This is a genomic window from Microbacterium deminutum, assembly GCF_039530205.1.
Taxonomy (GTDB): Bacteria; Actinomycetota; Actinomycetes; order Actinomycetales; family Microbacteriaceae; genus Microbacterium; species Microbacterium deminutum.
In genome coordinates, this window is record NZ_BAAAOG010000001.1 from 1,256,710 (window position 1) to 1,312,626 (window position 55,917).

A 55,917-nucleotide genomic window follows, 5' to 3' on the forward strand; every position below is an offset into this window, starting at 1 on the left:
CTTCCGGGAGATTCGCCCGTTCGAGACGGAGGCGCTTCGGCTGGCTTGGAAGGACGCGCGATGAGCGCCGCCGAGAAGACCGTCGAGAAGCGCACGGTATGCGCCACGCCGTTCTCGCTGATCACTCCGACGCGCATGCAGTGGGTGTGGGCGGGAAAGATCCCGGTCGGCACCGTCACGGCGAACGTCGGCAAGGGCGGGATTGGGAAGACGACGTTCGAGCTGTGGCAGATCGCTCGCCTGACAAGAGGCGAGCTGGAAGGCGACTGGGCAGGGCGCGCCATCACTGTGCTAATCGTCACCCCCGAGGATGACCCCGGCGCAGTTACACGCCCCCGGCTAGAGGCAGCAGGGGCGGACCTCGACCGAGTGTTCAACCTGACCGTCGCCGCCGAGTTGGGCGGCGCAACGCGTGAGCGCCGCATGAAGCTCCCGCTGGACATGGAGCAGCTGGGCGAAGTCGTCACCGAGACAGGCGCACAGCTCGTCTTCATCGACGGGATGACGACGGCGTTCGAAGGCTCCACCGACTCCAAGGAGGACATGCGGGCCGCTCTCGATCCGCTGATCGACCTGGCGCAGCGGCGCGACATCGCGGTGATCGTGACGCACCACTCCCGCAAGGGCAACGGCAATCTCACCGACCTGATCAGCGGGTCGCACGCCATCCGCGACGCGGTGCGGTCGGTGCTGTTCTTCGTCCGCGATGAGGAAACCGGAGAGGTCATCATCACGCAGGACAAGTCGAACTACGGGGCCGAGACGGCATCGTGCAAGTTCCGACTGGTGAGCGCCACCGTCGAGACGCCCGATGGCCAGACCGAAGTGGGCTCCGTCGAGTGGCTGGGCGAGTCCGACGTGAGCGCCGCCGACCTCATCGCGAGGACCTACAGCGACGGTGACGCGGACGACCGGAACGCGGCCCAACAGTTCGTCCTGGACTACCTGCACGGGCGGGAAGCGTGGGAAGCCAACGCGGGCGAGGTGCTCAAGGCTGGACGCGCTGCAGGCTTCAGCGACAACGAACTGAAGCACGCCCGCCGACGCTCCCGCAACCCCCGCATCGAGTCGACCAAGAGCGCATTCGGTGGCGCGTGGGTTTGGGTGATCGAAGCCGAAGGTGCCACTGAAGGTGCCGAAGGTGCCATGCCCACCGCACGTGGCACCTTTGGCACCTTCGTGGCACCTTCGACCGACCCGAGCGAGCGGGACGCCGCATGAGCCGCCGCCGCAAGCCCCAGCACTACGCCCCGTGGAACGTCATGGGCCGCTACTCCGTCCTCGGCGTCAGCAGCTCGGGCGAGCTATCCACCAGGTGCCCCGACTGCAACTCCGAGACGGTCTACGAGCCGGTTGCGAGGGGCGCGCTCATCGCACACATCCAGCACGACGCCACCTGCCCGACCTGGGCACACATCGAAAGGAACCAGCAGTGACCGACATCGAGGCGATGGCTCGCGAGGCCGTGGCCACCTGCAAGTCGCACGCGGGCGACGAGAGCAGCGTCCAGGCCGTCGTGGCAGACATCGCCCGCCAGCGGGCGCGGGAGCCGTATACGCTGCCCGCGACCGCGTGGCCGCTCGGTCGGCCCTGGATCTCTGGCACTCGCGAGTCAGGGGCGGGGCGATGACGGACTCACTTACCAGCATCGCTGAGGCCGAGCGGGCGCTCCGCGCTGCCGCCGTGAAGACAAGCCCTCGATGCCTAGGCATGGCTTCGTTCACCGACGACGCCACGAAGCCCTCCGAGGTCGCGCACATCTGCAGCCGGTGCCCGATCAAGGTCGAGTGCCTGGCGTACGCCCGCGCTGCTCGCCCTGCAGCCGGTGTCTGGGCGGGCGCAACATGGGGCGGGCGAGAGTCGTCGCACGTTGCGCAGCGGCTCGATGACGCCGCGAGGATCATCGCCCAGGACCCCGAGGGCGTCAGCATCACAGAGGTCGCACGACGCCTCGACCTCCACGAAGGGGCCGCGCGCACGGTCGTGCAGACGCTCGTCCGCACGGGGCGGGCCACGGTCGTCAAACGCCACCGTGCGCCCTGGACATACCGGGCGGTCGCGGCATGACCCCTCGCAGCGCCGCTCTCACCAGACTCACCGAATCCAACACCGAGCGCACCCGCTCACACCACGAAGGAGAACCAATGACCACCACGAAGACCCCGACGCCGACGCTGGCCCTCCAGCTGGCCGAGGCCGAGAAGACCGCCTCCGCCATCCGGGCGGAGCAGAAGTCGCTCATGGTGCAGCGCCGGGATGCCGAGAACGCCGCTGCCGCCGAGGCCATCGACGCGGCACGCGAGTACCGGCTGGAGCTGGCCCAGAAGATCGCGACGGCGCAGCAGGCGCTCACCGGGGCTGAGCGGGCCGAGCAGCTGGACCTGAGCGTGCTTTTCAGCCGGTGGGATGCGCTGTGGCGAGCGCAGCACGAGGCGAACGGCTACGCGCGTCAGCTGGCGAGCCTGGAGGAGACCTATCGCCCGCGCAGGCACGTTCCCGGTGAGGGGCCCGTGGGCGGTCAGCGCTACATCGACGGGGTGGCGTACGACCCGGAGCCGAGCGTTCTGCCGATCGGCCACCAGACCTGGAGCAGCTACCTCGACCAGCTCGCGATCACGCGCCAGCAGTCGGCCAGCAGCCGGGGCTCGCACGCCGCCCAGAGTGCCGTGGGCGTGGCCGTGGAAGCCGCGGGCGCACCGTTCATCCGCTAACCGCTCAACCCGACACCCGAACCGGAGAAATGACCATGAGCTTCACCTGGAACACGATCAACCACCACGACGCGCAGAACCTCGCCGCCGCCACCCTCATGGACGACGGCGACACCGCGCTCGCGTTCGCCCAGGAGGCAACGCGCTACGGGGACACCGTGGGCCGACACCAGAGCATGCGCAGCGCCATCGCCAACAAGTCCGCGGCACTGCTCGCCCAGGGGCCAGCAGACGGAGACGGCAACCGCCAGTAGACAATCCAGGTGCTGCAGTCGGGGTCGGCGCAAACGGCCGGCCCCGGCATCGCCGCACCACGACACAGACACGAGAGGACTGCAGAAATGAACGCGATCATGCCAGCCGGGTGGGCCGACGATTGACCCGCGCGTATCGGCCCGACTACAGGCCGTTCCCCGCATCCGTGAAGCGCCGTGCGCTCGCCGCCGCTGACGGCCGGTGCCAGCAGTGCGGTCGTGACGAGCTACCCGTACAGGTGGACCACCGCGTGCCAGACAGCGCAGGAGGACCCAACACGATCGACAACGCCGTCGTGTTGTGCGTCGTGTGCCACGCGAACAAGTCGAACGCGGAGAAGCGCGACGGCACAGCACGACGCACGGAGCGCAGGCGAACGATGGTGCGCAACGTCGAGGCGCACCCGAACGCGCCACGACCGCAGCAAGACCGATGACCCCCGGCCAGGGTGCTCGCCCCGCCCCCACCTGGGGGTCCCTCACCCGCCCCCGTACACCTGGCGAGTCCGTTTAGAGGATCCCACACGAGCAGCCGCTTGCTTGCTTCAGCACCAAAGCCCCTCCGATGAAGAGAGAACCAATGAACGACACCGATGTGAAGCCTGTCCGCGCTCCTGTCGGACTCGGCATCGCAGGCCGTGCGCTGTGGAAACAGATAGCAGCCGACTGGGCCGAGAACGAATCGATCCCCGACGCGCGAGAGGCCAGGCTGCTCGCTGACGCCTGCCGTGAGGCCGACGTGCTCGCGTTCCTCCAGGCAGAGCTGGACCGCCTGATGAAGACCACCGGCACGCTGACGACGTTCGGCGCGCAGGGCCAGCTCGTCACGCATCCGCACGTTGGAGAGGCTCGCCGGAGTCGCGCGCAGATCGCCTCGCTGCTGAAGTCGATCGAGCTGGCCGCCGAGCAGGCCACGGACGGGACCGCGGGCCTTCCCGCGCCGAGGCCCATGACGCTCTCCGAGGCAGGCCGCAAGGGTGGCCTCGCACGGGTCCGGGGTCAGCGTCGTGGCTAGGTCGCTGAGGATGCGCAGGGTCGCCATCGACCCGTTCACCGCCGCCGTGCGCCAGGGCCACGTCAACCAGCTCCGCCGACTCGCTGGAGCGTTCCCCACCGATGGCCTGCACCAGATGATCGCTAAGGCTCAGGCAGGCGCTCAGATCATCCTGGACACCAGCAGCGTGTGCGTCGCATGCGTACGTGCTGGCCTGGACCATGACGCCGGTCGCTTCACAATCCGAGCGGACCGGGACAATGCTCGCAACTGGCTACTCCCCGCCCACGATCTTGGTCGCATGATCGAGGTCGAGCAGCGCGCAGGAACGTGGTGTCTCGTCGGCACCGACATGCCCGTGTGATGCCCTACGCCTGTTCAGCGGGCCCCGCCACACCCTCCCGCGGTGTACCGCCCCTCAGAGCAGTCGGTTTTTGCCTCTCGACGCGCGGGGCGGCATCTCGACCGCAGCGTCTTGGTCGGCTTCTAGGTGCCCGGTCGAGACGCTGAAGTACCCCAGGGCGACGGCTGTCCACCGGCGCGCGACGTGTTCCGCGACGTGGTCGAGGAACGTCGGCACACCCAGCCACATTGGCAGTACCAGGCCGACCCCGCGCATTCGCCACGCTGCCCGAATCAGGTCGTCTCGGCACTTCAGGAAGCTGTCGAGATTCTGAGGCGTCGCCTCCACTGGCGATGGGCGGGTTGTGAGCATCGCGACGGGAGTCCAGCGCTCGCCTTCGCCCCAGTGATGCATCCAGCGATCGTGCACGGCCCCGTTGCGCGCCTTGTGGGCAGCGATCGCGGCAATGGTCGCATGCCGCGCCATCTCCCGCGGGAAATCTGCAAGCTCGACGCCGCGCAGGGTGTCCTTGATCGCTTCGAGCAAATTCGCCAGGTCGCCCGGAGCCTTTGCGGGGGGAATGGGGCTCTCACGGGCGACGACTCCAAGCACAACGCCTGACTCGCCTTCGAGAAGGACATCGGCCCGCACGATGTCGCCTATGAGGTACGTGAGCCGCTCATCAGGTGCTAGGTCTCGCCAGTCCATTGCTCTCAGGCTAAAGCGCCTGGCGCACCAGCCTTTGGTTCCGCCTCAGGCGTGTTGTTGGACACCGCCGTCCCGTCGCCGCCATTCAGCCCGGAGAGCGCCGCCGTGGGTCGCGGTGGGCTCGCGTCAGGCCCCGGTCGTGATCCCCGGTTCGAGGTGGCCGTAGTCGCGACGCCAGCCGCGCAGCGTGCCGTCGTCCAAGACTTGATGGACGGTCGCACCGCGACCCCCCAGCTCGACCGCGAGTGTGAACGGCGTGGGCGCGACGCCCTCGGTGTAGGCGTCCGCGACCGCGTTCAGCGCGACCACGAAAGAGAACTCGTCCCCCGCGTCGTGCACGCTCGTGATCCGTGCATCCGGCGTGGCCGCCGTAACGAGCGCGACCGGCTCAGGCTTTCCGCCTGCATCCCGATCCATCGCCCCAAGACTGAATAGCGGCATGATCGCCCTCCCAATCCCGCTGTCGCTCGCGGGTAATCGTTCACTGTATCGCTGGCCCCGGACACGCCTCGTCGGCGCTCCCATCCGCGGCGAGTGCCGAGACGAGAGAAGTCGCGAGGGCCGCGCCGAGCGCCCCCTGTCGGCGCAGCTCCGCGAGCATCTCGTGGTCGGGCCACGGTCAGGCTCTATCCGCCGCGATCAAGCAGTTGTACCCTCTCGCTGAAGGCCATCAGATCTGGGGGAGCACATGACAACTGAAGGCACAACGCGTGGCCCCGGCTTCACCAGCTCGCTCGTGATCGGGATCATAGGCCTGGTGATCGGCGTCCTGTTCATGGGGGTGCTGCTCGGGCAATGGCTTGCCTCAATCGGCGTGATCCTGCTCGCCGTCGCCTGGATCATCTACGCCTTCGTGCAGCGCCGCCGCGCCCGCAGCTCGAAAACGCAGAACTCGACAGTTCCCGCGGGTGCGCCCCGTTCTTTGGGAAGCGAGTGATTTCACAGCAGGCCATCCGCCCGGTACTTCGCGACGCGCTCCTCGAAGCTCTCGCGCCTGGCGCGCTGGTACGGCGTCCACAACTCGGGCCGGTCGGTGATGTCCTCACCGCCCCTTCGCGGGCGCTCCCACTGCGGCTCCCAGCAGACGCGGAGGGCTGCCAGCTCGGCGCTCTCATTGACCTGAGCGTGCCCCGATCGCAGGACTTCGAGCGCTCGGGAGTCGAGGTCGCTGGTGGGGTGGCGGTAGCTGCGGGGCATCGGGGTTCCTTCGCGTCGACCGGCCCGGCCACCGTCTCCCCAGGCTAAGCCGCCGCGCTGACAAACGCCCCCACCGACGCGGAAGATAGGCAGGGGCGCTCTCGCCGGAAGATGGTGCACCGGTTGGCGATGCACGGATTGCGCACCCCAACGCGCACCCCAACCGGGCCACATCCACCGACGTTCACCGGCGTCCGCCGATGGCGAAGCCCGCGAAACGACGCGGTTCTTGGACGTGGGTGAACACCCAAAGACGCTGAGGGTAGCTTTCACACGGAAGAGGTCATCAGTTCGAGTCTGGTATCGCCCACCGACGACGCGGCTCGCGTCACTCCCCCACCGGCCACCCGTACCGTCTGTGCAGCGCGTCGGCGACCACCGCGAATCGCCTGCGATCAAGAGCGGATGCCTCCCGCCTCATGCCGTCGGCGTGCACGCTGTAGAGCTGCTCGACGTCGATCCACGATGGCCGGCCCTGCGTGTCCCACGGGCCGGGGCCGATCGCGAGGAAGTCGCGATCGGCGTCGTGGGCTTTGCTCGTGAGGCGAACGGCGTAGACCCGGTCGGCGTCCTGGCGACCGATGATCAGGACGGGGCGATCCTTGCCCCGCCCGTCGTGCTCGGCATACGGCACCCACGTCCACACGATCTCGCCGGCATCCGGATCGCCGTCCTTGTCAGGGGCATACGTGATGCGCAGTCCCGCGGGTCCCGGCGGCGCGACCTCGATCGTCGCAGAGGTGCCCGAGCGCCCGGGCCGGTCGTCGGCCGCGGCACCCGGAGCGGGCTGCGGCACGACGGGCGAGGGGCCAGCGGCCGTTCGGGCGGAAGGTCGCAGCAGACGCGACAGAGCCGTCAGGAATCGGGTGGTGCGCGTCACGTCGCCACCCTAGCCGCTCGCCTCGCGCCCGGTCGCGGGATGCTCGGGACAGACGGGAGGGGCGCCACGACCAGGTCGTGGCGCCCCTCCGTCTGCTGGTGCGGGGATGTCAGACGCGCGCGTCGAGCAGGTAGCCGTCTTCGCCGTGCACGACGGTGTCGACGCCGGCGATCTCGTCCTCGTTCGTCACTCGGAAGCCGATCGTCTTCTGGATGACCCAGCCGATGGCGTACGCGAGAACGAAGGAGTAGATCAGGACGCTGAAGGCACCGATTGCCTGAACCCCCAGCTGCTTGAACGAGCCGGTGTCGATGAGGCCGATGCCGGCGCCGAAGATGCCGATGTAGAGCGTTCCGATCATGCCGCCGATGAGGTGGATGCCCACGACGTCTAGCGAGTCGTCGAAGCCCAGCTTGAACTTCAGATCGATCGCGATGGCGCAGACCGCGCCGGCGAGGAGTCCGAGGACGATCGCCCAGCCCGGGGTCAGGATGTTACAGGCCGGGGTGATCGCGACGAGACCCGCCACGGCTCCGGAGGCGGCGCCGATCGAGGTCGGCTTGCCGTCCTTGATCTTCTCGACGATGATCCAGGCGAGCAGTGCCGCGGCGGGAGCGGCGAGGGTGTTGATCCAGGCGATCGCCGCGACACCGTCGACGGCGGCCTCGGAGCCGGAGTTGAATCCGAACCAGCCGAACCACAGCAGCGAGGCGCCCAGGAGCGTCAGCGGCACGTTGTGCGGCTTCTGGATGCCCTTCTGGAACCCGACGCGCTTTCCGAGCACCAGCGCGAGCGCGAGGCCTGCGGCACCGGCGTTGATGTGCACCGCGGTACCACCTGCGAAGTCGTTCACGCCGAGGACGGCGGGCGCCCAGCCGTCGCTGAGGTTGAACACCCAGTACGCCACCGGGAAGTACACGATGGTCGCCCAGATGCCGGCGAAGAGCATCCACGCGCCGAACTTCGCGCGGTCGGCGATGGCACCCGAGATCAGCGCCACGGTGATGATGGCGAACGTGGCCTGGAATCCTGCGAACGCGAGACCCGGCAGGTCTGGGCTCATCGCTCCGCCGGCGCCGATTCCGAGGAACTTCTGCAGGAGGATGAAGCCGTCGAAGGGATTTCCGAGGAAGTGCGGGATGAGGGGCGTGCCGAAGGCGAGTCCGTAGCCGTACAGGACCCAGAGGACCCCGACGAGGCCCATGGCGCCGAAGCTCATCATCATCATCGAGATGACGCTCTTGGCTTTGACCATGCCGCCGTAGAAGAACGCGACGCCGGGGGTCATGATGAGGACGAGGGCGGCTCCGACGATCAGCCACAGCGAGTTCACCGCTGTCTGTGCGTCGTAGTCCGCAGCTGCTGCGAGTATGTGCATGGATTGCCTCTCAGGTGTATCTCGGGTATTGCCGACGCCGGTGCCGGCGGTCAGGCATGTTTGAGAGTTTGCTGAGAGGACGTTTCCCGATGCGGATTCTCGCGTTTCGCAACCGTTACGGAGTGCGGATGAATGTAAACATCGTGTTACCCGCGCGGAGAAGGCGTGGGCCTGCGGGTCGGGAGATCAGCTGAGGGTCGACGCCACGAGCCGCGAGATCGCGCGCAGATACTTCTTGCGGTAGCCGCCTGCGAGCATCTCGTCGGGGAAGACCAGGTCGAGCGAAGCACCGGTCGTGCGGATCGGCAGCTCGGCGTCGTAGACGCGGTCGACGAAGGCGACGAACCGCAGCGCCGCGGACTGATCGGTGAGCGGCTCGACGGCGCGCAGGCCCACGAGCGACAGTCCTTCGATCACCTTGATGTAGCGCGACGGGTGGACGCGGGCCAGGTGCGCCACGAGGTCGACGAAGGCGTCGTCGGATGCGAGCCCGAGGGTCGCCGCATCCGCGATCGCAGCTTCGTACTGCGGTTCGTCGAGGACTTCGGCGTGGCCGTCGAGACTGCGGTGACGATAGTCGTCGCCATCGATCCGGAGGGTCTGGAAGCTCTCGGACATCGCGTGGATCTCGCGCAGGAAGTCCTGCGCCGCGAAGCGGCCCTCGCCGAGCGCATTCGGAGGGGTGTTGGATGTCGCGGCCAGCCGTGTCCCGGACGCCACCAGCTCTGCCAGCAGGCGGGTCATCACCATCGTGTCGCCCGGATCGTCGAGTTCGAACTCGTCGATGCAGAGGAGGTCGGAGCCACGGAACAGCTCGACCGTGTTCTTGTAGCCGAGCGCTCCGACGAGCGCGGTGTATTCGATGAACGAGCCGAAGTACTTCCGGCGTGCCGGCATCGCGTGGTAGACCGCGGCGAGCAGGTGGGTCTTTCCGACGCCGAATCCGCCGTCGAGATAGACGCCGGGCTTCAGCTCCGGGCCGCGCTTCGCGCGCCGGAAGAACCCGCCGCCGCGCTCCTGAGCCGCGCCGCCGGCGAAGGAGATCAGCAGGTCTTTGGCGTGCTGCTGAGACGGGAAAGCGGCATCCGCCCGATAGGTGTCGAAGGTGGCGTCGGCGAACTGCGGCGGCGGCACGAGGGCCGCCACCATTTCAGCACCCGAGATCTGCGGCAGCCGCTCTGTGAGGTGCACGATGCCGCTGCCGGTCGCTGTTGCGGTCATGGAGGATCCCGTGTCGGAGTCTTACAGGGGCGGTGCGTCCGTCCACCGGGGAATCTAGGCTCGGAAGGCGCGGTTCAACCCTACGCGGTGCACGCCGCAGCCCAGACCCGAGGAGCATCCGTTGTCCGTCGAGACCGACACATCGTCCGCCAAGTTCGCCGAGTACGCCGAGCCTGGCCGCCTCGTCACCACGCAATGGCTCGAGCCCCGCCTCGGCAGCGCGGGGCTCGTCGTCGTGGAGTCGGACGAGGACGTGCTGCTGTACGAGACCGGCCACATCCCGGGCGCGGTCAAGGTCGACTGGCACACCGAGCTCAACGATCCTGTCGTGCGCGACTATGTGGACGGCGCGGGCTTCGCCGAGCTGCTGAGCCGCAAGGGGATCGCGCGTGACGACACGGTCGTCATCTACGGCGACAAGAACAACTGGTGGGCCGCCTACGCCCTGTGGGTGTTCTCGCTGTTCGGCCACGAGGACGTGCGGCTGCTCGACGGCGGCCGCGACAAGTGGATCGCCGAGGGCCGGCCCATCACGACCGAGGTGCCCGCGCCGGCATCCACCGACTACCCCGTCGTCGAGCGCGACGACACCGTGCTGCGCGCGTACAAGGACGACGTGCTCGCGCACCTCGGCAACCCGCTCATCGACGTGCGCTCGCCGGAGGAGTATGACGGATCGCGCACGTCGGCACCCGCGTATCCGGAAGAGGGCGCGCTGCGCGCGGGTCACATCCCGACCGCGCAGAGCGTGCCGTGGGCACGCGCGGTGGCGGCCGACGGCGGATTCAAGACCCGGGCGGAGCTCGACGCGATCTATCGCGACGAGGCCGGATTGCACGACGGCGACGCGATCGTCGCGTACTGCCGCATCGGCGAGCGGTCGAGCCACACCTGGTTCGTGCTGAAGCACCTGCTCGGGTTCGAGGACGTGCGCAACTACGACGGGTCCTGGACGGAGTGGGGCAGCGCCGTGCGCGTGCCGATCGTCACGGGGTCGGCGCCCGGAGAGCTGCCGTCGCGCTGACCGCCGGCATCGGTGCGGGCCGTGGGATGATGGCGGGGATGACCGTTTCCACCCTTCCCGATTCGCTCGCCGAGATCCGCGACGACTTCCTCGAGCTGCCAGAGCCGGACAGGCTGCAGCTGCTCCTGGAGTTCTCGCGCGAGCTGCCGCCCGTGCCGGCGCGCTACGACGGTCACCCCGAACTGTGCGAGCGCGTCGCGGAGTGCCAGAGCCCGGTGTACATCGTGATGGATGTCGACGCCGACGGGATCGTGTCGATGCACGCGATGGCCCCGCCCGAGGCCCCGACCACGCGCGGGTTCGCGAGCATCCTGGTGCAGGGTCTCACCGGCCTCACCGTGGACGAGGTGCTCGCGGTGCCTGCGGACTTCCCGCAGAGCATCGGACTCACCCGTGCGGTGTCGCCGCTGCGGATCGCCGGCATGACGGGCATGCTGATGCGCGCCAAGCGCCAGGTGGCCGCCAAGCACAGCGTGTGATGGCGCCGACGGCCACCGACTTCCCGGCGCCCGCCGCGGTGGTCACCGAAGTCGTTCCCCGCACGCTCGAATCCGTCGAGATCGGCGCCGACGGCACGGATGCATGGATGTCGGCCCGCTACCGGCCCCCGGGAGAGCGTTTCGTACGGCTGAACCTGATCACGACCATCACCGGGGCGACGTCCGGCGGCGACGGGACGAGCGAGACGATCACGTCACGCACCGACCGATTCGTCCTGGGCGCGATCCGCCGCAGCGCCGACGTCGTCGTGGTGGGGGCCGAGACGGTGCGGGTCGAGGGCTATCTGCTTCCGAAGACCGCCCGGCTCGCCGTCGTGACGACGAGCGGCGACCTCGGCGTCGACAAGCTCAGCGCCGCCGGCCGCGACGATCGTCCGCCCGCGCTGGTCCTGTGTCCGAAGAACAGGGCGGACGAGGTCCGTCACGCGCTCGGTGATGCTCCGGCAGAGGTGGTGCCGGTTCCTTCGGACGGCGACCGGCTGCGACCCGAGACCCTCATCGCGGTCCTTCGCGCGAAGGGCCTGGGGCGTGTGGTCTGCGAAGGGGGGCCGGCACTCGCGAGCCAGTTCGTCGATTCCGGCGTCGTCGACGAGATCTGCGTCACGGTCTCCCCCGTGCTGGAGCCGGCGCGGCATCCGTTCGTCACCCTGTCCGGGCGGCTGGAGTCGACCGTCGCCGGCATGCTCGTCGACGACGCGGGCTTCAGCTACCTTCGCCTGCGGATACGGGGTTGAGCCCCCGAGCCCGGATCCAGGAGCGGATGCTCTCGCTCCAGCGCTCCTGGTCGTAGTTCCAGAGCTTGGTGTGGCGGGCGACCTCGAAGACCTTCAGCTCGACGAGGTCGGGGCGTGCCGCAAACAGGTCGTGCGAGGCATCCGACGGCACGAAGCCGTCGTCGTCGCTGTGGAGGATGAGGATGGGATGCCGCAGCTCCGCCGCACGCGATACGACGTCTAGTCGGTCGAAGGGGATCGCACCCCCGGCCCGGGTGACGGGGGTCGCCCACTCGGACTGCAGGGCGCCGATCGCAAGCCCGCTGACGGCGCCGGGCACCCGCATGACGCGTGCCTGGTAGGCGAGCACGAGCCGCCAGTCGATGACGGGTGACTCGAGGATGAGTCCGGCGATCGCGGCACGATGCGCCGAGTTGAGCGACACCTGCAGCGCGATGGCGCCGCCCATCGACCAGCCCATCAGGATGATGCGCTTCGCGCCGCGGCGGCGGGCGAACCCCACCGCGGCGTCGACGTCGCGCCACTCCGTGGCGCCCAGCGTGTAGGTGCCGGTGCGGCTGCGCGGCGCTTCGCCGTCGTTGCGATACGACACGACGAGCGAGGTGATCCCGAGCGAATGGAACACGGGCACCGCGCGCAGGCACTCCGCTCTTGTGGTGCCGCGTCCGTGCACCTGGACCGCCCACACGTCGCCGTCGCCTGCGGGGAAGAGCCACGCCGGGCACGGACCGACACCCGAGCCGATCAGCTCGGGTGTGAACGGCAGCTGCAGCTCGTCGGCGCGGTCGTAGTACCAGCCGCTGAATGCCGCGTCGGGCGAGAGCCGGGCGTCGGCGGTGATGTGCGTCAGAAGCTTGCGCTTCACCGACGAGTCGTCTTCCGACAGCACGGATCCCAGCTTGATGTACTCGGTGGTTCCGTCCGTGAACAGCCCATAGCGGCCGGGTAGCTGCGTGTCGGGCGTGCGCGAGAGCGTGATCGTCTGAGCGGCCGTGTCGAGGGACAGGATCCGGGTGTCCGGTCGTCGCACCGCCGGGGTCACGACGCGCCGGGCCATGTGGACCGAGGCGACCGCGAGGGCCGAGAGCACGCCGGCGAGTGCCACGCTGATCACGGTGAGCGCGGTGCGCACGCCGGTGGCGAGAGAAGGGGAGGCGCCGCGCATCGCGGCGCGCCTGGGGGCGACCATCGAGGCCTCAGCCTAGTCTGTCCGCGTGGCTCAGCATCGTCCCCCGACGGGACCGGCGTCCTTCGGGAGGGTCGCTGAGACCGTCCGCAAGACGGTGTTCCGGGATGACCTGACGGTGCGCGAGATCGCCGCACCGTCGGGACTCGCCCCCGATGCCATCGCCCTCGCGGGCGACGTGCGACCCGAGTCCGAGGGCGCCGACTCCGTGTACGGCACGGGTCGCTTCATCCTGCTGCACGACAGCGAAGAGCCCGGCGCATGGAACGGCCCGTGGCGGATTGTGTGCTTCGCGCAGGCGCCGCTCGAACCCGACATCGGCGTGGATCCGCTGCTGGCGGACGTCGCCTGGTCCTGGCTGACGGACGCGCTCACGTCGCGCAAAGCCGAGTTCCACTCGGCGGCGGGCACCGCCACCAAGACCATCTCCAAGGGGTTCGGATCGCTCGCCGCCGAAGGCGACGGCGCTCAGATCGAATTGCGGGCATCCTGGTCGCCTGTGGGATCCATGACGCCGCACGTGGAAGCATGGGCTGAACTGGTGTGCATGCTCGCGGGGCTGCCACCGGGCTCGGAAGGGGTGCAGGTGCTCGGATCGCGCAGGTCGGCGCATGGCTGACTACGTCGTCATCGACGACGTGGACGGTCTCGCGGCGGCGGCGACGCGCCTGGCATCGGGGCACGGGCCCGTCGCGGTGGACGTGGAGCGCGCCTCGGGCTTCCGCTACTCGCAGCGTGCGTACCTCATCCAGGTCTTCCGCCGGGGTGCCGGCGTCTTCCTCTTCGACCCTCCGCCGATCGGCGACTTCACCGCGCTGCAGCAGGCGATCGGCGAGGCGGAGTGGGTGCTCCACGCGGCGAGCCAGGATCTGCCGTCGCTGCGCGAACTCGATCTCGATCCCATGACGATGTTCGACACCGAGCTGGCGGCGCGTCTGCTCGGCCACGAGCGCGTGGGACTCGGCGCCGTGGTCGAAGACACGCTCGGGATCACGCTGGCGAAGGCGCATTCGGCATCGGACTGGTCGACCCGGCCCCTCCCCCAGGCCTGGCTCGAGTACGCGGCGCTGGATGTCGAGCACCTCGTCGACGTGAGGGATGCGCTGGTGGCGGAACTCGCCGAGCAGGGCAAGACCGAGTTCGCGGCGGAGGAGTTCCAGGCGGTTCTGGAGCGCGAGCCGAAGCCCACCCGTGGCGAGCCGTGGCGAAGACTCAGCGGGCTCCACACCGTACGCGGCCGCAAGTCCCTCGCCGTCGCACGGTCGCTGTGGACCGCGCGGGAGGAGTACGCGCGCGAGCAGGATGTCGCGCCCGGCCGCCTCGTTCCGGATCGCGCACTGGTCGCCGCGGTGCTGGCCGACCCGAAGTCGAAGCAGGAGCTCGCGGCCCTGAAGGAGTTCATCGGTCGCGCGAGCCGCACGCAGCTCGACCGCTGGTGGGCGGCGATCGAAGCCGGGCGAGCGAGCCCGGAGCCGCCCCTCGAGAGGGGCACGGGCGGGGAATCCCTGCCGCCGCCACGAGCGTGGACCGATCGCAACCCCGAGGCCGACGCCCGTCTGAAGGCGGCCCGGCCGGTGGTCGAGGAGCGCGCCGCAGAGCTCGCCATGCCGACCGAGAATCTGCTCACCCCCGAGCTGCTGCGCCGACTCGCCTGGTCGCCGCCCACGCCGGTGACGGCCGCGTCGGTGGCGAACGCCCTCGAGTCGCTCGGTGCCCGCGCCTGGCAGATTGACCAAACCGCACAGTTGATTGCGGATGCCTTTGTCGAATCCGTGCAAGCCCCCTCCGAGGCGTCCGAAGCTCGTTCGTAGGTTTCCGCCACCCGGTTCTGCCCGGTGCGAGTGCCATACGTAGGCTGGCGGCATCCCACGATCTTTGGAGGCAGAGTGGCCGAGACTTCGGACGTCTTCTTCGTCGACGGCATGCGCACACCCTTCGGGCGCGCCGGCGAGAAGGGCATGTACTGGAACACCCGATCGGACGACCTCGCGGTCAAGGCGACGATCGGCCTGATGGAGCGCAACCCCGGCGTTCCGGCCGATCGCATCGACGATGTCGCCATCGCCGCGACGTCGCAGACGGGTGACCAGGGGCTCACTCTGGGCCGCAGCGTCGCGATCCTCGCGGGCCTTCCGCAGACCGTCCCCGGCTTCGCGATCGACCGGATGTGCGCGGGCGCGATGACGAGCGTCACGACGATGGCGGGCTCGATCGGCATCGGCATGTACGACCTCGCCCTCGCGGGCGGCGTCGAGCACATGGGCCACCACCCGATCGGTTCGAACGCCGACCCGAACCCGCGATTCGTCTCCGAGAAGATGGTCGATCCGGGCGCGCTCAACATGGGCGTCACGGCGGAGCGCATCTTCGACCGGTTCCCCCACCTCACCAAGGAGCGCTCGGACCACTACGGCATGCTGAGCCAGCACAAGGCGCAGGCGGCCTACGACGCAGGCAGGTTCCAGCCCGACCTCGTCCCCGTCGCCATCAAGGATGCCGAGGGCACCTGGGGCCTTGCCACCGAGGACGAGGGACGCCGCCCGCAGACCACGATGGAGGACCTCGCGGGTCTCAAGACCCCGTTCCGTCCGCACGGCCGCGTGACGGCAGGCACCTCTTCGCCGCTCACCGACGGCGCCACCATGAGCCTGCTCGCCGGCGGATCCGCGGTGAGGGAGTACGGCCTGGCTCCGAAGATGAAGCTCGTCTCGTTCGCCTTCGCGGGAGTGCAGCCCGAGATCATGGGCATCGGCCCGATCCCGTCCACCGAGAAGGCCCTCGAGAAGGCGGCGCTCAAGATCGACGACATCGGCCTGTTCGAGTTGAACGAGGCCTTCGCCATCCAGGTGATCTCGCTCCTCGATCACTTCGGCATCGCAGACGACGACCCCCGCGTGAACCAGTGGGGCGGCGCGATCGCGCTCGGACACCCGCTCGCCGCCTCGGGAGTTCGCCTGATGATCCAGCTCGCGGCGCAGTTCGCCGAGCGACCCGACGTGCGCTACGGCCTCACCGCGATGTGCGTGGGCCTCGGCCAGGGCGGCTCGGTCATCTGGGAGAACCCCCACTACAACGGCAAGAAGAAGTGAGTCCCGCCGCGATGACGAACTACGACTCGATCGACTTCTCCGCGCTCGACGCCCTCGCCGAAGGCGAGGTCGTCACGCACTCCCGGGTGCGCGACATCCGCCTCCCCTCCGGCAAGGTGCTCGCGCTGATCACGCTCGACAACGGGCGCGACCACAACCGGCCGAACACGCTCGGCCCTGCGACACTGGCCGAGTTCGACGCGACGCTCGACGGGCTGCAGGCTCGTGCCGCGGCAGGCGAGATCCAGGCCGTGGGCATCACCGGCAAGCAGTACATCCTCGCTGCCGGCGCGGACCTGAGCGACATCTCGCGCCTGGGCTCCCGCGACAATGCGCGGCTGATCGCCCAGCGCGGCCATCAGATCTTCGGCAGGCTCACGGAGCTCGGCGTGCCCACGTTCGCATTCGTCAACGGGCTGGCCCTCGGCGGCGGACTCGAGATCGCCTTGAACTCGACGTACCGGACGGTGGACGCCTCCGCCGCGGCGATCGCCCTTCCCGAGGTGTTCCTCGGGATCATCCCCGGCTGGGGCGGCGCGTACCTGCTGCCGAACCTGATCGGCATCGAGAACGCCCTCGAGGTGGTGATCTCGAACCCGCTGAAGCAGAACCGCATGCTCAAGCCGCAGCAGGCGTACGACTACGGGATCTTCGACGCCATCTTCCCCGCTGCGAACTACCTCGAAGACTCCCTCGCCTGGGCCGACGGCGTGCTCGGCGGATCCGTCAAGGTCGTCCGCAGGAACGAGCCGGGCAGGATCGAGCGCCTCACGAAGTGGCCGATCGCGATCAAGATGGCGCGCGGCATGCTCGAGAGCCGCATCGGCACCGTGCCGAAGTCGCCGTACGCGGCGCTCGAACTGCTCGAGAAGGCCAAGGGCGGGACGAAGGCCGAGGGCTTCGCCCGCGAGGACGAGGCTTTGGCCGAACTCGTGACGGGCGACCAGTTCGCGGCATCCATGTACGCCTTCGATCTGGTGCAGAAGCGCGCGAAGCGCCCCGTCGGCGCCCCCGACAAGGCGCTCGCCAAGCCGGTCACCAAGGTCGGCATCATCGGCGCAGGTCTCATGGCCAGCCAGTTCGCCCTGCTCTTCCTGCGGAGGCTCCAGGTTCCGGTGCTCATCACCGACCTCGACCAGGCTCGCGTGGACAAGGGGCTCGCGTACATCAACGACGAGATCGGCAAGCTCGAGGCCAAGGGCCGCCTCGACGGCGATTCGGCGAACCGGCTGCGGGCCCTCGTCCACGGCACGACCGACAAGAGCGAATACGCGGACTGCGACTTCGTGATCGAGGCCGTCTTCGAAGAGGTGGGGGTCAAGCAGCAGGTGTTCGGCGAGATCGAGCAGATCATCGCCGACGACGCCATCCTCGCGACGAACACGTCATCCCTCTCGGTCGCCGAGATCGGCGCGAAGCTCGCCCACCCCGAGCGTCTGGTCGGCTTCCATTTCTTCAATCCGGTGGCGGTCATGCCGCTGATCGAGATCGTCAAGACGGGGCAGACATCGGATGCCGCGCTCTCGACCGCCTTCGTGGTCGCGCGCGGCCTCGGCAAGAACGCCGTCCTGACGGCCGACGCACCGGGCTTCGTGGTGAACCGCCTGCTCGCGAAGGTCATGGGCGAAGCCGCACGGGCGATCTACGAGGGGACCCCGCTGCTCACCGTGGAGAAGGCGTTCCAGCCGCTCGGGCTGCCGATGACGCCGTTCCAGCTCATCGACCTCGTCGGCTGGAAGGTGGCCGCGCACGTGCAGGACACCATGGCGGGCGCCTTCCCCGAGCGCTTCTATGCCTCGGAGAACTTCCACCGGCTCGCGGAACTGCCCGAAGTCGTCGAGAAGGACAGGAGCGGCCGCGTGACCGGGTGGACGAAGGCGGCCTCGGCCGTGCTGAAGGGGGCCGTCGGATCCTCACCCGCCCGTGAGGCGGAGATCCTGCGCCGCGTGCAGGACGGCCTCGCCGACGAGATCAGGATCATGCTCGACGAGGGCGTGGTGCCCGAGGTCGAGGACATCGACCTGTGCCTCATCCTCGGCGCCGGCTGGCCGTTCATCGACGGCGGGGCGTCGCCCTACCTGGATCGCGAAGGAGCGTCCGAACGCGTCTTCGGCGACACCTTCCACCACCCCGTGATCAAGGGCATCGAGGCGTAGCTCCCCGAAGGCCGCCCGGGCACCAAGAGCCGGGTTTGGGGCGGATCAGATCCGTCGGGGCGCACCGATAGCGCCCCGACGGACGATATCCGCCCCGAACCGGGCGGCGGGGGACTCAGGTCCCGCGCGCAGGTTCACGTCCCGGGCGGAGGGATCAGGCGTCGCGGCGCGCGTGCGCGGAGAGCGTGGGGATCTCCGTCGTCGCGGGGCGCGCCACCGGGATCCGCGTGCCGAGCACCTGGGCCACCACATCCTGGGCGATCTTCGCGGGCGTGAGCCCGGCATCCTCGAGGATCTGCTCTCTCGTCGCGTGCTGGATGAACTCATCGGGCACGCCGAGCTCGTCCACCGCGGTGTCGACGCCCGCCTCGCGCAGGACCTGACGCACGCGGGTGCCGATGCCGCCGACGCGGATGCCGTCCTCGATCGTGATGACGAGGCGATGGGATGCCGCGAGCTCGACGACCGACGGCTGCACCGGCACGACCCACCGCGGATCGATCACGGTCGTGCCGATCCCCTGAGCGCGCAGCCGCGCGGCCACATCGACGGCGAGGTGCGCCATCGGGCCGATTCCGACGATGAGCACATCCTCGGCGTCGGAGCGCACCAGCACGTCGACGCCGTCCGCGAGTCGCTCGATCGCCGGGAGGTCGGGGCTGACGCCGTTCTTCGGGAAGCGGATGACGGTGGGGGCGTCGCCTATGACGACGGCCTCGCGCAGCTCTTCGCGCAGGCGCTCCGCGTCGCGCGGGACCGCGATGCGGATGTGCGGCACGAGCTGCAGGATCGCGAGGTCCCAGATGCCGTGATGGCTCGGGCCGTCGGGGCCCGTGACGCCGGCCCGGTCGAGCACGAACGTCACGCCGGCGCGGTGGAGCGCGACATCCATCAGCACCTGGTCGAACGCCCGGTTCATGAAGGTCGCGTAGATGGCGACCACGGGATGCAGGCCGCCGAAGGCGAGTCCTGCCGCCGACGCGACCGCGTGCTGCTCGGCGATGCCGACGTCGAACACCCGGCCGGGGAAGTGCTGCGCGAAGGGCAGGAGGCCGGTCGGCCGCAGCATGGCGGCCGTCATGGCGATCACGTCCTCGCGGTGCCGGCCGATCTCGACCAGCTCTGCGGCGAAGACGTCCGTCCACGCCGGACCGCCGCTCGATCCGCCCACGGTCTCACCGGTGACCGGGTCGATCCGGCCGACCGCGTGGAACTGATCCGCCTCGTCGTCGAGGGCCGGCTGGAAGCCTCTCCCCTTCTCGGTGATGGCATGCACGATGACGGGTGCGCCGAACTCCTTGGCGAGCTCGAGTGTCTCGATGAGCACCCGCATGTCGTGCCCGTCGATCGGCCCCAGGTACTTGATGTCGAGGTTGGAGTACAGCGCCGCGTTGTTCGTGAATCGGGAGAGGAACCCGTGGGTGCCGCCCCGGACCCCGCGATAGACGGCGCGCGCCGCCGGTCCGAGCTTGCGGAACATCTGGTCGGAGCCGCGATGCAGCTGGCGGTAGGCCTCGGCGGTCCTCACCCGGTTGAGGTAGCGCGCCATCCCGCCGATGGTCGGCGCGTACGAGCGGCCGTTGTCGTTGACGACGATCACCAGGTTGCGGTCGTTGTCATCCGAGATGTTGTTCAGCGCCTCCCACGTCATGCCGCCGGTAAGCGCTCCGTCGCCGACGACGGCGACGACATGGCGGTCCTTGCGACCGGTGTGCGTGAAGGCGCGGGAGATGCCGTCGGCCCAGCTCAGCGAGCTCGACGCGTGGGAGGACTCCACGACGTCGTGCGCGCTCTCGGAGCGCTGCGGGTACCCGGCGAGGCCGCCGCGGGTGCGCAGCCCTGTGAAGTCTTGACGGCCCGTCAGCAGCTTGTGGACGTAGGACTGGTGCCCGGTGTCGAAGATGAACGGGTCGGAGGGCGAGTTGAAGACGCGGTGCAGGGCGATCGTCAGCTCGACCACGCCGAGGTTCGGGCCGAGGTGACCGCCGGTGCGCGAGACGTTCTCGATGAGGAACTCACGCACCTCTGCGGCCAGCTGCTGCAGCTGCTCGATGCTCAGGCGGTCGAGATCCCGGGGTCCTGCGATGGACGGCAGCAGCGGCATTCCACTCTCTTCTGCACCCTTTTCCACCCGGCCGAGTCTACCCGCGCCGCGCGCGGGCCGCCGATGCGGCGGTCGGAGTCAGACCGTGACGGCCGCCGCGAGCGATGCCGTGGCGACGGATGCCGCGTCCACGACGACGGCGCCGTCGACCAGCGTGAGCAGCACCGGCGAGCCCGCGAACTCGTCAGGGTCGGTGGTGAGGGGGTTGTCGGCGAAGACGGTGAGGTCGGCGCGCTCCCCCACCGCGAGGCGGCCGCCGTGCTCGCCCACCGATCGCCAGTAGGCACGCCTCGCCGACGCCGGCGGGGTCCCGCGATCCGTCTCAGACGAGCGAGCGCAGCACGTACTGCAGGATGCCGCCGTTGCGGTAGTAGTCGGCCTCACCGGGTGTGTCGATGCGGACGAGCGCGTCGAACTCCACGGTCGGCTTGCCGGATGCCGAGAACTCGCTCGGTGCGGCGGTGACGTGGACCGTCTTCGGCGTGACGCCCTCGTTCAGCTTCTCGAGGCCCGAGATCGAGACGACCTCGGTGCCGTCGAGTCCGAGCGACGACCAGCTCTCGCCGGCCGGGAACTGCAACGGGACGACGCCCATGCCGATGAGGTTCGAGCGATGGATGCGCTCGAAGCTCTCGGTGATGACGGCCTTGACGCCCAGCAGGCTCGTGCCCTTGGCCGCCCAGTCGCGCGACGAGCCCGAGCCGTACTCTTTGCCTCCGAAGATGACCAGCGGAGTGCCTTCGGCCTGGTAATTCCGGCTCGCGTCGTAGATGAACGACTGGGGCCCGCCGTCCTGAGTGAAGTCGCGGGTGTAGCCGCCTTCGACGCCGTCGAGCAGCTGGTTTTTGAGCCGGATGTTCGCGAACGTGCCGCGGATCATCACTTCGTGGTTGCCACGGCGGGATCCGTAGGAGTTGTAGTCCTTGCGGTCGACACCGTGCTCGTTGAGGTAGTGGCCGGCCGGGCTGTCGACCTTGATGTTGCCGGCGGGGCTGATGTGGTCGGTCGTCACCGAATCGCCGAGGGTGGCGAGCACGCGGGCGCCGCTGATGTCACCGACGGGGGTCAGCTCCATCGTCATTCCGTCGAAGTACGGCGGCTTGCGCACGTAGGTCGACTCGGCGTTCCATTCGAAGACGTCCCCCGTCGGCGTCGGCAGCGTCCGCCACCGCTCGTCGCCCGCGAACACGCTCGCGTACTGGGTGTCGAACATGCCCTTGTCGATCGACGAGTCGATCGTCGCCTGCACCTCGGCGGAGTCGGGCCAGATGTCGCGGAGGAAGACATCCTCGCCGTTCTGGTCCTTGCCCAGGGCGTCCGTCTCGAAGTCGAAGTTCATCGACCCGGCGAGCGAGTACGCGATGACCAGCGGCGGGCTGGCGAGGTAGTTCATCTTCACGTCGGGGTTGATGCGACCCTCGAAGTTGCGGTTGCCCGAGAGGACGGCCGTGACCGCGAGGTCGTTCTGCTGCACGGCGGCGGAGACCTCCTCGATGAGGGGTCCGGAGTTTCCGATGCACGTCGTGCAGCCGTAGCCCACCGTGTAGAACCCGAGGTCCTCCAGGTCCTGCGTGAGGCCGGCCTTCTCGTAGTAGTCGGTGACGACCTTCGAACCGGGCGCGAGGGTGGTCTTCACCCATGGCTTGGCCTTGAGGCCCTTCCGCACCGCGTTGCGGGCGAGCAGGCCGGCTGCGAGCATCACCGACGGGTTCGAGGTGTTGGTGCAGGACGTGATCGCCGCGATCGTGACGGCGCCGTGGTCGAGCGTGAACTTCTCGCCACCCGCCAGGACGACCGGCGTGGGCTTTGAGCCCTTCTCCGGCGCGTGGCTGTGGTGGTGATGGGTGTGCGCGCTGTGCTCGTCGTCGGGCGTGTTCCCGGGCGGGTCGGATGCCGGGAACGACTCGGATCCTTCGAGGTCCACGAGATCGTGCTCGATGTCCGCGTAGTTGGTGAGGTCGCTCGCGAACTGCGCCTTAGCGTTGGAGAGCACGATGCGGTCCTGCGGCCGCTTCGGGCCGGCGATGCTCGGCACGACCGTCGACAGGTCGAGTTCGAGATATTCGCTGAACGTCGGCTCGTGGGCGGCGTCGTGCCACAGCTTCTGCGCCTTCGCATACGCCTCGACGAGCGCGACCTGCTCGTCGCTGCGGCCGGTCAGCCGCAGGTAGTCGAGGGTGACGTCGTCGATGGGGAAGATCGCCGCCGTGGAGCCGAACTCGGGGCTCATGTTGCCGATCGTGGCGCGGTTGGCGAGCGGCACCGACGCGACGCCCGAGCCGTAGAACTCGACGAACTTGCCGACGACGCCGTGCTTGCGAAGGATCTCGGTGATGGTCAGAACGACGTCGGTGGCAGTGACCCCCGTCGGGATGGCGCCGGACAGCTTGAAGCCGACGACCTTCGGGATCAGCATCGAGACGGGCTGGCCGAGCATCGCCGCCTCGGCTTCGATGCCGCCGACGCCCCAGCCGAGTACGCCGAGGCCGTTGACCATGGTGGTGTGCGAATCGGTTCCGACGCAGGTATCCGGGTAGGCGCGGAGGACGCCGTCCACGTTGCGGTCGTAGATGACCTTGGCGAGGTGCTCGATGTTCACCTGGTGGACGATCCCCGTGCCGGGGGGGACGACCTTGAAGTCGTCGAACGCGGTCTGCCCCCAGCGGAGGAACTGGTACCGTTCGCCGTTGCGCTCGTATTCGATCTCGACGTTGCGCTCGAGCGCGTTCTCGGTGCCGAACAGGTCGGCGATGACCGAGTGGTCGATGACGAGCTCTGCCGGTGACAGCGGGTTGATCTTCGTCGGGTCGCCGCCGAGGTCGACGACTGCCTCTCGCATGGTCGCGAGGTCGACGATGCACGGTACGCCGGTGAAGTCCTGCATCACGACGCGTGCGGGCGTGAACTGGATCTCGGTGTCGGGCTCGGCCGCGGCATCCCACGACCCGAGAGCCTGGATCTGCTCCTTCGTGACGTTCGCACCGTCCTCCGTGCGGAGGAGGTTCTCGAGCAGCACCTTGAGGCTGAAGGGCAGCTTCTCGTGGCCGTCGACGGTGTCGATGCGGAAGATCTCGTAGTCGGTGCTGCCGACCGTCAGGGTGCTCTTGGCACCGAAGCTGTCAACCGTGGACACGCGTGTCTCCTTCGTCGGCGGCGGGAGCGGGGCCGAGGCCCGGCACACCCATCTTCCCCCGCTCCGGACCCCTCGGCTAGTGAGGTTCACCTAATCCGGCGACGAGGCGATTTATCTTGATATCAAGATAAATGTATCACTTCGGGGCAGGCGGATAGAGCGCCCTCACGGCGAGCCAGGTGACCGCGACGAGCGGTGCGAACAGCGGCAGTCCCATGATCAGCTTGACGGTGCCGAGGGCCGCGACATCCCCCGCGAAGTAGAGCGGGAGCTGGATGAGCAGCCGCAGCGCGAACAGGCCGGCCCACGCGATGGCGAGCCAGAAGAACACGCGCCGTTTGCGCTTGTCGCGCCGCCAGGCCGTCCCCTCGCTCATCAGGAACCCCACGGCGAGGCCGATCAGCGACCAGCCGATGAGGGCCGACACCAGGAACGCCGAGCCGTAGGCGATGTTCGTGGCGAATCCCCAGAGGAAGTTGTCCTGCCCGCGGCCGGTGAAGAGGGCGAGCGCGGCCGCCGCTGCCGTGGCGATCAGTCCGCCGATGGCGGCACCGGCCGGTCCATGCTGGATGAGCCGGATGATGGTGAACACGGCGGCGAGGCCGACCGACAATCCGAGGCTCAGCGGCAGGTTCGCCTGCTTCGTGCCGGGGTCGTACGTGAGCGTCCAGACGAGGATGAACACCACGCCGGGCAGGACGGCTTCGAGGATGCCGCGCCACCCGCCCATTGCTCGCCATACGACGTGGCCGGTGCTGGCATCGGACGCAGGATCCAGGCCCGCCCGCTTGGCGGCGTCACCGAGAGCCGCGCCCAGAAGGTCGGATGCCGAGTTGCGCGCAGGGTCCGGTGAGCCCGCAGCAGCGGGCGGCTGCAGGTCGTCGGAACGGGACTCGTCGCTCACGCCATTCCCGGGGTGGCCGGCATCCGGAGTGGAATGAGGTCTCGCGGCGGCATCGGCGATCCGCCGCGCACCACCACGATGGAGCGGAACAGGTCCTCCACCTGCGCTGCTGCCTCGACGTCCGCGGTCGCGGCTCCGCCGATCACGCCGCGCAGGAACCAGCGCGGACCGTCGACGCCGATGAACCGCGCGAGCCGCTTGCCTGCGGTGCCGTCGGCGCCCGCGATCACGGGCACCTCGGCGAGCAGCTCGGGGCCGAGCGGACCCTCCCGCTCTTCGACGCGTCCGCCCTGCTGCCGGATCTGACCGCGGATCTGCTCGCGCGTCTCTTCCCAGAGTCCGGTCGACCGCGGTGCCGCGAAGGGCTGCACCTGCAGCGTGGAGTCGGCGTAGTCCAGACCCACCGCGACGATGCGCTTGGTCTGCTCTTCGACCTCGAGGCGCAGGTTCAGTCCTTCGCGGGGAAGGATCTTGATGCCGCCGAGGTCGATGTAGGGACGCACGGGGTTCGCCTCGGACTCGTCGAAGGGTCCTTGCGTGGCTCGATCAGGCAGCGCGGGGCCGGCGGCGACGTCGCCCGCCGATGCATCGGAGGGGGTGGGGTCGGTCATGCGGGGATTCCGTTTCTCTGGTCTCTTCGGTCGCGGGGAGTTCCCCGTGGGGACTCGCTGACGCTCGTCGGCGGCTCCGCCGCGCCCCCGTGGTAGCCGGTCGACCCGAAGCCGCCGTCACCGCGGATGCTCTCGGGCAGGGCTTCGACCGGGATGAACTGCGCGCGCGTGACGGGCATCACGATGAGCTGCGCGATGCGGTCGCCGACCGCGATGTCGTAAGCCGCTTCGGCGTCGGTGTTGAGCAGGGTGACCTTGATCTCGCCGCGGTAGCCGGCATCCACCGTTCCGGGCGAGTTGACCACGGTGATGCCGTGCTTCGAGGCCAGGCCGCTGCGGGGCACCACGAACGCGGCGAAGCCTTCGGGCAGCGCGATCCGCACGCCGGTGCCGACGAGCGCCCGGCGCCCGGGCTCGAGTCGCACCGCCTCGGCGGCCACCAGGTCGGCGCCGGCGTCGCCGGGCTGCGCGTAGGCGGGAACGTCGGGGGCGATAATGAGGACGTCCACCGTTTCAGTCACCCAACGAGGGTAATGCAGAAGACAGCGCGCAACATCGGCGTCGGCCCGGAGTATCGAGAGAGACTCGGGCCGTCGCTGTGGGTTCTGGTGGGCTCGGCCGTGATCGCGCCGATGGCGGCGCTCGTCTTCGCGCCCCTCGACACGACGGTGGCGCTCGTCGTGGGTGCCGCGGTCGGTGTCGCGCTGATCGCCCTGCTCATCGCCGGCGCACCCGTGATCGACCTGCACGACGGTGTACTCCGCGCCGGGCGAGCTCACATCGACGTCGCGCTGCTGGGCGAGCCGCTGGTGCTGGTCGACGAGCAGGCGCACCACGCTCGCGGATCAGGGTTGGATCCGCGCACGTGGCACGTGATTCGCGGCGGAATCGACGGGGTCGTCGTCGTTCCCGTGATCGATCCGGACGACCCGACGCCCACCTGGGTGATGTCGTCGCGGACTCCGGACCGATTCGCTGCGGCGCTGCGGCTCGCTCAGGCTACGCGGCGCACTCCGAGCAGACAGGGCCGTTCGCGGTCTCGTGGTCGAGCTGCGAGCGGTGCTTGACGAGAAAGCAGTTCGAACAGGTGAACTCGTCCTCCTGCGCGGGCAGCACCACGACATCGAGTTCGAGGTCGGAAAGATCTGCGCCGGGCAGTTCGAAGCCCGAAGGGTTGTCGGCGTCCTCCACATCGACCGAGCCCGACAGCTTGTCGGGCACTCGCTCCTTGAGAGCCTCGATCGACTCGCTGTCGTCTTCGGTCTTGCGAGGGGCGTCGTAATCGGTGGCCATACGTAAACGTCTCAACTTCCGGGAATGACTGGGGTTCACTCGCCCTTTCGAGCGGGCATAGCTTGCACGACCTCCCCCGATAACGCAAATGCGACGGGAAACCTGGGGTGTGCGTGCGAGTGCCTGAAACTCGCGGCGCGCGCCGGATATTCCCGCTCGCCGCGACAGCGCGTGTAAGCATGGGCCCACACGCAGGATCGGAGGGGCGTTCGCATGGAACAGCTCAAGGTGATCGGAACCGAGGACGAAGTGCTCGTCCTGGCGACCGACTCGGGCGAGAGGTTCTCGCTCGCCGTCGACGATGTGCTGCGCGTCGAGCTTCGCAGGGCGCGCCGAGAGCGGGCCAGCGAACCACCGGCGAGCCGCCCCAGCCCTCGCGAGATCCAGTCGCATATCCGCGCCGGCCTGTCGGCCGAGGAGGTCGCCGTGCTGCTCGGCGCTCGGGTGGAGGATGTCGCGCGCTTCGAGGGTCCCGTGCTCGCGGAGCGCGAGCACGTCGTCGGCCAGGCACTCGCCGTGCCGGTCTTGCTCGGCGGGGACCTCGAGGGCGACGCCCATCCCACGTTCGGATCCGCGGTCCGCGGAAAGCTCGCCGAGGCGGGCGCGACCGGCGAACGCTGGACCAGCTGGAAGGAGGCGACCGGCTGGATCGTGAAGCTCGAGTTCACCGCGGGCGACGTCGACCACGACGCCCGGTGGGGCTTCGAGCCTCGGCGCAGCATCCTGGCGCCGCTGAACGCCGACGCCATCCAGCTGTCGCGGCAGGGTTCGCTGCCCGACGGCCTGATCCCGCGTCTCCGGGCGCTCGAGACGGTGCCGCCGAAGGACGACTCCCGCTTCGACAGCGGGGCCTTCGGACCCCGTCGCCTCCCCGACGCGGACCTGGAATCCCCCGAGCTTCCGGCGCCGACCACGGCGGCCGTCCAGGAGGCGGCGATCAAGCGCGCGACAGAGCCGGTGGTGACCTCCGCCGAGACAGCCGACCTGCTCGAGGCGCTGCGCCGTCGTCGCGGCCAGCGTGAGCCGCTCCCCGGAATCGATGATCTGCCGCCGTCGCGATCGCACTCCCCCGTTGCGCTGTTCGACGCGCTCGAGCCGGGCTACGACGAGACCCCCGCCGACGATCTCGAGCCCGAGTACCAGGCACCGGCGTCCGCTGTCGCCGAAGCCGGCCGCCGCAAGGGCCGGACGTCCATGCCGTCGTGGGATGAGATCGTCTTCGGGGCTCGCACCGAGGAGTGAGGAGCGCCTGGCGGGTCAGGCGAACGCGCCGAGCCGGATGAGCGGAACCGTGCGCTCCTCGTTCGTGAGGGAGCCGTGCTGGCCGATCATCTTCTGCGCACCCTTGTCGGCGAGTCGGTCGTCGTAGTACGCGATCCCCGAGCGGGCCGCGACGATGACATCGCCGAGCCGATCCCGCACCTCGTCGGCGACCTGACCGAACATCCCGGCCTCGATCGCCTCGGTGCGTGAGATCACCCACGACCTGGCCGACTCGGACTCCCGCCACGCGGCGAGGACGCCGTCCGCGGCGCCGGGCGCGGCATACAGGTGCAGCATGCGCGGTTCGCCGCCGATCAGGTGAACGCCCTCGACCAGTGCATCGCCGTCGCTGAGCAGCACGTGGCGATGGCCCGGCACATCGACCATTCCGTGGTCTGCGGTGACGATGACGCCGGTCCCGCGGGCGACGGCCGATCCCAGCGCGCGGGCTGCGGCATCCGCTCGCTCGAGACCCACCACCCACTCGTCCGATTGCCAGCCCCGCCGATGTCCGATCGCATCGAGGTCCGGCGCGTAGAGGTACACGAAGGACCCGGGATGCCGGGCGGCGAGGTCGGCGGCCAGCTCGACCCGTTCCTCGAGATCGTCTGCCGCGTGGAATTCGGCCCCGCGCAGCGTCGCGGCGGTGAAGCCGGTGCCCGCGTACTCGGCCTTCGACACCGCGAAGCTCGGCCGGCCCGCCGTCAGCGGGATCGAACGCTGCCAGGCGAGCGGCAGCCCGTCGGTGTCCCAGCCCCGCAGCTGATTCACCACATCGTCGGTCCCCGGGATGCGGGCGCGATAGCCCACGATGCCGTGCTCCCCCGGCGTCGTGCCGGTGAGCAGACTGGTGAGCGCCGAAGCCGTCGTGCTCGGGAAGACAGTGCGGGCGACATCCCGTTTCGCCGAGGCCTGCGAGAGGAAGCGCGCATGCCCGGCCCGCGCCGCGAGGCTGTGAGCGCCGAGCCCGTCGAGCACGAAGACGATGGCGCTCTTCGCCGGCGGGAACCAGTCCGAGCGGCCCTCGAGTGCCGCCAGCATCTGCGGCACGACACCGGTGAGGCTCCGGGTACGCGGCGGGTCCGCGGGTAGGCTGAGGGACATCGGGGTCAGTCTCGCACACGCGCGGGAACCCCCTGCCGCTCCGCCGTCTCCCGAGGCCTCATCGTCATGCCTGCATCCCGCACCGACCCCCCTCCCCCCGCCGAAGAACGCATCGAAGACGTCGACGTCTCCGCCGAGATGCAGGGGTCGTTCCTCGAATACGCGTACTCCGTCATCTACTCCCGAGCTCTGCCGGACGCCAGAGACGGCCTGAAGCCGGTGCAGCGGCGCATCCTGTTCCAGATGGCCGACATGGGGCTGCGGCCCGACCGCGGACACGTCAAGAGCGCACGCGTGGTCGGCGAGGTCATGGGAAAGCTCCATCCCCATGGCGACGCCCCCATCTACGACGCCCTGGTGCGACTCGCGCAGCCGTTCTCGCTGCGCGTGCCTCTCGTCGACGGGCATGGCAACTTCGGGTCGCTCGACGACGGACCCGCCGCGCCCCGCTACACGGAGGCTCGGCTCGCGCCGGCGGCGCTGGCCCTCACCGAGAACCTCGATGAGGATGTCGTCGACTTCATCCCGAACTACGACGGCCAGTTCCAGCAGCCCGCGGTGCTGCCCGCCGCGTATCCGAACCTGCTGGTGAACGGGGCGACCGGCATCGCTGTCGGCATGGCCACCAACATGGCCCCGCACAACCTGATCGAAGTCGTGGCGGCCGCGATCCACCTGCTCGAGAATCCCGATGCGACCGTCGAGGAGCTGATGGAGTTCGTGCCCGGCCCCGACTTCCCGTCGGGCGGGATCGTGCTGGGCCTGGAGGGGGTGAAGGATGCCTACGCGCGAGGTCGCGGGGCGTTCAAGGTGCGGGCCAAGGTGGCGACCGAGTCCCTCGGACCTCGCCGCACCGGGCTGGTGGTGACGGAACTGCCGTATCAGGTCGGCCCGGAGCGGGTCATCGAGAAGATCAAGGACGCGGTGCAGGGAAAGCGTCTCACCGGGATCGCCGACGTCACGGACCTGACCGACCGCAATCACGGCCTCCGGCTCGTCATCGGCATCAAGACCGGCTTCGACCCGCAGGCCGTGCTCGACCACCTCTACCGCCTCACGCCGCTCGAGGACTCGTTCAGCATCAACAACGTCGCTCTCGTGGAGGGTCAGCCGCAGACGCTCGGGCTCAAGGAGCTGCTTCGGGTCTACCTCGACCACCGCATCCAGGTGGTCACCCGGCGCAGCCGTTACCGCTTGGCGCGGCGGGAGGAGCGCCTGCACCTCGTCGAGGGCCTCCTCATCGCGATCCTCGACATCGACGAGGTGATCCAGGTCATCCGCACCTCCGACGACAGCGAGCAGGCGCGGACGCGCCTGCGCGAGGTGTTCGACCTCAGCGAGGTCCAGGCGGAGTACATCCTCGAGCTGCGGCTGCGGCGGCTGACAAAGTTCTCGCGGCTCGAGCTCGAGTCCGAGCGGGACTCGCTCAAAGCCGAGATCGCCGAGCTGCAGGCTCTGCTCGGCAGTGAGTCGCTGATCCACGCCCAGGTCGCGCGCGAGCTCGAGGCCGCCGCCGACGCCCACGGCACGCCCCGCCGCACGATGCTGATGAACGCCAAGCCCGCCGCGCCGCGGCCGACGCGGGGCGCACCGGTGCCGGATCTGCAGATCGCGGATGCGCCGACAGTGGTCGTCCTGTCGACGACGGGCCGGGCGGTGCGCGTCGACCTCGCCGAGGGGCAGGAGCTCACCGCGCCGAGCCGGCGCAGCAAGCACGATGCGATCCTGGCGACGGCTGGCTCGACGACCCGGGGGGACCTCGGCGCCGTCACGACCGCCGGCCGCATGCTGCGGTTCAGCCCCGTCGACCTGCCATCGGTGCCGCCGGCGTCGGTGCAGCTCGGCGCCGGTGTGGTCCTGCACGACTACCTCGGCATCCACGACAGATACGAGCGCGTGATCGGGCTGATCCGCTTCGACGACGACGTGCCGGTCGCGCTCGGCACGCGCGACGGCGTGGTGAAGCGTGTGGTCCCGTCGGCGCTCGCTGTGCGCCCCGAGCTCGAGATCATCGGACTGAAGCCCGGCGACGTGGTGGTGGGCGCAGCATCCGCTCCTGACGGATCCGAGCTCGTCTTCGTGACCAGCGATGCGCAGCTGCTCCGCTTCCCCGCGGCCGCGGTGCGCCCGCAGGGGGCACCGGCGGGTGGAATGGCGGGGGTGAACCTCTCGGTGCCGGCGAGCGTCATCCACTTCGGTGCGGCCGAAGGCGAGGACGTCATCGCGGTCACCATCTCGGGTGCCGACGGCGTGCTTCCGGGGACGGATGCCGGACGTGTCAAGGTGTCGCGATTCGAGGAGTTCCCGGCCAAAGGCCGAGCGACAGGCGGCGTGCGCGCACACACGTTCCTGCGGGGTGAGAACCGGCTCACGCTCGCCTGGGTCGGACGAGCACCCGCACTCGCGCTCGGTCCGGACGGCTCGACGCGGACGCTTCCGGCGGCCACAGCGAAGCGGGATGCCTCGGGGCAGCCACTCGACGCGGTCATCGGCTCGATCGGCCGCGCGCTCGTCTGACGAGCGCCCCTGCGCGACCTCGCCGCTCAGCCGTCTTCGATGAGCCGCGCGAGCGACCGGGCCGCGCGCCGGCTCGCGACCAGCCCGCCCATGATCTCGCGGAGGGCACGGGCGCTGTCATCGCTGCGGCCGAGCGCGGCCTGGGCGCGAGTGTGCTGGAGCGCGCGGTGGCCCGCAGGATGCCGGATCGCCTCATAGGCATCGAGGCCGTCCGTGCCGCCCTCGCTGCTCAGGGCTGCGCCCAGTCGGTCGGCGAGTTCGAGCGCGTCCTGGATTCCCACATTGAGGGCCGATCCCCCGGCGTTGAAGACGTGCGCGGCGTCGCCGGCGAGGAAGACCCGCCCGCGCCGGTACGCCTCGGCTTGGCGGCTGTTTCCGACCGTGCTGCGGATGGCGGTGGCGCCCGTGATCGGCAGGTCCACCCCGAGCACACGGCGAAAGCTGGCACGGAGTTCGTCGATCGACACCGAATCGCTGGGTTCGTCGTCTCGCCGCGGCTCATGCGTGCTGACGAGGTAGAGGTCGGGGGGCGCGGCACGGTCGAGGACGGACATAGGAGCGATCGAGAAGGCACCGCCGGGCAGCAGGTTGGGCCGCATCGCGGCGATGGAGCCGAGGCCGGGAATCTCGAACGAGTCTCTGCGTCGTGTGATCCGATCCGCCGGCAGAGTCACCCTCGCGATCCGCGAGATCTCATCACCCGTGAAACCGGGGAAGCCGATGCCGGCCTGCTTGCGGACGAGACTGTGCGCGCCATCGCAGCCGACCAGGTATCGCGCCTTGACGACGCTCGTCACCTCACCGGTGCGGACATCGACCGTGACGGAGTCGTCGCGCTGAGCGAACCCGATGACCTCGTGCCCTCGCCGCACATCTGCGCCATGCTGCGTTGCCCGGCGCTCGAGCAGCTCCTCGAGGCGGGACTGAGGCACCGGCAGGATGTGCAGCGGGTTGCCGGGGCCGAATCCGAGGTTCAGCACGAGCGGCCCGAATTGGAACCGCGGCGGAGTCCGCACGCGCAGACGCGTGCCGGCCAGGATGCCGCGCTGAGCCAGTTCTCGGGCTGCGCGTCCGACGACGCCGTTCGCCTTGGGCATCGAGGACGGTGAGTCCTCGCGCTCGAAGATGACCACGCGGCTGCCGTCGGCGGCGAGTTCGCCGGCGAGCAGCAGACCGATCGGGCCGGCTCCGACGATCGCGATGTCCCAGGGCTGCGGGGGGGCTGCTGGAGTGCTCACCTGGCCAGTCTGGCGCTACGGCTGTGCGGTGAGAAGCGTAAGGACCTCGCGATGCCGCAGCAGGAACGCGCGCTCGTCGAGGCGCTTGCGTCGCAGCCATCGCGTCACCTCGTCATTGCTCTTGCTGGCGTTGCACGACCGGCAGGCGGGCACGACGTTCTGGACGGTGTATCGACCGCCGCGCGAGAGGGGCAGCACGCAGTCGCGCTGCAAGGAGGAGTCCGTGGCGCCGCAATAGGCGCAGCCGCCCCACGCATCGCGGATCGTCGCCCACTGGACCGGAGTGAGGTCGTTGTCCGCGGCATCCATCCGGCGCTTGCGTCGTCGAGCGGCTCGGGCGCGTCTGCTCTGCCCCACTGCCATGGGGGTCAGGCTAGCGATCAGGCGCCGGCTACTTCGGCAGACACGCGCAGTCGAACCACGGCGCCGGAGCCACCGACGCCGCCGCCCGCTACGCGTCGATGGACTCGCGCGAGAGGCGATGCGATGACTCGACGATGAACTCGCGGCGCGGCGCCACCTCGTTGCCCATGAGCAGCTCGAAGATGCGGCCCGCGGTCTCGGCATCCTCGAGGCGCACGCGCCGCAGCAGCCGGCCGCCACGGTCCATGGTCGTCGTGGCGAGCTGATCGGCATCCATCTCGCCGAGTCCCTTGTAGCGCTGCACCGGCTCATGCCAGCGGCGGCCCGACTTCGTGACCTTGGTGAGCAGCGTGTGCAGCTCGGGCTCGCTGTAGGTGTAGATGGTCTCGTTGGGCTTCGTGCCGGGGTTCATGACGATCACGCGGTGAAGCGGCGGAACGGCGGCGAACACGCGCCCGGCCTCGACGAGGGGTCGCATGTAGCGGAAGAACAGGGTGAGCAGCAGGGTGCGGATGTGGGCGCCGTCGACATCCGCGTCGCTCATCAGGATGACCTTGCCGTAGCGGGCGGCGTCGAGGTCGAAAGACCGGCCCGAACCCGCCCCGATCACCTGGATGATCGACGCGCACTCGGCGTTGGAGAGCATGTCGCTGACCGAGGCCTTCTGCACGTTGAGGATCTTGCCCCGGATCGGGAGCAGCGCCTGGAACTCGCTGTTGCGTGCGAGCTTCGCCGTGCCGAGGGCCGAGTCGCCCTCGACGATGAACAGCTCGGAGTGCGCGACATCCGACGATCTGCAGTCCACGAGCTTGGCGGGAAGCGAGGATGACTCGAGTGCGTTCTTGCGTCGCTGGGTCTCTTTGTGGGTGCGTGCCGAGATGCGCGCCTTCATCTCGGCGACCACCTTGTCGAGCAGCAGGGCGGTCTGGCTCTTGTCGTCGCGCTTGGGCGAGGCGAAGCGCGCCATGAGTTCGCTCGTGAGCACGTTGTTCACGATCTGGCGGACGGCGGGCGTGCCGAGCACCTCCTTCGTCTGCCCCTCGAACTGCGGCTCGGGAAGCCGCACGGTGAGAACGGCGGTCATGCCGGCGAGGATGTCGTCCTTCTCGAGCTTGTCGGTGCCGACCTTGAGCCGGCGGGCGTTCTGTTCGACCTGCGCGCGGAGCACCTTCATCAGGCCCTGCTCGAAGCCCTGCTGGTGCGTTCCGCCCTTCGGCGTCGCGATGATGTTCACGAACGAGCGCGACACGGTGTCGTACCCGGTCCCCCACCGCAGCGCGATGTCGACGTGGCACTCCCGCTCCACCTGGGTCGGCACCATCGCGCCCGTCGGCTGCAGCACCGGGACAGTCTCGGTGAACGTGCCCGAGCCGGTGAGCCGCCACGTGTCGGTGACGGCGGCGTCCGGGGCCAGGAATTCGGCGAACTCCGAGATGCCGCCGTCATACCGATAGGTCGTCTCGACGGGCCCTGCCGCCGTCGAGCCGTCGGCGCGCCGTTCGTCGCGCACGACGATCTCGAGCCCGGGCACCAGGAAGGCGGTCTGGCGGGCACGCTGTGCCAGCTCTTCAAGGTTGAAGGCGGCATCCTTCGTGAAGATCTGCCGGTCCGCCCAGTAGCGGATGCGGGTGCCGGTGACGCCCTTCGCAGCCCGTCCGGTGACCCGCAGCTCGGAGTTCGTCTCGAAGGGGGTGAAGGTGGAGGTGGGTGCGCCGTTCGCGAACACGCCCGGCTCTCCGCGATGGAACGACATCGACCAGGTCTTGCCGTTGCGGTCGACATCCACGTCGAGACGCTCGGACAGCGCGTTGACGACGGATGCGCCGACACCGTGGAGCCCACCCGACGCCGCGTACGAGCCGCCTCCGAACTTGCCGCCGGCGTGCAGCTTCGTGAAGACGACCTCGACGCCCGAGAGGCCGGTACGCGGCTCGATGTCGACCGGGATGCCGCGCGCCCTGTCGCGCACTTCGACGCTGCCGTCGGTGTGCAGCACGATGTCGATGCGCGAGCCGTGGCCGCCGAGAGCCTCGTCCACGGAGTTGTCGATGATCTCCCAGAGGCAGTGCATGAGCCCGCGCGAATCGGTCGAGCCGATGTACATGCCGGGACGCTTGCGGACGGCTTCGAGTCCCTCGAGCACCTGGAGGTGGTGGGCGGAATACTCGGCTGTCACAATCCTCAAGCGTATCCGCAGCCTCCGACGAGCTCGGGTGGACACGCTCCGGGCAGTCGTCCACTACGCGCACAGCGAAATGTCATCGGTTCGCGGCATTCTCGAAACAATGGCGTGGTTGTATTTCTTACCTGCACTGGAGTTCTACACATACGAGGAGGCACCGAGATGAACACGCTATCCACACCGACCGAGCCGGGTGTCGTTCTCGAGCACCGTCTGACGGCGCTGGACCGCTGCGATTCATGCGGTGCCCAGGCTTACATCGCCGCAGAGGTGAACGGCAGCGAACTCCTGTTCTGTGCACACCACGGTCGCAAGTACGAAGAGAAGCTTCGGGCGATCGCGACCAGCTGGCACGACGAGACGGCTCGTCTGATCGAGTCCTGAGTCAGCCATCGCGGTATTCGCGGGGAACGAGCGGCGACACCCGCACGGCGATCTCTTCGCCGATGGTTCCGATCGCCTCGGCGAGTTCGGTCGGCGAAGCCGCGCCGTCGCCGTAGACCGCCACGTCGTCACCGATGAGCGCTTCGGGCCACGATTCGATCAAGCTGGTGAGCGCGCCTACGCGCAAGAGAGTGCGGGGGCCCGCCGGACCCGCGACTCGCACGCGTCCTGAGAGGGTCGAGGGCAGGCCGTGCAGAGCGCCGATCGCGACGTGCACGCCTTCGTCGTCGATCCGGATGACGGGCGCCGCGAGCGTGGCGATGGGACGGATGCCGAGGGTCGCGTGGTCGGGTCCGCCCGCGGGACGGATGCCGTAGGCGAATGCCCCGATCCGCACCAGGTCGTGCCGGAACTCGCGGCGAGCGAACGATGCGGCGCTGGCCGCGACGTGGCGCAGCGCCGGCCGCAGCCCCGCTCGCTCGGCGGCGATCATCGCCTCGCGGAATCCGGTCACGGCCGCATCGTCTTCGTCGTCGGACGCCTCTGCCAGATGCGTCCAGAGCCCCACGACCTCGATGGACCCGGCCTCCTGGTGCGCGGCGGCAGCCGACACGGCGGCATCCCACTGCTCGGGCCGGATTCCGTTGCGGTGAAGCCCGGTGTCGATCTTGAGGTGCACCCGCACCCGCCGGGATGACGCTGACGCGATGCGCGCGACATCCTCGAGGAGGTCGAGGTCACCCACCCCGAGGTCGAAGTCGAGCGCCTCGGCGGTCCGGATCTCGTCGTCCGAGCCGGCGAGCCACACGAAGATCCGCGCGTCATCGCCGAGCTGGGCACGCACCACGGCTCCGGTGTGCACATCGAACGCGCCGAACCAGCGCACGCTGGCAGCCCACGCACGCCGGATGATCGGGGCGAGCCCATGGCCGTACGCGTCGTCCTTCACGACCAGCATGTGCTCGGCTGGCGCGACCTCTGCGCGGATGTGGGCGAGGTTCGCGGTGAAGGCGTCGAGATCGATGCGCAGCACGGGGGTCACGGGCGATGCTCCCGAACTGCGCGAAGGCCGACCGTGGTGGCGAGCTCCCGTGCCGTCAGTCCGGTCGCATCGACCCACTCCGTGATCGACGGATCGCCCGCGCCGGGATCGCCGAAGAACACGACCTGGTCTCCGCGCTGGACGTGGGCGGATCCGATGTCGACCACGCACACGTCCATCGCGACACGTCCGATGATGGGATGCCGCTCCCCGGCGATCGAGACCTCCGCCTGATTTCCGAGTGCCCGGACGATGCCCTGCGCATAGCCGCCCACGACGAGTGCCACCGACGTATCCTGCCGAGCGCGGTGGGTGTATCCGTACGAGACGCCCTCGCCGGTGAGCAGCGGCTTCACGGCGAGCACGGTGCCGCTGAGGCGCATGACGGGATGGAATCCGCGGGTGAGCCCCAGCAGTTCCTCGGCGAAGGGGGACTCGGCATCCGCATCCGCGGAAACTCCCGAAGCGGCGAGGGTGCGCGTCACCTCGGCCCATCCGTGGCCGTACGCGTCGGCGGGCAGGCCGACGACCGTGCCCGCGGGGAGCGCAAGCACGGCGGCGTTGTGGCGCAGTGCATCGTGGAAGATGCGAGCGACGGGGGCGCTGCGGGCCGAGGCGGCGGGCGCGGAGGCATCCATGTCGGCCGCAGTCACGCCATCTAGACTATCCGGGACCCCCGAACCCTCATCCCGGAGCACGCATGCCTTCTCAGGGCCTCGGCCTCGCGCCCCGCCTTCGCTATCTCGCCGGACGCGCACGCCGCATCGACGTCGGGTCGGTGCTCGAGCGCGCCAAGGAAGCATCCGCGCAGCACGACAAGTGGACCCCTGCAGTCGTCGTCGACATGCTGTGGTCCGCGGGCTTCAGACAGGTGGGCTTCCAGGACTACATCGACTACGACTTCGCCATCCTCAGCAGCGCTGAGCGCGCCACCTTCATGACGCATCCGGTGTCGAACGAGCTGTCGCAGAAGTACGACCACCCCGACCACCGCCACGTCTTCCAGGACAAGGTCGAGTTCGATCGGGTGTTCTCGGAGCACCTGCACCGCGAGTGGATGGTCGTCGAGGACGGCAATGCGGTTGCCGTGCACGAGTTCGCGCAGCGCCACGGCACGATCGTGACGAAGGAGCCCGTCGGTCAGGCCGGTACCGGGGTGCACCGCTATCACGCCGCCGAGATCGACGATTGGGATGCCTTCCACCGCGGCCTGCTCCAGCGCGGCGAGCTGCTCATCGAAGAGGTCATCGTCCAGCATCCGGATCTGGCGGCCGTGTGCCCGGGAACGGTGAACACCACGCGGGTGACGGCGTTCTTCGACGGCGAGATGACGCACATCCTCGCGATGGCTCAGAAGTTCGGCCGCGGAGCCGTTTCGGACCAGATGACGTTCGGCGGCTTCTACACGATGCTCGACGAGAGCGGCCATGCCGTAGGCGCCGGCTACGACTCGCACGGGCACGTGCACGAGACGCATCCCGACTCGGGGTTCCGGATCGCCGACTTCCAGCTGCCGATGATCGACGAAGTGCGTGCGTTCGTCGACCGCGTCGCCCGGGTCGTGCCGCAGGTGCAGTACGTCGGGTGGGACATCGTGGTGACGCCGACCGGTCCGGTGCTCGTCGAGGGCAACTGGGGCGCCGGCGTCTACGAGAACAAGCCGAGCGTCACCGGCATCCGCACCGGCCACAAGCCGCGCTACCGCGAGGCGATCGGCTTCTGATCCGCACGCTCGTCGGTGGTCGGGCGCGTTTCGTCTCGCTCCGCTCGCTCAACGAGCCGGGAGCCGCAGCGAAGTCAGGCGGCGCGGACGATGCCGAGCGGGGTCGACTGGTGACCCTGGCCGAGCGGGTTGTCCTTCAGGATCGCCACGAGCCGCTTCTCGCCGGCGCGGTCGAGCGTCGACCCGAGGATGTTTCCGCCCAGGTCGTTGATGTCGACAACAGCGACCTCGGCTTCGCCGCCGAGCAGCGACTTCAGGTGCGCGGCCACCTCGCGGGGCCGCTCCGGTCCGAGCACCACGGCCTTGTTGTACGGCGGGATGGTGCCGCTCGTCGGGCCGTCGATCGCACGGGCCTTGTCGCCGGCGATGCGGTAGAAGTCGCCCTTGCGGCCGAACAGCTTCGTGACGGCCGAGACCGCCGCGGCGAACAGGATGCGCAGCGTGCCGCACTCGCGAAGCGCCATCTCCATGGTCTCGGGCATCCCCAGCCCGATGCCGTAGGGCGTGCGCACCACGAACTTCGAGAGGAAGAGCGCGAGCCTGCGCGGCTTGATGTCCTCGACGAGGTACGAGCGCCCCTGCGTGATGGCGACGATCTTCTCGGTCACGAAGAGGATGTCGCCGGGCTGCACGACATCCGTCGCGTACTGCCGTACGAACGCGTCGAGGTCGTCACCGGGCATCACGACGTGCGTGCGGACCGGGATCCGCGAAACCTTCTCGCCGTTCAGTTCTACAGTCAGCGCCTTGCCGGCGTTGGCTTCGCTCATCACTCGAGGTAGTCCCGCAGCGACTGCGAACGGCTCGGATGCCGCAGCTTCGCCATCGTCTTGGACTCGATCTGGCGGATCCGCTCGCGCGTGACGCCGAACGTGTCGCCGATCTGGTCGAGAGTCTTGGGCTGACCGTCGCCCAGGCCGAAGCGCATCCGGATGACGCCCGCCTCACGCTCCGAGAGCGAATCGAGGAGCGACTCGAGCTGGCGCTGCAGCATCGTGAAGCCCACGGCGTCCGCGGGAACGACCGCCTCGGTGTCTTCGATGAGGTCGCCGAACTCGCTGTCGCCGTCCTCGCCGAGGGGGGTGTGCAGCGAGATGGGCTCGCGGCCGTACTTCTGCACCTCGACGACCTTCTCGGGCGTCATGTCCAGCTCACGGCTGAGCTCTTCGGGCGTGGGCTCGCGACCCAGGTCCTGCAGCATCTGGCGCTGCACTCGGGCGAGCTTGTTGATGACCTCGACCATATGGACGGGGATGCGGATGGTGCGCGCCTGGTCGGCCATGGCGCGGGTGATCGCCTGCCGGATCCACCACGTGGCGTAGGTGGAGAACTTGAACCCCTTGGTGTAGTCGAACTTCTCGACCGCGCGGATGAGCCCCAGGTTGCCCTCCTGGATGAGGTCCAGGAACTGCATGCCGCGCCCGGTGTACCGCTTCGCGAGCGACACCACCAGACGCAGGTTCGCGCCCAGCAGGTGCGACTTCGCACGCTGGCCGTCGCGGGCCACCCACTGCAGGTCGAGACCCAGCTGGCTGGACTTCTCGGCGCCCGACATGTGCGAGAGCTTCTCTTCGGCGAACAGGCCCGCCTCGATCCGCATCGCGAGCTCGACCTCTTCGGCCGCGTTCAGCAGCGGCACCTTGCCGATCTGCTTCAGGTAGTCCTTGACCGGGTCGGCCGTTGCACCGGTGATCTGGGTCGAGTAGACCGGGATGTCGTCCTCGTCGTTGGACGAGATGATGATCGCGCCGGTCGGCAGCGGCTCGCTGAACGCGGGCTTGGTCTCGTCCTCGTCCTCGTCGTCCTCGACCTCGACTTCAGCCGCGTCGTGGTCGGCTTCGGCCTCGACGGCGGGGGCCGCCTTCGCCTTGCGCGCCGGCGCGGCCGTGGGCTCGTCGTCGGCTTCGGCGTCGTCCTCAGCGTCCACGAGTTCGGTCTCGTCGATGTCTACGACATCCTCGAGCTCGACGTCGTCGTCGAGCTCCTCGACGTCGGACTCGGGGGCGGCCTTGGTGCTCTTGGCCGCTGTCACCTTTGCGGGAGTCTTCGTCACGGCCTTGACCGGGGTCTTGGTGGCCGCCTTCGCGGGGGTCTTGGCCGCGGTCTTCTTGGCCGCGGGCTTTGCAGCCGGCGCGCTCTCGATGGGCTCTTCGACGGGGGCCTGCGCCGCACCGGCGTTGCCCCGCGCGCGGGTCGTGGTTGTGTCTGAGGTCACGGTTCGCCTTTCACCGGCGGACGGATGTCGCGCGCCCCCCGGTAGATTTCGGACACTAGTAAGACCCTTGTCAAGTCCCCGCCCTGCCGAGGAAGCCTCGCAGAGCCGGTTGACAACGGGTCAGATCATCTATTGTCTCACACTTGCAGTGGACTGCTGACGTCCCCTGCCGCTCCCGGTGAAGACAACGCCCGGGAGAGGCCCGGCATTCCGGGTCGTCTCAGCGCTTCTCGTCGTCTCCGGTGGGGCGGCTCGCGAGGAATCGCTCGAGTTCTGCCGCGAGTTCGTCGGCGCTGGGCAGGTCACCGGTGTGGATGATCGGCGTCGCGAGCGTCGAACCCGCCATGTAGGCGTCGTAGCGCTCCTCGAGCCCCTGGACCATGCGCGACAGTTCGTCGCTGTCCGCCACCTGCTCGTCGACCTTGGCGAGGTAGTCGCGATTCTCGTCGCGCAGGTCGTCGCCGACGAACATGAGGCCGGTGGCGACCGTGAGGCTGTCCAGTGCTGCCAGCGCTGCCGCGGGATACTCCGTGTCGCCCAGATAGTGCGGCACAAGCAGTACGAACCCCGAGACGCGGACACCCGCCTCCGCGAGGCGGTACTCGAGCAGATGGCCGGCCGTGGAGGGGACCTGCGTGTGCGGCTGCCAGACCGAGTGCGCTTCCGTCAGATCCGTTCGCGTCCCGCTGACCGTCGTGCCGATCGGCCGCGTGTGCGGGACGGGCATCGGGATGGCGTGGACCCAGGTCACTGTCGAGATCTGCAGCTCCTCGACGAATGCGAGCACCGCGGCGGTGAAGGCATCCCATGCGAAGTCCGGCTCGTAGCCTGCCAGCAGCACGAAGGGATGGCCCAGGGCATCGTGCGCGAGCGACAGTTCGAGGCGCGGCGGCCGGTAGTCGGTCAGGTGGTCCTGCTCGAACGAGATGACCGGTCGTCGCGCCCGGTAGTCCAGCAGCACGTCGTTGGCGAAGACGGCGAGTGGAGTGGGATCCAGTTCGTCGCGGAAATACTCGACCAGCTGGCTCACGGCGCTGCCCGCATCCGTGAATCCGGTCAGCGCGATGACCATCGGCAATCCGCGGGGCACGGGCGGCGCAGCGGCCGAGCGTGCGTACAGCGGACCGGTTAGAGGCATGCATCAATGCTACGAGTCGCGTCGGCCCGCGCGGGTCGCGCCGTCCCGCTCAGAGCGAACACATGCATACCTAGGATGGGTGGCATGGCGTTCCCCGAAGTCGAGTACCGCACCGAGCCGATCCGAGAAACCGATGCAGACGCCATCCTGGTCGCACTGCCGCCGCTCGAGGGCGAAGACTCCGCCGTACTAGGCGAGTGGCCCGGGCTTCGCGATTCGCTGCTGGCCATCGGGTTCACGGGCGCGGCGTCCTCGCTCGTTCGCGTGCACGCTCCCGAGAGCACGCCGCTTCCGCTCGCGGTGGTGGGGACGGGAGCGCAGCCCGATGCCGCATCCCTGCGCGATGTCGTCGGCTCCGCCATCCGTTCCCTCACCGGATTCGCGACCATCGCCGTCTCGGCGCCGCTCGCTGACGATGCGCTGTGGCCGGCCCTCGCCGAAGGCGCCGCCCTCGGCGGGTATCGGTTCGAGGGGTACAAGTCCGAAGCGCCGAAGCCGCGCGCGTCGCGGGTGATCGTGCACGCGTCAGTGGCGCCCGACGCGGAGCGCCTCGCCCGTGTGACGGCGACGGCGGCCGCGGTGGCGCTCGTGAAGGATCTCGTGTCGATTCCGGCCGAGTGGCTGGGACCGGCCGACTTCGCCGAGAAGGCGGCCGACTTGGTCGCCGAGCTGCCTGTGACGATCCAGATCTTCGATGAGGACGCGCTGCGTGAGGGCGGCTTCGGCGGCATCCTCGGCGTCGGCCAGGGGTCGGACCGACCGCCTCGCCTCGTTCGCCTCGAATACTCTCCCGATGGGGCGGCGCGCCATGTCGCGCTCGTCGGCAAGGGGATCACATTCGACACCGGCGGCCTCTCGCTCAAGCCCGCGGCATCGATGGTGGGCATGAAATACGACATGTGCGGGGCCGCCACCGCCCTTGCCGTTCTGCGAGCGGTGGCCGCGATCGGCGCCCGGGTGAAGGTGACGGCATGGCTGTGCGTCGCCGACAACATGCCGTCCGGACGCGCGATACGACCCGGCGACGTTCTCCGCATCGCCGACGGCACGTCGGTGGAGGTGCTCAACACGGATGCCGAGGGCCGTCTGGTGCTCGCGGACGGGCTGGTCGCGGCCAGTCGTGAGCATCCCGACGTGATCGTGGACGTCGCCACGCTGACCGGAGCCATCACGATCGCCCTCGGCACACGCCACGCTGGCGTGATGGGCGACGACGAGACCGTCGCCGAGTACCTCGCTGCGGCCGCGGCCACCGGCGAGCTCGCCTGGCAGCTGCCGCTGCCGGCGCACATGGTGGATGAGCTCGACTCGCCGATCGCCGACCTGCAGAACGCCAAGATCGGGGATCCGGCAGGAGGGTCGCTGTTCGCGGGCCTCTTCCTCCGCCATTTCGTCGGGCGCACGAGCGATGATCCCGACGCGCCGCACATCCCCTGGGTGCACCTCGACATCGCCGGCGTCGGCATGAACAAGGGCGGCGCGTACGGCTTCACCGACAAGGGTCCCACCGGTGCGACCGTGCGCACCCTCATCGACTTCGTCACGGGAGAGGCATCACGATGACCGAGCACACCTTCGATGTCGTCGTCCTCGGCGGCGGAAGCGGCGGCTACGCCGCGGCCTTTCGCGCGGCCGAGCTCGGCCGATCGGTCGCCATCGTCGAGAAGGACAAGGTCGGCGGCACCTGCCTGCATCGCGGCTGCATCCCGACGAAGGCGCTGCTTCACGCCGCGGAGGTCGCGGAAATGACACGGGATGCCTCCGCCATAGGCGTCCTCGCGTCGTACGACGGGGTCGACTCCGCTCGACTGCGCGCATACCGCGAAGGCATCGTCGCAAAGAAGTACAAAGGCCTCGAGCTTCTGGTCAAGGCGCGCGGCATCACGGTCGTCTCGGGCGAGGGACGCCTCGAGGCCGGGCCGGCGGTGCGCGTCGGCGAGGATCTGTATCGAGGGACGGATGTCGTCCTCGCGACGGGTTCGTATTCGCGCACGCTTCCGGGGCTCGAGATCGGCGGTCGCATCATCGCCAGCGACCACGCGCTCGAACTCGACCAGATGCCCGGGCGAGCCGTGATCCTGGGCGGCGGCGTCATCGGCGTCGAGTTCGCGAGCGTATGGAAGTCGTTCGGCTCCGACGTGACGATCATCGAGGCGCTCGACCACCTCGTGCCGAACGAGGACGTCGCGCTCAGCAAGGCGCTCGAGCGGGCGTTCCGCAAACGCGGCATCGCCTACTCGCTCGGCGTCCGCGTGAAGAGCGCCACCCAGACGTCCGAGTCCGTGACGATCACCCTCGAAGACGGCAAGACGTACGAGGCCGACTATCTGCTGGTCTCGGTCGGGCGAGGTCCGGCCACCGCCGGGCTCGGCTACGAGGAATCCGGGGTCCGTCTCGACCGCGGATTCGTGGTGACCGACGAGCGACTGCGGACGAACGTGCCCCACGTGTGGGCCGTCGGTGACGTCACGCCAGGGCTGCAGCTGGCGCACCGCGGCTTCCAGCAGGGCATCTTCGTGGCCGAGGAGATCGCGGGTATGAACCCGGTGGTCATCCCCGACACGCAGATCCCCAGGGTGACCTACTGCAGTCCCGAGGTCGCTTCGGTCGGACTCACCGAAGCGCAGGCCGCCGGCATCCACGGTGCCGAGGGCATCGTCGCCTACGAGTACAACCTGGCGGGAAACGGCAAGAGCGAGATCCTCGGCACCGGGGGCATCGTGAAGGTCGTCAGGGCGAAAGACGGCCCGGTGCTGGGCGTGCACATGGTGGGCGACCGCGTCGGCGAACTCATCACGGAGGGCCAGCTCGTCGTGGGCTGGGAGGCGCACCCCGAGGACCTCGCTCCGTTCATCCACGCCCACCCGACGCAGAGCGAGGCGCTGGGCGAGGCCTTCCTCGCCCTCAGCGGCAAACCGCTGCACGCGCTCTGACCAACGGGCACGACCCGCATCACTAAGCTAGAAGGACATCGGCATCCTGAAGGAGACAAGCCCATGAGCACTTCCGTGGTCCTCCCCGCGCTCGGCGAGAGCGTCACCGAGGGAACGGTCACCCGCTGGCTGAAGAAGGTCGGCGACACCGTCGAGGCCGACGAGGGACTGCTCGAGATCTCCACGGACAAGGTCGACACCGAGATCCCGTCGCCCGTCGGCGGTGTGATCGAGGAGATCTTCGTCCAAGAGGACGAGACGGTCGAAGTCGGGGCGGTTCTCGCGAAGATCGGCGATGGATCCGGCGCCGGCGCAGCCTCGGCACCGGCGGAGGAAGCGCCGGCCCAGGACGAGCCTGCGGCTGACGAGGCGCCCGCCCAGGATGCCGCGGAGCCCGCGGCGGAGCAGCCCGCCCCCGCGGCCGAGCAGCCCGCGACCGAGCAGCCCGCGACCGAGCAGCCCGCGCCCGCCGCCGAGCAGCCGGCACCGTCGTCGGGAGGTAAGGATGTCGTGCTGCCCGAACTGGGCGAGAGCGTGACCGAAGGAACCGTCACCCGCTGGCTCAAGAAGGTCGGCGACACGGTCGAGGTCGACGAGCCGCTGCTCGAGATCTCGACCGACAAGGTCGACACCGAGATCCCGTCGCCGTTCGCCGGCGTTCTGACCGAGATCCTCGCCCAGGAGGATGAGACCGTCGCGGTCGGATCCGCGCTCGCACGGATCGGCGAAGCCGGGTCGGCCCCGCAGTCTGCCCCCGAGGCCCCGTCCACCGAGAAGCCGGTCGAGGCAGACGTTCCGACGACGGCCGAGCCCGACACGACTCCCGAGCCCGCTCCGGCACAGGAGGCGCCTGCACCGGAGCCGCCCGCGCAGCCCGCGCCTGCGGCCGCAGCACCGGCCGCACCCGCACTCGCACCCGCGGCCGCAACACCGGCCGCACCCGCACCTGCTGTCGCGTCGCCGGCCCCTGCGGCCGCGGAAGCCGACGACTCCGAGGTCGTCTCGTACGTGACCCCGCTGGTGCGCCGCCTGGCGCAGCAGCAGGGCGTCGACCTTGCCACGGTCGCCGGCACCGGAGTCGGCGGACGGATCCGCAAGGAGGACGTGCTCAAGGCTGCGGCTGCGGCCTCTGCGCCTGCCGCAGAGCAGCCCGCCGCTGCCGCTGCGCCCGCCCCGGTGGAGGTCTCACCCCTGCGAGGGACGACGCAGCCGATGTCGCGCCTGCGAAAGGTGCTCGCGGAACGCGCGGTTGCCTCGATGCAGTCGACGGCTCAGCTCACCACTGTGGTCGAGGTCGACGTGACCAAGCTCGCGAACTTCCGCGACAAGGTCAAGAACGACTTCCTCGCGAAGACGGGCGACAAGCTCTCCTTCCTCCCGTTCTTCGCGCTGGCGGCGGCAGAGGCCCTGCAGGCCTACCCGGTGATCAACTCGACCGTGGACGGCACAGACATCGTCTATCCGCCCAGCGAGAACCTGTCGATCGCGGTGGACACCGAGCGCGGCCTTCTGACGCCGGTGCTGCGGGATGCCGCGAGCAAGAACCTCGCCGAGATCGCACACGAGATCGCCGACCTCGCCGCTCGGACGCGCGACAACAAGCTGAAGCCGGACGAGCTCGCGGGCGGAACGTTCACGCTGACCAACACCGGGTCGCGCGGTGCGCTGTTCGACACGCCCGTGGTGTTCCTTCCGCAGTCGGCCATCCTCGGCACGGGCGTCGTCGTGAAGCGGCCGGGTGTGGTCTCGGTCGACGGCAAGGACGCGATCTCGGTGCGCTCGTACGTGTACCTCGCGCTGTCGTACGACCACCGCGTGATCGACGGTGCGGACGCCGCCCGCTTCCTCAGTGCGGTCAGGGTCCGTCTCGAGGCGGCCGCGTTCGAGGGTCAGCTCGGCATCTGATCCGTCAGGGCTGCTTCGCGGCATGGACGTCGCGGAGCAGCCATCGGTCGCCCTGGAGCATCACCACCACCAGCTGGGAGGGACGACCGCCGTCGAGCGCATCCACCCGCAGCACGGCTACGCCGCCGAAGTCGTCCAGAAGAGTGGTCGCGCGCTCGTCGCGACCCAGATCGATCGCGCCGGCCTCGAACTGCGTGCCCGGATCGCGGATCACGGCGGCAAGACATGATCGATCGCCCGCACATGCGGAGCGGGAGTCGAGCAGCCGGTTCGTCACGTCGACGAGATCCTCGGGTTCGTCGTCGGCAGAGCCCGTGTCGGCGCCTCCGCCGGTGACGGCGGGACTCGGCGACCCGTCTGCGGTCGCCGACGGCGACCCGTGCGCGGTCGCCGACGGCGTGCCGCCGACGGTTCGGCTGCCGGCACCCGCCGCGGCCGGCACATCGGCCGTCGCCGGTCGGCCCGCGCCGGTCGGCCACATCAGGCCGACGACGAGCACCGCGGCAGCCGCGCACCCGGCGTACAGCCACGGCTTGCGCGACTTCTGCTGCGGGCGGCGCAGCCGCCGCCAGACTCCGGTCGTCGCGCGGGAGACGGCATCCGCGAGATCGGCATCCACATGACGCGCGATCGCATCCACCCACGAGGATGCGCGATCCATCTCGTCTGCCGTCGGGATCGCCTCGCGATCGAAGGCGAACAGGTCCCGTGCGGCACGCGGGCCCAGAAGTGATGTCGCGAGCGGCTCGGGCGATGCGAGCGCGAACAGGTGCTCCTCGACGATGCGGAAGTCGTGGGCGGTGCGGCGCACACCGGCCACCGCCTCAGCCGCCTCGTGCAGCACCCCCGCGTGCGGCGAAGCGTCGGCGAGTGAGCGCAGCAGCTCTGCCGTGTGGACGGCTGCCTCCGCATCGCCGGTGTCTGTCGCGAGAACCGGGCGCCCGGCATCCGTCAGCCACCACTCCCCCATCGTGTTCGCCGAGGTGTCGAGTGCGGCCACTCCGCGGATCAGGCTCACGGCGACGGTGACGGTCTCGCCGATGGAGAGCGGAACGCGTGCGGCGTCGCGCCGGGCGAGGAACTCCTCGACCCGCTCGGCGCACAGCGGAAGCGCCACATCATGGCCGTCACCGTGCCGCACGATATCGAGCGGTGCGAGCAGATGACCCTCGGGATCGGCGCGCCAGCCTTCCCAGTCGCGCCCGAGCCCCTGCGCGTCGACGAGGACCCGCGACTCGCCGGAGGCGAGGCGGACGAGCATTCCGGCCCACGGCACATCTGTCGCACCGACACGGCGGACCGGTCGATAGGGCGCGAGCAGGCGGTCGGCGGCGGCGGAGGTCACCCCGGAAGCGTCGCAAAGGCTCGACGTCGATCGCCCGCCAGCGCCGCAGCCGGTGGACAATGGCGCCGCGCCACCGCCTGGGGAGGAGCAGTCGCCGACTCTCCGGAAAGGTAGGCTGGAGGGCATGGCCGCCCGCAGTACCGCACCTGAGAAGCGCCCCGGCTTCTTCTCGCAGCTCCGCACCCTCTACTCGTTCACGCACAAGGCGTTCCCCTGGCTGCCGTACATGCTGGCGGGTGTCGTGGTCCTCGGCATCCTCGTCGGTGTCGGCGTGGGCCTGCTGCTTCCGCCGGTCGCGGTGTGGAGCGTCATCCTGTGGGGCATCACCGGCCTGATGGCCGGCATCCTGATCGGCCTCATGACCATGACCCGGCTGTCGACGCGGGCGATGTACAAGCAGATCGACGGGATGCCGGGTGCCGCCGGTCACGTGCTCTCGACTTCTCTCGGTCGCAACTGGCAGGCGAGCGACATGCCCGTCGGCGTCAACCCGAAGACGCAGGACGCCGTGTACCGAGCCGTCGGCCGCGGCGGCGTGGTCGTCGTCGGCGAAGGCTCGCGTGGGCGACTCACCCGGCTCGTGAACGACGAGAGGTCCAAGGTGCAGCGCGTCGCGTCCGGGGTTCCGGTGACCGTGATCTACGTCGGCCACGGCGAGGGCGACGTGCCGATCTCGAAGCTCTCGTCGACTGTGAAGTCGCTGCCGAAGAAGATCGACCGAACCACCATGGCGGCCGTCATCAAGCGCGTGGACTCGGTCTCGCAGTCGCTGGCGTCGATGCCGATTCCGAAGGGCATCGACCCCACCAAGATCCGCGCACCGCGACCGCGGTGAGGCTCACCCCCTGATCAGCACCGTGCCGGCTGCCTTGTCGTGCAGCCCGCGCTGATCGGCATCCCAGATCACCGCCGGGATCACGACGATCAGCAGCGCGGTCCGCAGCACCGGACGCCAGAGGCCGACCCACGCGCCGTCGAGTCGAACCAGTCGAAGGCCGAAGATGCGATGCCCCGGGCTGCCCTGGATCGTCGGGATGAAGACGAGCTGGATCGCGGCGAAGATCGCGAGGATCGCCAGCGGATCCCAGCCGAAGAACCCCGAGATCAGATACGCGGCTCCGTAGTCGACGAAGAGCGCTCCGACACGGCGTCCGAGACGGGCGATCGAGCCGGCACCCTCGCGGGGGCGTCCGAGTCGTTCCCCGGGGTGATTCTGCACGTTCTGCGCCACGGAACCAGCGTATCCGCCGCCGCGTAACACGCCGGAAACAATCGTGTCACTGCCGGGCAATGCCCCCCGGGTACGTTGCCATTCAAGCCCGCGCGGCGGGCGGCGATCCCGAATGCCCTACCTCTGGAGCCTCCATGTTCAGTGATTCATCAGAGGTGCTGAAGTTCATCAAGGACGAGGACGTCAAGTTCCTCGACATCCGCTTCACGGATCTTCCTGGTGTGCAGCAGCACTTCAACATCCCGGCAGCCACCGTCGACGAGGAGTTCTTCACCGTCGGCCAGATGTTCGACGGCTCGTCGATCCGCGGCTTCGCCAGCATCCATGAGTCGGACATGCAGCTGATTCCGGACGTGTCGACGGCGTATCTCGACCCCTTCCGCGACGCCAAGACGCTGATCATGATCTTCGACATCTACAACCCCCGCAACGGCGAGATCTACTCGAAGGACCCGCGCCAGGTCGCGAAGAAGGCAGAGAAGTACCTCGCGTCGACCGGCATCGCCGACACCGCGTTCTTCGCCCCCGAGGCCGAGTTCTACATCTTCGACGAGGTCCGCTACGAAGTGAAGCAGAACTCCAGCTTCTACCACGTCGACTCCGAAGAGGGCGCGTGGAACAGTGGCCGCGAGGAGGACGGCGGCAACCTCGGGAACAAGACCCCTTACAAGGGCGGCTACTTCCCTGTCAGCCCAGTGGACAAGCAGGCCGATCTGCGGGACGACATCAGCCTCAAGCTCATCGAGGCCGGACTGGTCCTCGAGCGCGCGCACCACGAGGTGGGCACCGGAGGCCAGGCTGAGATCAACTACCGGTTCGACACGATGGTCCACGCGGCGGACGACATCCTGAAGTTCAAGTACATCGTCAAGAACACGGCGCTGCAGTGGAACAAGACCGCCACCTTCATGCCCAAGCCGCTGTTCGGCGACAACGGCTCAGGGATGCACACGCACCAGTCGCTGTGGAACGGCAGCACGCCGCTCTTCTACGACGAGAAGGGCTACGGCGGCCTCTCGGACATCGCCCGCTGGTACATCGGCGGCATCCTGGCGCACGCCCCCTCGGTGCTCGCCTTCACCAACCCCACGCTCAACAGCTACCACCGCCTGGTGAAGGGCTACGAAGCGCCGGTGAACCTGGTGTACTCGGCGGGCAACCGCTCCGCCGCCGTCCGCATCCCGATCACGGGCACCAACCCCAAGGCCAAGCGCATCGAGTTCCGCGCGCCTGACGCGTCCGGCAACCCGTACCTCGCCTTCGCCGCGCAGCTCATGGCCGGACTCGACGGCATCAAGAACCGGATCGAGCCGCACGAGCCGGTCGACAAGGACCTCTACGAGCTGCCCCCCGAGGAGGCCAAGAACATCCCGCAGGTGCCGAACTCGCTGCAGGATTCGCTCGACGCCCTCGCGGCCGACCACGAGTTCCTGCTCGCCGGCGGCGTGTTCACGCCCGAGCTGATCGAGACCTGGATCGAGTACAAGATCGAGAACGAGATCAAGCCGCTCGCCGCGCGCCCGCACCCGTTCGAGTACGAGCTCTACTACGGCGTCTGACCCGAGTCGCTCCAGCACGTGACGGCCCCGGGAGATCCCGGGGCCGTCACGCCTGTCCGGGATCGGGCATCCGGATGCCGGTCACCCGTAGAAGAGCTTCTCGAATACGCGGCGCGACCGCCGAGTGGCGCCGAGGTAGTCCTCCTCGACCTGTGTCGCCGATCGAGGCGGGTACTCCAGAAGGCGTCCGATGCCGTCCAGCCGCTTGCGGTCGGTGGGGAGGACGTCGCTGGTCTGCCCCGACAGCAGCGTGTTCGCCGAGCGGAGCCGACTCGCGAGGCGCCACGCCTCGGCCAGCCGGTCGCCGGCGCTGGCCGGGATGAGCCCCGCATCGGACGCGGCGCGCAGGGCGGCGATTGTCGAGGTCGTCCGCATCCCGGGCACGGCGTGGGCGTGCTCGAGCTGGAGCAGCTGGACCAGCCACTCCACATCGCTGAGCGATCCGGGCCCGAGCTTCAGGTGCCGCGCAGGGTCCGCACCCTGCGGCAGGCGCTCGTTCTCGACCCTCGCCTTGATCCGCTTGATCTCGCGAAGCCCCTGCGGGTCGACGGATGCCGGATACCGCACGGCATCCGCGAGCTCCGTGAACGCGCGGATCAGCTTGACGCTTCCGGCGACACCGCGCGCCCGCAGCAGCGCCTGAGCCTCCCACGACAGCGACCAACGGCGGTAGTACTCGGCATAGGCCTCGAGCGAACGCGCGATCGGGCCGTTCCGCCCTTCGGGCCGGAGGCCAGCGTCGAGGTCGAGCGGAACCCGGTGGTCTTCGGAGTGCTTGCGCAGCTCCGCGACGAGCTGGATCGCGAGCTCGTGGGCGCGCTGCGGGTCTACGTGGCCTGGCCGGTAGACGTACATGACGTCGGCATCCGATCCGAATCCGAGTTCCCGGCCCCCGAAGCGCCCCATGGCGATGACCGAGAAATCCAGGGATGAGTCCTCGGGCGGTACGACCACCCGCCTCACTGCTCGCAGCGTCGCCTGGATCGTGACCTCGGTGATCGTGGTCAGCGCCTCAGCGAGCTCCTCGATCGTCACGGTGCCGATGATCGCGGCCATCGCGATCCGCAGCAGCTCGCGCCGGCGCAGCGCCCGCACCGAGCGCATTGCGTCCTCGATCGCCGAGTGACGGGTCTGGATCGCCCGCGCCTCCTCTTGCAGGGCGATGCCGGAGCGCGGGCGCAGCTGCGCCTGATCGTCGAGCCACGCCGCCGACTCCGGGATCCACTCCATGAGCTCACCGACGTAGCGCGACCCCGAGAGCACCCGGGTCAGGCTCTCCGCAGCGCCGGACGAGTCCCGCAGCATCCTCAGGAACCACGGGGTGTCGCCGAGCCGTTCGCTCAACCGGCGGAACGCCACCAATCCGTAGTCGGGGTCGGCGCCGTCGGCGAACCATCGGATCATTACCGGCATGAGGTGCCGCTGGATCGTCGCCTTCCGGCTCAGGCCGCTCGTCAGCGCCGCGATGTGGCGCAGCGCTCCGGCGGGGTCGGCGAAGCCGATCGCGGCCAGACGGTCGTGCGCCTGCTCGGGCGAGAGCGAGCGCTCCTCGGCCGGAAGGGCCGCGACCGCGGAGAGCAGTGGCCGGTAGAAGAGACGGACATGGATGTCGCGCACTTCGCGCTTGACCGACTCCCACCGCTCCCAGATCCGGTCACCGGAGTCGGCGAGGCGGCTCGATCGAGCGAGGACCCGCAGATCTTCGGGACGCGAGGGCATCAGGTGCGTGCGCCGCAGGTTGCGCAGCTGCACACGATGCTCGAGCAGGCGGAGCACGCGGTAGTCCTTCGCGAACGCCGCCGCCTCCGTACGTCCGATGTAGCCTTCGGTCACCAGTGCATCGAGGGCGTCGAGCGTGCCGCGCTGCCGGATCCGGTCGTCGGAGAGCCCGTGCACGAGCTGCAGCAGCTGGACGGTGAACTCGATGTCGCGGATGCCGCCGGGTCCGAGCTTCAGCTGATACGGCACCTCGGCCGCGGGGATGTGCTCGGTGACGCGCTCGCGCATCCGCTGGACGCTGTCGACGAAGTTCTCGCGTGCGGCACTGGTCCAGATCTTCGGCTGCACGGCATTGACGTATTCCTCGCCGAGCACGGCATCCCCGGCGATGGGACGAGCCTTCAGGAGCGCCTGGAACTCCCAGCTCTTGGCCCACCGGTTGTAGTACGACAGGTGCGACTCGAGGGTACGCACGAGGGCGCCCTGCTTGCCTTCGGGACGGAGGTTGGCATCGACCTCCCACAGCGGCGGCTCGATCTCGATGCTGGTGATCCCGCGCATGGTCTGCACCGCGAGGCGTGTCGCGATGTCGACGACCCGCGGCTCGACGAGCGCCTCCGGCGCAGTGCCATCGGCGCCGGCCACGAAGATGACGTCCACGTCGCTCACGTAGTTGAGCTCGCGGGCTCCGGTCTTGCCCATTCCGATGATGGCGAGCCGGGTCGCGGCGACCTGTTCACGGGGGAACAGGCCGGCCCCCGCAGCGCCGCCCGACACCCGGGTGCGTGCGACGCACAGCGACGCCTCGAGCGCCGCGCCCGCGGCATCCGCCAACCGCGCTGCGACGGGGGCGAGCACGTCCACCGGTGACGCGCTGAGCAGGTCGTACGCCGCGATGCGGGCCAGGAGCCGGCGGTAGCGGACCCGCAGCGCGACCCATGAGGCCTCGCCGCCCTCGAGGGCGAATCCGTCGACGGCGCCGACGGCGTCCAGGAGCGATGAACGCAATTCGTCGCCGGTGGGCAGCGCGGCGCCGGCGCCGGTGAGCTCAGCGAGCTCTTCGGGATGCCGCAGATAGAAGTCGGCGAATCCCGTCGACGCCCCGAGCAGCGCCCAGAGCGCGCGCCAGCCCTGCGGGTCCGCCTGCGCCGTGCGCACCGCCGCGGGATCGCGTCGCGCGATGCGGGCCAGACCGCTCAGCGCCTCATCCGCGTCGGCGGCGACCGCAGCCGCCGACAGCACGGCCTCGCGCGCCACGCCCGCATCCGTCTCGAGCTCGGCGAGAAGCGATTCGGCTTCGCCGAGCCGGCTGAACCCGAGTCGCGCGAGGTTCGTGAGAGGGCGGGATCGTTCGCTCGCGGTCATGCGTCAGACCACGGGTCAGAGCATCTCGAGGTTGGTCTTCAGCTCGAAGTGCGTGACTTGGGAACGGTATTCCTGCCACTCCTGGCGCTTGTTCAGCAGCACGTAGTTGAACACCTGCTCGCCGAGGGTCTCGGCGACGAGCTCGGACTCCTCCATGTACTCGAGGGCGTGGTCGAGGCTGGCCGGGAGCGGCGCATAGCCGAGCGCGCGGCGCTCGGAGTCGGTCAGCGACCACACGTTGTCCTCGGCCTCCGGAGGCAGCTCGTACTGCTCTTCGATGCCCTTGAGCCCGGCCGCGAGCATGAGGGCGTACGAGAGATACGGGTTCGCGGCGGAGTCCAGCGCCCGATACTCGACACGCGACGACTGGCCCTTGCTCGGCTTGTACAGCGGAACGCGGACGAGCGCCGAGCGGTTGTTGTGCCCCCAGCAGATGAAGCTCGGGGCCTCATCGCCGCCCCACAGGCGCTTGTACGAGTTGACGAACTGGTTCGTGACGGCCGAGATCTCGTTCGCGTGCCGTAGCAGGCCGGCGATGAAGTGGCGGCCGACCTTCGACAGCTGGTACTGCGCGCCCTCTTCGTAGAAGGCATTCACGTCACCCTCGAAGAGCGACATGTGAGTGTGCATGCCGCTGCCCGGCTTGCCGCTGAGCGGCTTGGGCATGAAGGTGGCGTAGACCCCCTGCTCGATGGCGACCTCCTTGATCACCGTGCGGAAGGTCATGATGTTGTCGGCGGTGGCGAGTGCGTCCGCGTACCGCAGGTCGATCTCGTTCTGACCGGGTCCGCCTTCGTGGTGGCTGAACTCCACCGAGATCCCGAGGTCTTCGAGCATCCGCACCGAGCGACGCCGGAAGTCGTGGGCAGTGCCGCCCGGCACGTTGTCGAAGTAGCCGGCGGAGTCGACCGGCTCGGGGCCCTCGGCGCCGAACGACGACGACTTCAGCAGATAGAACTCGATCTCGGGGTGGGTGTAGAACGTGAAGCCGGCATCGGCCGCCTTGGCGAGCGAGCGCTTCAGGACGTGGCGGGGATCCGCGACCGCAGGCTGCCCGTCGGGTGTGGTGATGTCGCAGAACATCCGACCCGTGGGATCGATCTCGCCTCGCCACGGCAGGGTCTGGAAAGTGGTCGGGTCGGGATGCGCCAGCAGGTCCGACTCGTACGAGCGGGTGAGTCCCTCGATCGCCGAGCCGTCGAAGCCCAGCCCCTCGCTGAACGCCCCCTCGACCTCGGCGGGGGCGATTGCCACGGACTTGAGAGTGCCGATCACGTCCGTGAACCAGAGCCGCACGAACTTGACTCCGCGCTCTTCGATCGTTCGCAAAACGAAGTCGCGCTGCTTGTCCATCGGGTCCCCTCTGACGGTCGTGACGGGCGTCGGCCCGTTCCTAGGCTAGTGCGAGAGGCGTCGGCCGGTGGACGCCGCCTAGTGCTCGCTCAGCCGTCGCCGCGCGCGTCTTCCTCGGCCCAGGCGCGGGAGCGCTCCCGGATGATCTCTGGTGCACGAGCAGCTTCGTCGGCCGTGTCGAAGGGACCCGCGCGGTCGGGCGAAGGCGTCACGTAGCCCTTCTCGACCGCGCCCGTCTTGAGGTTGTACCAGTACTTCTCACTGTCATCGCTCATCGACTGCTCCTCTGGTCTACGGGCTCGATCCTAGTGACGGAGGGCGGGCGCCGGGCCGGTCGGCGTCGATAGGCTGACCACATGGCATCTCAGACGAGGCTGGCCGTCGGCGTGGACATCGGCGGAACCGGAATCAAGGCGGGAGTCGTCGACCTCGAGGCCGGCACCCTCGTCGGCGACCGTGTGAAAGTCGCCACCCCGGCGGGTGCCGAGCCGCCGGACGTCCTCGTCGCGGTCCGCCAGGTGCTGACGATCCTGGATGCCGGCGACACCGCGATTCCGCTCGGAGTCGCCTTCCCCGCGATCGTGAAGAACGGCCGGACGCTCTCGGCGGCGAACGTCTCGCACCGGTGGATCGGATTCGAGGCCGAGAAGTTCTTCGAGGACGGTCTCGGTCGCGACATCCACTTCGCGAATGACGCGGATGTCGCAGGCGTCGCCGAAGTCCGCTTCGGCGCCGCAAAGGACCGGCCGGGACTCACGATCCTCACGACGCTCGGCACCGGGATCGGCTCGGCGCTGCTGTACAACGGGGTCCTGATCCCGAACGCCGAACTCGGACACGTGCAGCGCGCCGGGCACGGCCGAGACGCCGAGGCGTTCGCGGCGTACTCCGCGATGGAGCGGGACGACCTGTCCTGGG

The 55,917-nt window shown here is 69.2% G+C and carries 57 protein-coding genes (2 of these 57 cut by a window edge); 29 read left to right on the forward strand and 28 right to left on the reverse strand.

Annotation, left to right across the window (positions count from 1 at the left end):
• The 10 genes from ABD212_RS05735 to ABD212_RS05775 form a co-directional block, all read left to right on the forward strand.
• Positions 1–64: the 3' portion of a hypothetical protein gene (locus tag ABD212_RS05735; RefSeq protein ID WP_344092109.1), read on the forward strand. The gene continues 266 nt to the left of window position 1, outside the view; the window shows 64 of its 330 coding nt (coding positions 267–330); its start codon lies beyond the left edge, outside the window; its stop codon occupies positions 62–64.
• Positions 61–1,221 (forward strand): AAA family ATPase, encoded by a 1,161-nt coding sequence (locus tag ABD212_RS05740; protein WP_344092111.1) that lies wholly within the window; start codon positions 61–63, stop codon positions 1,219–1,221. The genes ABD212_RS05735 and ABD212_RS05740 overlap by 4 nt, the downstream gene beginning before the upstream one ends.
• Positions 1,218–1,436 (forward strand): hypothetical protein, encoded by a 219-nt coding sequence (locus tag ABD212_RS05745; protein WP_344092113.1) that lies wholly within the window; start codon positions 1,218–1,220, stop codon positions 1,434–1,436. The genes ABD212_RS05740 and ABD212_RS05745 overlap by 4 nt, the downstream gene beginning before the upstream one ends.
• Positions 1,433–1,630: a hypothetical protein gene (locus ABD212_RS05750; RefSeq protein ID WP_344092115.1), complete on the forward strand. Its 198-nt coding sequence runs from the start codon at positions 1,433–1,435 to the stop codon at positions 1,628–1,630. Before ABD212_RS05745 ends, ABD212_RS05750 begins: the two co-directional genes overlap by 4 nt.
• Positions 1,631–1,710: 80 nt before the next feature.
• Positions 1,711–2,067: a WhiB family transcriptional regulator gene (locus tag ABD212_RS05755; RefSeq protein ID WP_344092117.1), complete on the forward strand. Its 357-nt coding sequence runs from the start codon at positions 1,711–1,713 to the stop codon at positions 2,065–2,067.
• Positions 2,068–2,144: 77 nt separating this feature from the next.
• Positions 2,145–2,711, forward strand: a complete 567-nt coding sequence (locus tag ABD212_RS05760; RefSeq protein ID WP_344092120.1) for a hypothetical protein — start codon at positions 2,145–2,147, stop codon at positions 2,709–2,711.
• A 35-nt stretch (positions 2,712–2,746) separates the two neighbouring features.
• A complete protein-coding gene (locus ABD212_RS05765) occupies positions 2,747–2,965 on the forward strand; it encodes a hypothetical protein (protein ID WP_344092122.1) in 219 nt (72 codons plus the stop codon).
• Positions 2,966–3,132: 167 nt separating this feature from the next.
• The gene (locus ABD212_RS18990) at positions 3,133–3,402 is read left to right on the forward strand and encodes an HNH endonuclease (RefSeq protein ID WP_425561243.1); all 270 of its coding nucleotides are present in this window, start codon (positions 3,133–3,135) and stop codon (positions 3,400–3,402) included.
• Between the two features lie 143 nt (positions 3,403–3,545).
• On the forward strand, positions 3,546–3,980 hold the full coding sequence (locus ABD212_RS05770) for a hypothetical protein (RefSeq protein ID WP_344092124.1): 435 nt from the start codon (positions 3,546–3,548) through the stop codon (positions 3,978–3,980).
• A gap of 10 nt (positions 3,981–3,990) precedes the next feature.
• Complete coding sequence (locus ABD212_RS05775) at positions 3,991–4,323, forward strand: hypothetical protein (protein ID WP_344092127.1); 333 nt, start codon at positions 3,991–3,993, stop codon at positions 4,321–4,323.
• Between the two features lie 54 nt (positions 4,324–4,377).
• On the opposite strand, the gene ABD212_RS05780 is transcribed toward ABD212_RS05775, so the two are convergent.
• Both ABD212_RS05780 and ABD212_RS05785 read right to left on the reverse strand, forming a co-directional pair.
• A complete protein-coding gene (locus ABD212_RS05780; RefSeq protein WP_344092129.1) occupies positions 4,378–5,010 on the reverse strand; it encodes a hypothetical protein in 633 nt (210 codons plus the stop codon).
• Positions 5,011–5,136: 126 nt separating this feature from the next.
• Positions 5,137–5,427: a hypothetical protein gene (locus tag ABD212_RS05785; RefSeq protein WP_344092131.1), complete on the reverse strand. Its 291-nt coding sequence runs from the start codon at positions 5,425–5,427 to the stop codon at positions 5,137–5,139.
• Between the two features lie 340 nt (positions 5,428–5,767).
• Between ABD212_RS05785 and ABD212_RS05790 the strand changes: the two genes are divergently transcribed.
• Positions 5,768–5,947: a hypothetical protein gene (locus tag ABD212_RS05790; RefSeq protein ID WP_344092133.1), complete on the forward strand. Its 180-nt coding sequence runs from the start codon at positions 5,768–5,770 to the stop codon at positions 5,945–5,947.
• A 2-nt stretch (positions 5,948–5,949) separates the two neighbouring features.
• Here ABD212_RS05790 and ABD212_RS05795 read toward each other — a convergent pair whose 3' ends face one another.
• The 4 genes from ABD212_RS05795 to zapE form a co-directional block, all read right to left on the reverse strand.
• Positions 5,950–6,207 (reverse strand): hypothetical protein, encoded by a 258-nt coding sequence (locus ABD212_RS05795; RefSeq protein WP_344092135.1) that lies wholly within the window; start codon positions 6,205–6,207, stop codon positions 5,950–5,952.
• Between the two features lie 328 nt (positions 6,208–6,535).
• Positions 6,536–7,087 carry a type II toxin-antitoxin system PemK/MazF family toxin gene (locus ABD212_RS05800; RefSeq protein WP_344092137.1) on the reverse strand — a complete coding sequence of 184 codons (552 nt, stop codon included), beginning with the start codon at positions 7,085–7,087 and terminating at the stop codon, positions 6,536–6,538.
• Between the two features lie 109 nt (positions 7,088–7,196).
• Entirely contained in the window at positions 7,197–8,465 is a 1,269-nt protein-coding gene (locus ABD212_RS05805) for an ammonium transporter (protein WP_344092139.1), read from the reverse strand.
• Positions 8,466–8,651: 186 nt separating this feature from the next.
• The gene (zapE, locus tag ABD212_RS05810) at positions 8,652–9,686 is read right to left on the reverse strand and encodes a cell division protein ZapE (protein WP_344092142.1); all 1,035 of its coding nucleotides are present in this window, start codon (positions 9,684–9,686) and stop codon (positions 8,652–8,654) included.
• 121 nt (positions 9,687–9,807) lie between these two features.
• Here zapE and ABD212_RS05815 point away from each other — a divergent pair, with 121 nt between their 5' ends.
• From ABD212_RS05815 to ABD212_RS05825, 3 genes are read left to right on the forward strand one after another with little or no spacing between them, the layout of a single operon-like run.
• On the forward strand, positions 9,808–10,710 hold the full coding sequence (locus ABD212_RS05815) for a sulfurtransferase (protein WP_344092146.1): 903 nt from the start codon (positions 9,808–9,810) through the stop codon (positions 10,708–10,710).
• 38 nt (positions 10,711–10,748) lie between these two features.
• The gene (locus tag ABD212_RS05820) at positions 10,749–11,189 is read left to right on the forward strand and encodes a SufE family protein (RefSeq protein WP_344092148.1); all 441 of its coding nucleotides are present in this window, start codon (positions 10,749–10,751) and stop codon (positions 11,187–11,189) included.
• Positions 11,189–11,944: a dihydrofolate reductase family protein gene (locus ABD212_RS05825; RefSeq protein ID WP_344092150.1), complete on the forward strand. Its 756-nt coding sequence runs from the start codon at positions 11,189–11,191 to the stop codon at positions 11,942–11,944. The genes ABD212_RS05820 and ABD212_RS05825 overlap by 1 nt, the downstream gene beginning before the upstream one ends.
• Here the strand turns inward: ABD212_RS05825 and ABD212_RS05830 are convergent.
• Positions 11,913–13,133, reverse strand: a complete 1,221-nt coding sequence (locus ABD212_RS05830) for an alpha/beta hydrolase (RefSeq protein WP_344092152.1) — start codon at positions 13,131–13,133, stop codon at positions 11,913–11,915. The two genes, ABD212_RS05825 and ABD212_RS05830, sit on opposite strands and share 32 nt — an antisense overlap.
• A gap of 25 nt (positions 13,134–13,158) precedes the next feature.
• Here ABD212_RS05830 and ABD212_RS05835 point away from each other — a divergent pair, with 25 nt between their 5' ends.
• The 4 genes from ABD212_RS05835 to ABD212_RS05850 all read left to right on the forward strand — a co-directional run bounded on the left by ABD212_RS05835 (position 13,159) and on the right by ABD212_RS05850 (position 18,375).
• Entirely contained in the window at positions 13,159–13,749 is a 591-nt protein-coding gene (locus tag ABD212_RS05835; RefSeq protein WP_344092154.1) for a DUF3000 domain-containing protein, read from the forward strand.
• Positions 13,742–14,941 (forward strand): ribonuclease D, encoded by a 1,200-nt coding sequence (locus tag ABD212_RS05840; protein WP_344092156.1) that lies wholly within the window; start codon positions 13,742–13,744, stop codon positions 14,939–14,941. The genes ABD212_RS05835 and ABD212_RS05840 overlap by 8 nt, the downstream gene beginning before the upstream one ends.
• Positions 14,942–15,016: 75 nt before the next feature.
• Positions 15,017–16,219 (forward strand): thiolase family protein, encoded by a 1,203-nt coding sequence (locus tag ABD212_RS05845; protein ID WP_344092158.1) that lies wholly within the window; start codon positions 15,017–15,019, stop codon positions 16,217–16,219.
• Between the two features lie 11 nt (positions 16,220–16,230).
• Positions 16,231–18,375, forward strand: a complete 2,145-nt coding sequence (locus ABD212_RS05850) for a 3-hydroxyacyl-CoA dehydrogenase NAD-binding domain-containing protein (RefSeq protein ID WP_344092160.1) — start codon at positions 16,231–16,233, stop codon at positions 18,373–18,375.
• A gap of 154 nt (positions 18,376–18,529) precedes the next feature.
• Here ABD212_RS05850 and dxs read toward each other — a convergent pair whose 3' ends face one another.
• From dxs to dut, 6 genes are all read right to left on the reverse strand, one after another.
• The gene (gene dxs, locus ABD212_RS05855) at positions 18,530–20,479 is read right to left on the reverse strand and encodes a 1-deoxy-D-xylulose-5-phosphate synthase (protein WP_344092471.1); all 1,950 of its coding nucleotides are present in this window, start codon (positions 20,477–20,479) and stop codon (positions 18,530–18,532) included.
• A 78-nt stretch (positions 20,480–20,557) separates the two neighbouring features.
• Entirely contained in the window at positions 20,558–20,863 is a 306-nt protein-coding gene (locus ABD212_RS05860; protein WP_344092162.1) for an amidohydrolase family protein, read from the reverse strand.
• Positions 20,802–23,612, reverse strand: a complete 2,811-nt coding sequence (gene acnA, locus ABD212_RS05865) for an aconitate hydratase AcnA (protein ID WP_344092164.1) — start codon at positions 23,610–23,612, stop codon at positions 20,802–20,804. Before acnA ends, ABD212_RS05860 begins: the two co-directional genes overlap by 62 nt.
• Before the next feature lie 136 nt (positions 23,613–23,748).
• Complete coding sequence (locus ABD212_RS05870; protein ID WP_425561233.1) at positions 23,749–24,516, reverse strand: DUF3159 domain-containing protein; 768 nt, start codon at positions 24,514–24,516, stop codon at positions 23,749–23,751.
• Positions 24,513–25,127 carry a DUF3710 domain-containing protein gene (locus tag ABD212_RS05875; RefSeq protein WP_344092166.1) on the reverse strand — a complete coding sequence of 205 codons (615 nt, stop codon included), beginning with the start codon at positions 25,125–25,127 and terminating at the stop codon, positions 24,513–24,515. Before ABD212_RS05875 ends, ABD212_RS05870 begins: the two co-directional genes overlap by 4 nt.
• Positions 25,124–25,648, reverse strand: coding sequence for a dUTP diphosphatase (dut, locus tag ABD212_RS05880; RefSeq protein WP_344092168.1), 525 nt, complete (start codon positions 25,646–25,648; stop codon positions 25,124–25,126). Before dut ends, ABD212_RS05875 begins: the two co-directional genes overlap by 4 nt.
• A 12-nt stretch (positions 25,649–25,660) precedes the next feature.
• Here dut and ABD212_RS05885 point away from each other — a divergent pair, with 12 nt between their 5' ends.
• Entirely contained in the window at positions 25,661–26,194 is a 534-nt protein-coding gene (locus ABD212_RS05885; RefSeq protein WP_344092170.1) for a DUF3093 family protein, read from the forward strand.
• On the opposite strand, the gene ABD212_RS05890 is transcribed toward ABD212_RS05885, so the two are convergent.
• Positions 26,127–26,420 carry a DUF4193 domain-containing protein gene (locus tag ABD212_RS05890; RefSeq protein WP_344092172.1) on the reverse strand — a complete coding sequence of 98 codons (294 nt, stop codon included), beginning with the start codon at positions 26,418–26,420 and terminating at the stop codon, positions 26,127–26,129. The two genes, ABD212_RS05885 and ABD212_RS05890, sit on opposite strands and share 68 nt — an antisense overlap.
• A 213-nt stretch (positions 26,421–26,633) precedes the next feature.
• Between ABD212_RS05890 and sepH the strand changes: the two genes are divergently transcribed.
• Positions 26,634–27,662, forward strand: a complete 1,029-nt coding sequence (gene sepH / locus ABD212_RS05895) for a septation protein SepH (protein ID WP_344092174.1) — start codon at positions 26,634–26,636, stop codon at positions 27,660–27,662.
• 15 nt (positions 27,663–27,677) lie between these two features.
• Here the strand turns inward: sepH and ABD212_RS05900 are convergent, their stop codons facing one another.
• Entirely contained in the window at positions 27,678–28,787 is a 1,110-nt protein-coding gene (locus ABD212_RS05900) for an alkaline phosphatase family protein (RefSeq protein ID WP_344092176.1), read from the reverse strand.
• Between the two features lie 66 nt (positions 28,788–28,853).
• On the opposite strand from ABD212_RS05900, the gene ABD212_RS05905 reads away from it, so the two are divergent.
• Positions 28,854–31,304: a DNA gyrase/topoisomerase IV subunit A gene (locus ABD212_RS05905; RefSeq protein WP_344092179.1), complete on the forward strand. Its 2,451-nt coding sequence runs from the start codon at positions 28,854–28,856 to the stop codon at positions 31,302–31,304.
• A 26-nt stretch (positions 31,305–31,330) separates the two neighbouring features.
• Here ABD212_RS05905 and ABD212_RS05910 read toward each other — a convergent pair whose 3' ends face one another.
• The 3 genes from ABD212_RS05910 to ABD212_RS05920 form a co-directional block, all read right to left on the reverse strand.
• Positions 31,331–32,542 (reverse strand): FAD-dependent monooxygenase, encoded by a 1,212-nt coding sequence (locus tag ABD212_RS05910; protein WP_344092181.1) that lies wholly within the window; start codon positions 32,540–32,542, stop codon positions 31,331–31,333.
• A 15-nt stretch (positions 32,543–32,557) separates the two neighbouring features.
• Entirely contained in the window at positions 32,558–32,905 is a 348-nt protein-coding gene (locus ABD212_RS05915; RefSeq protein WP_344092183.1) for an HNH endonuclease, read from the reverse strand.
• A gap of 88 nt (positions 32,906–32,993) precedes the next feature.
• Positions 32,994–35,081 carry a DNA gyrase/topoisomerase IV subunit B gene (locus ABD212_RS05920; protein WP_425561234.1) on the reverse strand — a complete coding sequence of 696 codons (2,088 nt, stop codon included), beginning with the start codon at positions 35,079–35,081 and terminating at the stop codon, positions 32,994–32,996.
• A gap of 168 nt (positions 35,082–35,249) precedes the next feature.
• Here ABD212_RS05920 and ABD212_RS05925 point away from each other — a divergent pair, with 168 nt between their 5' ends.
• Positions 35,250–35,471, forward strand: a complete 222-nt coding sequence (locus tag ABD212_RS05925; protein WP_344062706.1) for a DUF7455 domain-containing protein — start codon at positions 35,250–35,252, stop codon at positions 35,469–35,471.
• Between the two features lies 1 nt (position 35,472).
• Here the strand turns inward: ABD212_RS05925 and ABD212_RS05930 are convergent, their stop codons facing one another.
• Positions 35,473–36,513: an alanine racemase gene (locus tag ABD212_RS05930; RefSeq protein WP_344092185.1), complete on the reverse strand. Its 1,041-nt coding sequence runs from the start codon at positions 36,511–36,513 to the stop codon at positions 35,473–35,475.
• Positions 36,510–37,166 carry an alanine racemase C-terminal domain-containing protein gene (locus ABD212_RS05935; protein ID WP_344092188.1) on the reverse strand — a complete coding sequence of 219 codons (657 nt, stop codon included), beginning with the start codon at positions 37,164–37,166 and terminating at the stop codon, positions 36,510–36,512. The genes ABD212_RS05930 and ABD212_RS05935 overlap by 4 nt, the downstream gene beginning before the upstream one ends.
• A gap of 47 nt (positions 37,167–37,213) precedes the next feature.
• On the opposite strand from ABD212_RS05935, the gene ABD212_RS05940 reads away from it, so the two are divergent.
• Complete coding sequence (locus tag ABD212_RS05940) at positions 37,214–38,236, forward strand: sugar-transfer associated ATP-grasp domain-containing protein (protein ID WP_344092190.1); 1,023 nt, start codon at positions 37,214–37,216, stop codon at positions 38,234–38,236.
• Between the two features lie 74 nt (positions 38,237–38,310).
• On the opposite strand, the gene ABD212_RS05945 is transcribed toward ABD212_RS05940, so the two are convergent.
• The 3 genes from ABD212_RS05945 to ABD212_RS05955 all read right to left on the reverse strand — a co-directional run bounded on the left by ABD212_RS05945 (position 38,311) and on the right by ABD212_RS05955 (position 41,589).
• Positions 38,311–39,006, reverse strand: a complete 696-nt coding sequence (locus ABD212_RS05945; protein ID WP_344092192.1) for a coenzyme F420-0:L-glutamate ligase — start codon at positions 39,004–39,006, stop codon at positions 38,311–38,313.
• On the reverse strand, positions 39,006–40,451 hold the full coding sequence (locus tag ABD212_RS05950) for an RNA polymerase sigma factor (RefSeq protein WP_344092194.1): 1,446 nt from the start codon (positions 40,449–40,451) through the stop codon (positions 39,006–39,008). Before ABD212_RS05950 ends, ABD212_RS05945 begins: the two co-directional genes overlap by 1 nt.
• Positions 40,452–40,671: 220 nt before the next feature.
• On the reverse strand, positions 40,672–41,589 hold the full coding sequence (locus ABD212_RS05955; RefSeq protein ID WP_344092196.1) for a proteasome assembly chaperone family protein: 918 nt from the start codon (positions 41,587–41,589) through the stop codon (positions 40,672–40,674).
• 84 nt (positions 41,590–41,673) lie between these two features.
• Between ABD212_RS05955 and ABD212_RS05960 the strand changes: the two genes are divergently transcribed.
• From ABD212_RS05960 to sucB, 3 genes are all read left to right on the forward strand, one after another.
• Positions 41,674–43,152 carry a leucyl aminopeptidase gene (locus tag ABD212_RS05960; protein ID WP_344092199.1) on the forward strand — a complete coding sequence of 493 codons (1,479 nt, stop codon included), beginning with the start codon at positions 41,674–41,676 and terminating at the stop codon, positions 43,150–43,152.
• Positions 43,149–44,522, forward strand: coding sequence for a dihydrolipoyl dehydrogenase (lpdA, locus tag ABD212_RS05965; RefSeq protein WP_344092201.1), 1,374 nt, complete (start codon positions 43,149–43,151; stop codon positions 44,520–44,522). Before ABD212_RS05960 ends, lpdA begins: the two co-directional genes overlap by 4 nt.
• Positions 44,523–44,585: 63 nt before the next feature.
• On the forward strand, positions 44,586–46,427 hold the full coding sequence (gene sucB, locus ABD212_RS05970; RefSeq protein ID WP_344092204.1) for a 2-oxoglutarate dehydrogenase, E2 component, dihydrolipoamide succinyltransferase: 1,842 nt from the start codon (positions 44,586–44,588) through the stop codon (positions 46,425–46,427).
• Between the two features lie 4 nt (positions 46,428–46,431).
• Here sucB and ABD212_RS05975 read toward each other — a convergent pair whose 3' ends face one another.
• A complete protein-coding gene (locus ABD212_RS05975) occupies positions 46,432–47,772 on the reverse strand; it encodes a hypothetical protein (protein WP_344092207.1) in 1,341 nt (446 codons plus the stop codon).
• A 124-nt stretch (positions 47,773–47,896) separates the two neighbouring features.
• Between ABD212_RS05975 and ABD212_RS05980 the strand changes: the two genes are divergently transcribed.
• Positions 47,897–48,607, forward strand: coding sequence for a DUF4191 family protein (locus ABD212_RS05980; RefSeq protein WP_344092209.1), 711 nt, complete (start codon positions 47,897–47,899; stop codon positions 48,605–48,607).
• A gap of 3 nt (positions 48,608–48,610) precedes the next feature.
• On the opposite strand, the gene ABD212_RS05985 is transcribed toward ABD212_RS05980, so the two are convergent.
• A complete protein-coding gene (locus tag ABD212_RS05985) occupies positions 48,611–49,003 on the reverse strand; it encodes an RDD family protein (protein ID WP_344092212.1) in 393 nt (130 codons plus the stop codon).
• A 134-nt stretch (positions 49,004–49,137) separates the two neighbouring features.
• On the opposite strand from ABD212_RS05985, the gene glnA reads away from it, so the two are divergent.
• Entirely contained in the window at positions 49,138–50,562 is a 1,425-nt protein-coding gene (glnA, locus tag ABD212_RS05990) for a type I glutamate--ammonia ligase (protein WP_344092214.1), read from the forward strand.
• 81 nt (positions 50,563–50,643) lie between these two features.
• On the opposite strand, the gene ABD212_RS05995 is transcribed toward glnA, so the two are convergent.
• The 3 genes from ABD212_RS05995 to ABD212_RS06005 form a co-directional block, all read right to left on the reverse strand.
• Positions 50,644–53,646, reverse strand: a complete 3,003-nt coding sequence (locus ABD212_RS05995; RefSeq protein ID WP_344092216.1) for a bifunctional [glutamine synthetase] adenylyltransferase/[glutamine synthetase]-adenylyl-L-tyrosine phosphorylase — start codon at positions 53,644–53,646, stop codon at positions 50,644–50,646.
• 15 nt (positions 53,647–53,661) lie between these two features.
• Positions 53,662–54,999, reverse strand: a complete 1,338-nt coding sequence (locus ABD212_RS06000; RefSeq protein ID WP_344092219.1) for a glutamine synthetase family protein — start codon at positions 54,997–54,999, stop codon at positions 53,662–53,664.
• A gap of 89 nt (positions 55,000–55,088) precedes the next feature.
• A complete protein-coding gene (locus ABD212_RS06005; protein WP_344092221.1) occupies positions 55,089–55,274 on the reverse strand; it encodes an SPOR domain-containing protein in 186 nt (61 codons plus the stop codon).
• Between the two features lie 81 nt (positions 55,275–55,355).
• On the opposite strand from ABD212_RS06005, the gene ppgK reads away from it, so the two are divergent.
• On the forward strand, positions 55,356–55,917 hold the 5' portion of the coding sequence (ppgK, locus tag ABD212_RS06010; RefSeq protein ID WP_344092223.1) for a polyphosphate--glucose phosphotransferase. The gene runs 200 nt beyond the window's last position; only the first 562 of its 762 coding nucleotides appear in the window; it begins with the start codon at positions 55,356–55,358; its stop codon lies off the right edge, out of view.

Bases quoted from the DNA above. Each gene is read 5' to 3' on its own strand.
- ABD212_RS05885 (WP_344092170.1), top strand. From the start codon at position 25,661: ATGCAGAAGACAGCGCGCAACATCGGCGTCGGCCCGGAGTATCGAGAG.
- ABD212_RS05795 (WP_344092135.1), bottom strand. From the start codon at position 6,207: ATGCCCCGCAGCTACCGCCACCCCACCAGCGACCTCGACTCCCGAGCG.
- ABD212_RS05900 (WP_344092176.1), bottom strand. From the start codon at position 28,787: ATGTCCCTCAGCCTACCCGCGGACCCGCCGCGTACCCGGAGCCTCACC.
- ABD212_RS05850 (WP_344092160.1), top strand. From the start codon at position 16,231: ATGACGAACTACGACTCGATCGACTTCTCCGCGCTCGACGCCCTCGCC.
- ABD212_RS05765 (WP_344092122.1), top strand. From the start codon at position 2,747: ATGAGCTTCACCTGGAACACGATCAACCACCACGACGCGCAGAACCTC.
- glnA (WP_344092214.1), top strand. From the start codon at position 49,138: ATGTTCAGTGATTCATCAGAGGTGCTGAAGTTCATCAAGGACGAGGAC.
- ABD212_RS05925 (WP_344062706.1), top strand. From the start codon at position 35,250: ATGAACACGCTATCCACACCGACCGAGCCGGGTGTCGTTCTCGAGCAC.
- ABD212_RS05875 (WP_344092166.1), bottom strand. From the start codon at position 25,127: ATGACCGACCCCACCCCCTCCGATGCATCGGCGGGCGACGTCGCCGCC.
- ABD212_RS05905 (WP_344092179.1), top strand. From the start codon at position 28,854: ATGCCTGCATCCCGCACCGACCCCCCTCCCCCCGCCGAAGAACGCATC.
- ABD212_RS05805 (WP_344092139.1), bottom strand. From the start codon at position 8,465: ATGCACATACTCGCAGCAGCTGCGGACTACGACGCACAGACAGCGGTG.
- ABD212_RS05740 (WP_344092111.1), top strand. From the start codon at position 61: ATGAGCGCCGCCGAGAAGACCGTCGAGAAGCGCACGGTATGCGCCACG.
- ABD212_RS05980 (WP_344092209.1), top strand. From the start codon at position 47,897: ATGGCCGCCCGCAGTACCGCACCTGAGAAGCGCCCCGGCTTCTTCTCG.
- ABD212_RS05820 (WP_344092148.1), top strand. From the start codon at position 10,749: ATGACCGTTTCCACCCTTCCCGATTCGCTCGCCGAGATCCGCGACGAC.
- sepH (WP_344092174.1), top strand. From the start codon at position 26,634: ATGGAACAGCTCAAGGTGATCGGAACCGAGGACGAAGTGCTCGTCCTG.
- lpdA (WP_344092201.1), top strand. From the start codon at position 43,149: ATGACCGAGCACACCTTCGATGTCGTCGTCCTCGGCGGCGGAAGCGGC.
- ABD212_RS06000 (WP_344092219.1), bottom strand. From the start codon at position 54,999: ATGGACAAGCAGCGCGACTTCGTTTTGCGAACGATCGAAGAGCGCGGA.
- ABD212_RS05785 (WP_344092131.1), bottom strand. From the start codon at position 5,427: ATGGATCGGGATGCAGGCGGAAAGCCTGAGCCGGTCGCGCTCGTTACG.
- ABD212_RS05755 (WP_344092117.1), top strand. From the start codon at position 1,711: ATGGCTTCGTTCACCGACGACGCCACGAAGCCCTCCGAGGTCGCGCAC.
- ABD212_RS05780 (WP_344092129.1), bottom strand. From the start codon at position 5,010: ATGGACTGGCGAGACCTAGCACCTGATGAGCGGCTCACGTACCTCATA.
- ABD212_RS05775 (WP_344092127.1), top strand. From the start codon at position 3,991: ATGCGCAGGGTCGCCATCGACCCGTTCACCGCCGCCGTGCGCCAGGGC.
- dxs (WP_344092471.1), bottom strand. From the start codon at position 20,479: ATGCCGCTGCTGCCGTCCATCGCAGGACCCCGGGATCTCGACCGCCTG.
- ABD212_RS05760 (WP_344092120.1), top strand. From the start codon at position 2,145: ATGACCACCACGAAGACCCCGACGCCGACGCTGGCCCTCCAGCTGGCC.
- ABD212_RS05770 (WP_344092124.1), top strand. From the start codon at position 3,546: ATGAACGACACCGATGTGAAGCCTGTCCGCGCTCCTGTCGGACTCGGC.
- ABD212_RS06005 (WP_344092221.1), bottom strand. From the start codon at position 55,274: ATGAGCGATGACAGTGAGAAGTACTGGTACAACCTCAAGACGGGCGCG.
- sucB (WP_344092204.1), top strand. From the start codon at position 44,586: ATGAGCACTTCCGTGGTCCTCCCCGCGCTCGGCGAGAGCGTCACCGAG.
- ABD212_RS05830 (WP_344092152.1), bottom strand. From the start codon at position 13,133: ATGGTCGCCCCCAGGCGCGCCGCGATGCGCGGCGCCTCCCCTTCTCTC.
- zapE (WP_344092142.1), bottom strand. From the start codon at position 9,686: ATGACCGCAACAGCGACCGGCAGCGGCATCGTGCACCTCACAGAGCGG.
- ABD212_RS05825 (WP_344092150.1), top strand. From the start codon at position 11,189: ATGGCGCCGACGGCCACCGACTTCCCGGCGCCCGCCGCGGTGGTCACC.
- ABD212_RS05940 (WP_344092190.1), top strand. From the start codon at position 37,214: ATGCCTTCTCAGGGCCTCGGCCTCGCGCCCCGCCTTCGCTATCTCGCC.
- ABD212_RS05745 (WP_344092113.1), top strand. From the start codon at position 1,218: ATGAGCCGCCGCCGCAAGCCCCAGCACTACGCCCCGTGGAACGTCATG.
- ABD212_RS05955 (WP_344092196.1), bottom strand. From the start codon at position 41,589: ATGCCTCTAACCGGTCCGCTGTACGCACGCTCGGCCGCTGCGCCGCCC.
- ABD212_RS05915 (WP_344092183.1), bottom strand. From the start codon at position 32,905: ATGGCAGTGGGGCAGAGCAGACGCGCCCGAGCCGCTCGACGACGCAAG.
- ABD212_RS05995 (WP_344092216.1), bottom strand. From the start codon at position 53,646: ATGACCGCGAGCGAACGATCCCGCCCTCTCACGAACCTCGCGCGACTC.
- ABD212_RS05945 (WP_344092192.1), bottom strand. From the start codon at position 39,006: ATGAGCGAAGCCAACGCCGGCAAGGCGCTGACTGTAGAACTGAACGGC.
- ABD212_RS05960 (WP_344092199.1), top strand. From the start codon at position 41,674: ATGGCGTTCCCCGAAGTCGAGTACCGCACCGAGCCGATCCGAGAAACC.
- ABD212_RS05890 (WP_344092172.1), bottom strand. From the start codon at position 26,420: ATGGCCACCGATTACGACGCCCCTCGCAAGACCGAAGACGACAGCGAG.
- ABD212_RS05840 (WP_344092156.1), top strand. From the start codon at position 13,742: ATGGCTGACTACGTCGTCATCGACGACGTGGACGGTCTCGCGGCGGCG.